Origin of the sequence: Denitromonas iodatirespirans, assembly GCF_018524365.1 — a bacterium.
In the GTDB taxonomy this organism is placed as follows: Bacteria; Pseudomonadota; Gammaproteobacteria; order Burkholderiales; family Rhodocyclaceae; genus Nitrogeniibacter; species Nitrogeniibacter iodatirespirans.
In genome coordinates this window covers 1-55863 of record NZ_JAEKFT010000023.1, presented here as the reverse complement: position 1 = coordinate 55863, position 55863 = coordinate 1, and the positions used below count along the sequence as shown (strand labels likewise).

General features: G+C 57.1%; 59 protein-coding genes and 3 pseudogenes (1 of these 62 only partly in view). 23 read left to right on the top strand and 39 right to left on the bottom strand.

Annotated features, from left to right (window positions below; genetic code table 11):
* Positions 1-2848, top strand: the 3' portion of a protein-coding gene (locus I8J34_RS17760; protein ID WP_214362935.1) for a CusA/CzcA family heavy metal efflux RND transporter. 335 nt of this gene lie to the left of the window's left edge; 2848 of the gene's 3183 nt are visible here — the last part of the coding sequence; the start codon falls outside the window, past its left edge; the stop codon is at positions 2846-2848.
* 201 nt (positions 2849-3049) lie between these two features.
* Here I8J34_RS17760 and I8J34_RS17755 read toward each other — a convergent pair whose 3' ends face one another.
* Positions 3050-3736, bottom strand: coding sequence for a heavy metal response regulator transcription factor (locus tag I8J34_RS17755; RefSeq protein ID WP_214362934.1), 687 nt, complete (start codon positions 3734-3736; stop codon positions 3050-3052).
* A 139-nt stretch (positions 3737-3875) separates the two neighbouring features.
* Between I8J34_RS17755 and I8J34_RS17750 the strand changes: the two genes are divergently transcribed.
* From I8J34_RS17750 to I8J34_RS17735, 4 genes are all read left to right on the top strand, one after another.
* Positions 3876-4406 carry an ankyrin repeat domain-containing protein gene (locus I8J34_RS17750; protein WP_214362933.1) on the top strand — a complete coding sequence of 177 codons (531 nt, stop codon included), beginning with the start codon at positions 3876-3878 and terminating at the stop codon, positions 4404-4406.
* Positions 4407-5326: 920 nt separating this feature from the next.
* Positions 5327-5788, top strand: a complete 462-nt coding sequence (locus tag I8J34_RS17745) for a MerR family transcriptional regulator (protein ID WP_214362932.1) — start codon at positions 5327-5329, stop codon at positions 5786-5788.
* A gap of 46 nt (positions 5789-5834) precedes the next feature.
* Positions 5835-8915 (top strand): HsdM family class I SAM-dependent methyltransferase, encoded by a 3081-nt coding sequence (locus I8J34_RS17740; protein WP_214362931.1) that lies wholly within the window; start codon positions 5835-5837, stop codon positions 8913-8915.
* Positions 8912-9640, top strand: a complete 729-nt coding sequence (locus tag I8J34_RS17735; RefSeq protein WP_214362930.1) for a hypothetical protein — start codon at positions 8912-8914, stop codon at positions 9638-9640. The genes I8J34_RS17740 and I8J34_RS17735 overlap by 4 nt, the downstream gene beginning before the upstream one ends.
* Before the next feature lie 222 nt (positions 9641-9862).
* Here I8J34_RS17735 and I8J34_RS17730 read toward each other — a convergent pair.
* The 3 genes and pseudogenes from I8J34_RS17730 to I8J34_RS17720 form a co-directional block, all read right to left on the bottom strand.
* A pseudogene (locus I8J34_RS17730) lies at positions 9863-10123 on the bottom strand (DDE-type integrase/transposase/recombinase); the annotation flags it as partial.
* Between the two features lie 123 nt (positions 10124-10246).
* Positions 10247-10561, bottom strand: a complete 315-nt coding sequence (locus tag I8J34_RS17725; RefSeq protein WP_214362929.1) for a hypothetical protein — start codon at positions 10559-10561, stop codon at positions 10247-10249.
* 29 nt (positions 10562-10590) lie between these two features.
* Positions 10591-11283 carry a DUF6710 family protein gene (locus I8J34_RS17720; RefSeq protein ID WP_214362928.1) on the bottom strand — a complete coding sequence of 231 codons (693 nt, stop codon included), beginning with the start codon at positions 11281-11283 and terminating at the stop codon, positions 10591-10593.
* A gap of 146 nt (positions 11284-11429) precedes the next feature.
* Here I8J34_RS17720 and I8J34_RS17715 point away from each other — a divergent pair, with 146 nt between their 5' ends.
* On the top strand, positions 11430-11882 hold the full coding sequence (locus tag I8J34_RS17715; RefSeq protein WP_214362927.1) for a hypothetical protein: 453 nt from the start codon (positions 11430-11432) through the stop codon (positions 11880-11882).
* Here the strand turns inward: I8J34_RS17715 and I8J34_RS17710 are convergent.
* The 19 genes from I8J34_RS17710 to I8J34_RS17620 form a co-directional block, all read right to left on the bottom strand.
* Positions 11879-12976 (bottom strand): zeta toxin family protein, encoded by a 1098-nt coding sequence (locus I8J34_RS17710; RefSeq protein WP_214362926.1) that lies wholly within the window; start codon positions 12974-12976, stop codon positions 11879-11881. The two genes, I8J34_RS17715 and I8J34_RS17710, sit on opposite strands and share 4 nt — an antisense overlap.
* A gap of 10 nt (positions 12977-12986) precedes the next feature.
* Positions 12987-13454, bottom strand: coding sequence for a type II toxin-antitoxin system RelB/DinJ family antitoxin (locus tag I8J34_RS17705; RefSeq protein ID WP_214362925.1), 468 nt, complete (start codon positions 13452-13454; stop codon positions 12987-12989).
* Between the two features lie 194 nt (positions 13455-13648).
* Positions 13649-14155 (bottom strand): TrbM/KikA/MpfK family conjugal transfer protein, encoded by a 507-nt coding sequence (locus tag I8J34_RS17700; RefSeq protein WP_214362924.1) that lies wholly within the window; start codon positions 14153-14155, stop codon positions 13649-13651.
* Between the two features lie 59 nt (positions 14156-14214).
* Positions 14215-14688, bottom strand: coding sequence for a hypothetical protein (locus I8J34_RS17695; RefSeq protein WP_214362923.1), 474 nt, complete (start codon positions 14686-14688; stop codon positions 14215-14217).
* Positions 14678-16111, bottom strand: coding sequence for an LPD7 domain-containing protein (locus I8J34_RS17690; protein WP_214362988.1), 1434 nt, complete (start codon positions 16109-16111; stop codon positions 14678-14680). The genes I8J34_RS17695 and I8J34_RS17690 overlap by 11 nt, the downstream gene beginning before the upstream one ends.
* An 11-nt stretch (positions 16112-16122) precedes the next feature.
* Positions 16123-18081, bottom strand: coding sequence for a type IV secretory system conjugative DNA transfer family protein (locus tag I8J34_RS17685; protein WP_214362987.1), 1959 nt, complete (start codon positions 18079-18081; stop codon positions 16123-16125).
* Positions 18047-19129, bottom strand: a complete 1083-nt coding sequence (gene virB11, locus I8J34_RS17680) for a P-type DNA transfer ATPase VirB11 (RefSeq protein WP_214362986.1) — start codon at positions 19127-19129, stop codon at positions 18047-18049. Before virB11 ends, I8J34_RS17685 begins: the two co-directional genes overlap by 35 nt.
* Positions 19110-20345: a type IV secretion system protein VirB10 gene (gene virB10, locus I8J34_RS17675; protein WP_214362985.1), complete on the bottom strand. Its 1236-nt coding sequence runs from the start codon at positions 20343-20345 to the stop codon at positions 19110-19112. The genes virB11 and virB10 overlap by 20 nt, the downstream gene beginning before the upstream one ends.
* Positions 20342-21160, bottom strand: coding sequence for a TrbG/VirB9 family P-type conjugative transfer protein (locus I8J34_RS17670; protein WP_214362984.1), 819 nt, complete (start codon positions 21158-21160; stop codon positions 20342-20344). The genes virB10 and I8J34_RS17670 overlap by 4 nt, the downstream gene beginning before the upstream one ends.
* Positions 21157-21858: a VirB8 family type IV secretion system protein gene (locus I8J34_RS17665; protein ID WP_214362983.1), complete on the bottom strand. Its 702-nt coding sequence runs from the start codon at positions 21856-21858 to the stop codon at positions 21157-21159. Before I8J34_RS17665 ends, I8J34_RS17670 begins: the two co-directional genes overlap by 4 nt.
* Positions 21851-22000, bottom strand: a complete 150-nt coding sequence (locus tag I8J34_RS17660) for a hypothetical protein (protein WP_214362982.1) — start codon at positions 21998-22000, stop codon at positions 21851-21853. The genes I8J34_RS17665 and I8J34_RS17660 overlap by 8 nt, the downstream gene beginning before the upstream one ends.
* Positions 22001-22018: 18 nt before the next feature.
* A complete protein-coding gene (locus tag I8J34_RS17655) occupies positions 22019-23068 on the bottom strand; it encodes a TrbL/VirB6 family protein (RefSeq protein ID WP_214362981.1) in 1050 nt (349 codons plus the stop codon).
* A gap of 76 nt (positions 23069-23144) precedes the next feature.
* Positions 23145-23366 (bottom strand): hypothetical protein, encoded by a 222-nt coding sequence (locus I8J34_RS17650; RefSeq protein WP_214362980.1) that lies wholly within the window; start codon positions 23364-23366, stop codon positions 23145-23147.
* A gap of 33 nt (positions 23367-23399) precedes the next feature.
* Positions 23400-24125 (bottom strand): TrbJ/VirB5 family protein, encoded by a 726-nt coding sequence (locus I8J34_RS17645; protein WP_230411898.1) that lies wholly within the window; start codon positions 24123-24125, stop codon positions 23400-23402.
* Positions 24112-26610: a VirB4 family type IV secretion/conjugal transfer ATPase gene (locus I8J34_RS17640; RefSeq protein ID WP_230411897.1), complete on the bottom strand. Its 2499-nt coding sequence runs from the start codon at positions 26608-26610 to the stop codon at positions 24112-24114. The genes I8J34_RS17645 and I8J34_RS17640 overlap by 14 nt, the downstream gene beginning before the upstream one ends.
* 11 nt (positions 26611-26621) lie before the next feature.
* On the bottom strand, positions 26622-26984 hold the full coding sequence (locus I8J34_RS17635; protein ID WP_214362979.1) for a VirB3 family type IV secretion system protein: 363 nt from the start codon (positions 26982-26984) through the stop codon (positions 26622-26624).
* 12 nt (positions 26985-26996) lie between these two features.
* A complete protein-coding gene (locus tag I8J34_RS17630; protein WP_214362978.1) occupies positions 26997-27311 on the bottom strand; it encodes a TrbC/VirB2 family protein in 315 nt (104 codons plus the stop codon).
* Positions 27292-27609 (bottom strand): hypothetical protein, encoded by a 318-nt coding sequence (locus I8J34_RS17625; RefSeq protein WP_214362977.1) that lies wholly within the window; start codon positions 27607-27609, stop codon positions 27292-27294. Before I8J34_RS17625 ends, I8J34_RS17630 begins: the two co-directional genes overlap by 20 nt.
* Positions 27599-28150 (bottom strand): hypothetical protein, encoded by a 552-nt coding sequence (locus tag I8J34_RS17620; protein ID WP_214362976.1) that lies wholly within the window; start codon positions 28148-28150, stop codon positions 27599-27601. The genes I8J34_RS17625 and I8J34_RS17620 overlap by 11 nt, the downstream gene beginning before the upstream one ends.
* Before the next feature lie 413 nt (positions 28151-28563).
* Between I8J34_RS17620 and I8J34_RS17615 the strand changes: the two genes are divergently transcribed.
* The 3 genes from I8J34_RS17615 to I8J34_RS17605 all read left to right on the top strand — a co-directional run bounded on the left by I8J34_RS17615 (position 28564) and on the right by I8J34_RS17605 (position 30339).
* Positions 28564-28854: a hypothetical protein gene (locus tag I8J34_RS17615; RefSeq protein ID WP_214362975.1), complete on the top strand. Its 291-nt coding sequence runs from the start codon at positions 28564-28566 to the stop codon at positions 28852-28854.
* Positions 28832-29269, top strand: a complete 438-nt coding sequence (locus I8J34_RS17610) for a hypothetical protein (RefSeq protein WP_214362974.1) — start codon at positions 28832-28834, stop codon at positions 29267-29269. The genes I8J34_RS17615 and I8J34_RS17610 overlap by 23 nt, the downstream gene beginning before the upstream one ends.
* A gap of 260 nt (positions 29270-29529) precedes the next feature.
* The gene (locus tag I8J34_RS17605) at positions 29530-30339 is read left to right on the top strand and encodes an HNH endonuclease (protein WP_214362973.1); all 810 of its coding nucleotides are present in this window, start codon (positions 29530-29532) and stop codon (positions 30337-30339) included.
* A 305-nt stretch (positions 30340-30644) separates the two neighbouring features.
* On the opposite strand, the gene I8J34_RS17600 is transcribed toward I8J34_RS17605, so the two are convergent.
* The 8 genes and pseudogenes from I8J34_RS17600 to I8J34_RS17565 all read right to left on the bottom strand — a co-directional run bounded on the left by I8J34_RS17600 (position 30645) and on the right by I8J34_RS17565 (position 37886).
* A complete protein-coding gene (locus I8J34_RS17600; RefSeq protein WP_214362972.1) occupies positions 30645-33467 on the bottom strand; it encodes a class I SAM-dependent DNA methyltransferase in 2823 nt (940 codons plus the stop codon).
* A gap of 261 nt (positions 33468-33728) precedes the next feature.
* Positions 33729-33860: pseudogene (locus tag I8J34_RS17595) on the bottom strand (leucine zipper domain-containing protein); the annotation flags it as partial.
* Between the two features lie 84 nt (positions 33861-33944).
* Positions 33945-34475, bottom strand: coding sequence for a hypothetical protein (locus tag I8J34_RS17590; RefSeq protein WP_214362971.1), 531 nt, complete (start codon positions 34473-34475; stop codon positions 33945-33947).
* A complete protein-coding gene (locus I8J34_RS17585; RefSeq protein ID WP_214362970.1) occupies positions 34472-34900 on the bottom strand; it encodes a hypothetical protein in 429 nt (142 codons plus the stop codon). Before I8J34_RS17585 ends, I8J34_RS17590 begins: the two co-directional genes overlap by 4 nt.
* Before the next feature lie 193 nt (positions 34901-35093).
* Complete coding sequence (locus tag I8J34_RS17580; RefSeq protein ID WP_214362969.1) at positions 35094-35801, bottom strand: TraX family protein; 708 nt, start codon at positions 35799-35801, stop codon at positions 35094-35096.
* A complete protein-coding gene (locus I8J34_RS17575) occupies positions 35798-36562 on the bottom strand; it encodes an OmpA family protein (protein WP_214362968.1) in 765 nt (254 codons plus the stop codon). Before I8J34_RS17575 ends, I8J34_RS17580 begins: the two co-directional genes overlap by 4 nt.
* A gap of 89 nt (positions 36563-36651) precedes the next feature.
* Positions 36652-37503 carry an ATPase gene (locus tag I8J34_RS17570; RefSeq protein ID WP_214362967.1) on the bottom strand — a complete coding sequence of 284 codons (852 nt, stop codon included), beginning with the start codon at positions 37501-37503 and terminating at the stop codon, positions 36652-36654.
* 32 nt (positions 37504-37535) lie between these two features.
* Positions 37536-37886, bottom strand: coding sequence for a type II toxin-antitoxin system RelB/DinJ family antitoxin (locus tag I8J34_RS17565; RefSeq protein ID WP_214362966.1), 351 nt, complete (start codon positions 37884-37886; stop codon positions 37536-37538).
* Between the two features lie 182 nt (positions 37887-38068).
* Between I8J34_RS17565 and I8J34_RS17560 the strand changes: the two genes are divergently transcribed.
* The 13 genes from I8J34_RS17560 to I8J34_RS17500 all read left to right on the top strand — a co-directional run bounded on the left by I8J34_RS17560 (position 38069) and on the right by I8J34_RS17500 (position 50102).
* Positions 38069-38425 carry a hypothetical protein gene (locus I8J34_RS17560; protein WP_214362965.1) on the top strand — a complete coding sequence of 119 codons (357 nt, stop codon included), beginning with the start codon at positions 38069-38071 and terminating at the stop codon, positions 38423-38425.
* Between the two features lie 51 nt (positions 38426-38476).
* On the top strand, positions 38477-39556 hold the full coding sequence (locus I8J34_RS17555) for a replication initiator protein A (RefSeq protein ID WP_214362964.1): 1080 nt from the start codon (positions 38477-38479) through the stop codon (positions 39554-39556).
* Positions 39557-40650: 1094 nt separating this feature from the next.
* Complete coding sequence (locus I8J34_RS17550; protein ID WP_214362963.1) at positions 40651-40989, top strand: helix-turn-helix domain-containing protein; 339 nt, start codon at positions 40651-40653, stop codon at positions 40987-40989.
* A gap of 159 nt (positions 40990-41148) precedes the next feature.
* Positions 41149-41571: a single-stranded DNA-binding protein gene (locus I8J34_RS17545; protein ID WP_214362962.1), complete on the top strand. Its 423-nt coding sequence runs from the start codon at positions 41149-41151 to the stop codon at positions 41569-41571.
* Positions 41572-41685: 114 nt separating this feature from the next.
* Positions 41686-43590: a ParB/RepB/Spo0J family partition protein gene (locus I8J34_RS17540; RefSeq protein WP_214362961.1), complete on the top strand. Its 1905-nt coding sequence runs from the start codon at positions 41686-41688 to the stop codon at positions 43588-43590.
* Between the two features lie 179 nt (positions 43591-43769).
* Positions 43770-44519, top strand: coding sequence for a ParA family protein (locus tag I8J34_RS17535; protein ID WP_214362960.1), 750 nt, complete (start codon positions 43770-43772; stop codon positions 44517-44519).
* Positions 44519-45484 carry a ParB/RepB/Spo0J family partition protein gene (locus tag I8J34_RS17530; RefSeq protein ID WP_214362959.1) on the top strand — a complete coding sequence of 322 codons (966 nt, stop codon included), beginning with the start codon at positions 44519-44521 and terminating at the stop codon, positions 45482-45484. Before I8J34_RS17535 ends, I8J34_RS17530 begins: the two co-directional genes overlap by 1 nt.
* 723 nt (positions 45485-46207) lie before the next feature.
* Positions 46208-46582 (top strand): hypothetical protein, encoded by a 375-nt coding sequence (locus tag I8J34_RS17525; RefSeq protein ID WP_214362958.1) that lies wholly within the window; start codon positions 46208-46210, stop codon positions 46580-46582.
* A gap of 66 nt (positions 46583-46648) precedes the next feature.
* Positions 46649-47488, top strand: coding sequence for an N-6 DNA methylase (locus I8J34_RS17520; protein WP_214362957.1), 840 nt, complete (start codon positions 46649-46651; stop codon positions 47486-47488).
* Between the two features lie 324 nt (positions 47489-47812).
* The gene (locus I8J34_RS17515; protein ID WP_214362956.1) at positions 47813-48052 is read left to right on the top strand and encodes a hypothetical protein; all 240 of its coding nucleotides are present in this window, start codon (positions 47813-47815) and stop codon (positions 48050-48052) included.
* Positions 48053-48258: 206 nt separating this feature from the next.
* Positions 48259-48807, top strand: coding sequence for a plasmid mobilization relaxosome protein MobC (gene mobC, locus I8J34_RS17510; RefSeq protein WP_214362955.1), 549 nt, complete (start codon positions 48259-48261; stop codon positions 48805-48807).
* 142 nt (positions 48808-48949) lie between these two features.
* Entirely contained in the window at positions 48950-49873 is a 924-nt protein-coding gene (locus tag I8J34_RS17505; protein WP_230411896.1) for a relaxase/mobilization nuclease domain-containing protein, read from the top strand.
* Between the two features lie 19 nt (positions 49874-49892).
* Positions 49893-50102 (top strand): hypothetical protein, encoded by a 210-nt coding sequence (locus I8J34_RS17500; protein ID WP_214362953.1) that lies wholly within the window; start codon positions 49893-49895, stop codon positions 50100-50102.
* Between the two features lie 10 nt (positions 50103-50112).
* Here I8J34_RS17500 and I8J34_RS17495 read toward each other — a convergent pair whose 3' ends face one another.
* The 8 genes from I8J34_RS17495 to merT all read right to left on the bottom strand — a co-directional run bounded on the left by I8J34_RS17495 (position 50113) and on the right by merT (position 55678).
* Positions 50113-50619, bottom strand: coding sequence for a thermonuclease family protein (locus I8J34_RS17495; RefSeq protein WP_214362952.1), 507 nt, complete (start codon positions 50617-50619; stop codon positions 50113-50115).
* A gap of 16 nt (positions 50620-50635) precedes the next feature.
* The gene (locus I8J34_RS17490; protein ID WP_214362951.1) at positions 50636-50896 is read right to left on the bottom strand and encodes a hypothetical protein; all 261 of its coding nucleotides are present in this window, start codon (positions 50894-50896) and stop codon (positions 50636-50638) included.
* A gap of 149 nt (positions 50897-51045) precedes the next feature.
* Complete coding sequence (locus I8J34_RS17485) at positions 51046-52230, bottom strand: ATP-binding protein (protein ID WP_214362950.1); 1185 nt, start codon at positions 52228-52230, stop codon at positions 51046-51048.
* Between the two features lie 74 nt (positions 52231-52304).
* Entirely contained in the window at positions 52305-52964 is a 660-nt protein-coding gene (locus I8J34_RS17480; RefSeq protein WP_214362949.1) for an SOS response-associated peptidase, read from the bottom strand.
* A 181-nt stretch (positions 52965-53145) separates the two neighbouring features.
* Entirely contained in the window at positions 53146-54792 is a 1647-nt protein-coding gene (gene merA / locus I8J34_RS17475) for a mercury(II) reductase (protein ID WP_214362948.1), read from the bottom strand.
* The gene (gene merF, locus I8J34_RS17470) at positions 54789-55034 is read right to left on the bottom strand and encodes a mercury resistance system transport protein MerF (RefSeq protein ID WP_214362947.1); all 246 of its coding nucleotides are present in this window, start codon (positions 55032-55034) and stop codon (positions 54789-54791) included. Before merF ends, merA begins: the two co-directional genes overlap by 4 nt.
* Before the next feature lie 2 nt (positions 55035-55036).
* Entirely contained in the window at positions 55037-55312 is a 276-nt protein-coding gene (gene merP / locus I8J34_RS17465) for a mercury resistance system periplasmic binding protein MerP (RefSeq protein WP_214362946.1), read from the bottom strand.
* 15 nt (positions 55313-55327) lie between these two features.
* Positions 55328-55678, bottom strand: a complete 351-nt coding sequence (gene merT, locus I8J34_RS17460) for a mercuric ion transporter MerT (RefSeq protein ID WP_214362945.1) — start codon at positions 55676-55678, stop codon at positions 55328-55330.
* Positions 55679-55749: 71 nt separating this feature from the next.
* Here merT and I8J34_RS17455 point away from each other — a divergent pair.
* A pseudogene (locus tag I8J34_RS17455) lies at positions 55750-55863 on the top strand (MerR family DNA-binding transcriptional regulator); the annotation flags it as partial.

The window sequence follows — 55863 nt, the reverse complement described above, 5'->3', positions numbered from 1 at the left end:
GCGAATCCAGGAGGCGCGCGATCGTTTGCCCGCCGAGGTGACGCCGGCTATGGGGCCGATCTCCACGGGGCTGGGCGAGATCTACCTTTGGACGGTGGAGGCGAGCGACGACGCCCGCAGGGCCGATGGCAAGCCGTATACGTCGACTGATCTGCGCGAAATCCAGGACTGGATCATCAAACCGCAGTTGCGCAATGTGGCGGGGGTGACCGAGATCAACTCGATTGGTGGATTTGCCAAGGAGTATCAAGTCGCGCCCAGCCCGGAGAAGCTGGCCTCTTACGGCCTCACGCTGGCGGACATGGTCACCGCCATCGATCGCAACAACGCGAATGTGGGGGCGGGTTATATCGAAAAGCGTGGCGAGCAATATCTCATCCGCGCGCCAGGGCAAGTGAGCTCACTGGCGGATATAGGGAGCATCATCCTTGGTAATGTGCGCGGGGTGCCGATCCGCATCCGCGACGTGGCCGAGGTGGGCATCGGACGTGAGTTGCGCACCGGCGCAGCCACTGAAAATGGATATGAGGTCGTGCTTGGTACGGTGTTCATGTTGATCGGTGAAAATAGCCGTGCGGTCTCTGCCGCAGTCGACCAGAGAATGGTCCAGATCAACCGCAACCTGCCCGAGGGTGTGCGCGCGGTGACGGTCTATGACCGCACGGTGCTGGTCGACAAGGCCATCAACACCGTCAAGAAGAACCTGCTCGAAGGGGCGATTCTCGTCATCGCCATCTTGTTCCTGTTCCTCGGCAATATCCGCGCGGCCATCATTACCGCGATGGTGATCCCGTTGTCCATGCTGTTTACCTTCACCGGCATGGTGACCTACAAGATCAGCGCCAACCTGATGAGTCTGGGCGCGCTCGATTTCGGCATCATTATCGACGGCGCAGTCGTCATCGTTGAAAACTGTGTGCGCCGCCTGGCCACTGCTCAGGAGCACCACGGCCGTCCGCTGACCCGCACGGAACGTTTCCACGAAGTCTATGCCGCCTCGGTCGAGGCGCGCCGTCCGCTGCTTTTCGGGCAGGTGATCATCATGGTGGTGTATCTGCCGATCTTTGCGCTCACCGGTGTCGAAGGCAAGATGTTCCACCCGATGGCGTTCACGGTGGTTGCCGCTTTGCTCGGCGCTATGGTGCTGTCGGTTACTTTCATCCCGGCCGCCGTCGCCCTGTTCATCGGCGACAAGGTTGCTGAAAAGGAAAACCGCTTGATGCGCGCCGCGCGCCGTGGCTACAAGCCGGTGCTGGGCCTGGTGATGCGTAACAGACCGGTGGTGGTGGCGCTTGCCGTGGTGGCCGTCTCCTTGTCCGGTGTGCTGGCAACACGTCTGGGCAGCGAATTCGTGCCAAGCCTGAACGAAGGGGATTTCGCGATCCAGGCACTGCGTATTCCTGGAACCAGCCTGAGTCAGTCGGTCGACATGCAGCGCCAGATCGAACGTAAGCTGAAAGCCGAGTTCCCCGAGATTGAGCGGATATTCGCGCGCACCGGCACGGCGGAAATCGCCTCTGATGCAATGCCACCGAACATCTCCGACGGCTACATCATGCTCAAGCCAGAAGATCAGTGGCCCGAGCCGAAGAAGAGTCGCGACGAGTTGCTCATTGCTGTGCAGGCCGTGGTGAATGCCATTCCCGGCAACAGCTATGAATTTTCACAACCCATCCAGCTTCGATTCAACGAACTGATTTCCGGGGTAAGAAGTGATGTTGCGGTGAAAGTCTTCGGTGACGACATGAAGGTGATGAACGAAACAGCCGCCAAGGTGGCTGCAGCACTTGAAAGTGTCGAGGGCTCATCCGAAGTCAAAATTGAACAAACCACCGGTCTGCCCATGCTCACGATCGACATCGATCGAGAGAAAACCGCTCGCTATGGCCTGAACGTTGGCGATGTGCAGGACGCGGTCGCCACGGCGATCGGTGGCCGTCAGGCGGGCACCATGTTCGAAGGCGATCGGCGCTTCGACATTGTGGTGCGTTTGCCTGATGCCTTGCGCTCTGATCTTGATGCGCTCAAGCGGCTACCAATCGCTTTGCCACGGAGTGCCAACGCGAGTGGAGACGAACGGACCGCTTATATTCCGCTCGGCGAAGTCGCCGAACTCAAGTTGGCTCCGGGGCCGAACCAGGTTAGCCGCGAAGAGGGCAAGCGTCGAGTGGTGGTCAGTTCGAACGTGCGTGGGCGGGATATCGGCTCTTTCGTCAAGGACGCTGAGTTACGCTTGGCGGAGGTGAAGATTCCGGCGGGCTACTGGACAAGTTGGGGCGGTACGTTCGAGCAGCTTCAGTCAGCGATTGCGCGCCTCCAGATTGTTGTGCCGGTTGCTCTCTTGCTGGTGTTCACTTTGCTGTTTGTCATGTTCGGCAACGCCAAGGATGGCTTGCTGGTGTTCACAGGGATTCCCTTTGCGCTCACTGGCGGCGTCATTGCGCTGTGGCTTCGAGACATTCCGCTGTCCATCTCGGCCGCGGTGGGTTTCATCGCGTTGTCCGGCGTGGCGGTACTCAATGGTCTGGTGATGATCTCCTTCATTCGTAGCCTGCGTGAGCAAGGTCGGACGTTGGACGAAGCCATTGAAGAGGGCGCCTTGACACGCTTACGCCCGGTGCTGATGACTGCGCTTGTAGCTTCGCTGGGCTTCGTGCCGATGGCGATAGCAATTGGCACCGGCGCCGAAGTGCAGCGTCCGTTAGCCACCGTGGTCATTGGCGGGATCTTGTCATCGACGCTGCTTACCTTGCTGGTCTTGCCGGCACTCTACCGTCTGGTACATCGCCGTGATGCAGAAGAAGAGGACTTTACGGCGGAACCTGCTGCAGAAGCCGTCACCATTTGATACCGTGGCTGGGAGGCGCACCACCTCCCGGCCACTTCCCCTGGCGGAGGTGAGGCATTGAGATGTTGGAAAACGCGTGACTGGCAACAAGCGCTCGATGGAGCGACAAAGCCAAGGTGAGCAGGCCAGGATCTATCCGAGTCACCAAGCGTGAAACCTGCTCCTGCTACGAGCCCGAATTATTGGCTTGGTGCCGCGGGCTTATCCGCTGCGGTCCTCCAGCACATAGCCCATGCCACGCACCGTGTGCAGCAACTTGTCGGTGAACGGATCGTCTAGCTTCCCGCGTAGGCGCCGTACTGCCACCTCAACCACATTGGTATTGCTGTCGAAATTCATGTCCCACACTTGTTCGGCGAGAAAACTGCGCGATAGCACCTGCCCTTGTTGGCGTAGCAACAACGATAGCAAGGTGAACTCTTTTGCGGTCAGCGCCAATCGTGTTTCCCCTCGCGAGGCTCGTCGACGGGCAAGATCGACTTCCAGGTCCGCCATGGTGAGTACCGTAGGATCAGCGCTCTGGCTGGCGACGACGCCTCGGCGCAACAGCGCCTGCACTCGTGCCAATAATTCGGACAACGCGAAGGGTTTGACAAGATAGTCGTCAGCGCCATCCTGAAGGCCTCGGACGCGGTCTTCGACCTTGTCCCGGGCCGTCAGCATCATGATCGGAACGCGCTTTTCCTTCCTGATGTCGCGCATGACTGAAAAGCCGTCCAGGCCGGGTAGCATGACATCGAGCAAAATCAGATCGTAGTTGCCGTCCAGCGCGAGAAAGCGCCCGTCATGACCGTTATGGGCTACATCGACGACGTAGCTGTTTTCCGCAAGCGCCCTGCGCAAATACTCCGCAAGCTTCGGTTCGTCTTCAATAACCAGGATTTTCATACGCTGATTATCCACTACGGCAACATTCGAGTTCGCAATATTACCGATTTGTAATGTAGTGGTTGGGAAATCGACGAGGAACACCGCGTAGAGTGAAGCCTATCCGCCCGGCGACAAGGCGACATCTCTTCAGAGAAAAATGGACAACAGACATAAACCATCGCCGCCTCCAAATTCCGTACAGCCCCTGATCGATGCCATCAGGGGTGGTGACGAGGGGGCATTGCGGGAGTTGCTTTCACTCGCGCCCCCAGATCGACATCGCGACGATCAGGGATGTACGGCGATGTTTCATGCGATCTATCGGCGCGAGTGGGCGATGGTAGAAGAATTGCTGCGACATGGAGCAAGTATCGATACGCAAGATATCGCGGGTTGGACGCCGCTATTCTGGGCGGCCTTCAACGGCCACGCGCACGTTGTTTCGCGACTGATCCAGCTGGGCGCCAATCCCGATCTCCGAAATGAGGATGGCGAGTTGGCTCTGTTTTGGGCCGTCTACAAAGGACACGACGATGTTGTTCAGGTGCTAATCAAAGGCGGGAGCGGGGGCCATGCTCAAGACGCCTCCGGGATGAACTCTCGGGATTTGGCCAAGCTTCTTGGTCGCGAAGAAGTAGTCGAGCAAATTGACGAGGAGTCGACCTCAGTTCGATCAAAGCGGCATTGACTCGGGCGGCGAGATATTGGGGCGCCAGTTGCCGTTTCGCACTGAGGCGACGGCTGGCACCGGAAGGAAGCGCTACATCGAGTCTCCGCGCCTCAGGAGGCTGGTGAAAGTATCTTCGGAAAGAATATCCCGCGAGTAACGCTAGGATTGGGAGGACGGTATTGGCCAAAAAGACGTCAGTGATGTGGTTGTAGGTTAACAGCTGTTTTCGGCAGCTCGCGTTAGGCAGGAGGGCGGCCTGAACGTACTATGGTGGTGTGTCATAGACATCCACAATGTGTAGGCCCTAGTTTGGTTTACATAACTATATTTATCGCTGTTTTCGGTAATTCAATAGAAGCGTAACGATGAGTCCGCCATACTAAAACTTAGAGGGTTTTGAAAATTCAACGGCGTTCATGCCCTCTGTTGGTGCGCTGACCGCAATACGAAGAAATTGGTGGGTTCGGAAAATTCACCGTGCTCAAACGCCCATGAATTAGAGGTTCCTACTGATTCGCATCTGTTGAGGCTTTCTCTCTTCCATTGCTGCCGTTCGTCAGAACAGGAGCGTCGAGACCCTTATCGAGTGACCGTTGAGCATTGTTAAGATCAATTTCCGCGCGGGTGAATACCGACGAGGCTGTAGGACGCTTCAATGCGTTGCTCTCGATTGGCGCACTATTTACCTACCCTCAAAAGACGAACTGCCGGTTTCGACCCGAAGCGGACGCTCATCGAGACCTAGAGCGGAAGTTCAGAGACCGGGCGCGATGCTGCCTAGCACAGCCGACGGGGCCTCGTCAAAAAGGGAGCCTCAGTTTGCTCGCCAATCCGTTGCCGATGAGTGCTTGCACGGCAGACATTTCTGAAGCAAAGGCGGTATCGCCATGAACAAGTGGGTATAATGCCCGCTTGGTGGCGGTTCGTGTGGGGGCAGGGTGGCGAAGCGGCTGGTAACGGCAGGTGAGGCCCAGAAACTGACCGGTTTGACGACGGACCAGTTGCGCGAGTGGACCAATCGGCGCGGCCTGATCAAACCCGATGTGCAGCCCAATGGGCCGGGATCCAGGGCTCGCTATGCGTGGCAAACCGTTTTGTTGTTGAGGCTGGCAGTCGTGTTCAAGGAAACCTTTCATATCGAGTTGCAGGCACAGCGCGACCTCTTTGCGGCGCTGGCTCAACGGCTTGAGAAAAGGCCGTTCCATGCCCTGCGTGGATCAGCGCTGGTGCTCCAAGCGGGAGCCCAGTACGACATCGTTCCGCTGCCGGAAATTCGCACAGTGGACACCGACTCTCTGATCATCCGGCTGGACCCCCATCTCGACGCGCTGTCGACCGATTTCGGATTTGTCGAACCTACTGGACAGCTCCCGTTGTTTGCTGCGATGGCCGTGCGATGATCCCGGCTCGCGGATGGTCATTCCTAGCTGAAGTGTGGAGGCGACCATGAGGGCGGTCGATAGCTGGCTGGCCGAACTCGCCTACACCGACTTCCCGGACGAACTCTTCCGGGCCGGAAAGACAGTAGGTACGCGGCAGTACGCGGCAGAGATCGAGGAGATGCTGGCGCCAGACCGCGGCATCGGCGCCTCGGCCGTTTTCTGTGTCGGCGAGCAACCGACCGTCTGCTTCATCGACGCCACCACGCTTGCCCAGCCGCACGCGCAACGTGTGGAGCACATCCGCCAACGCGTCTGGAACCAGAACCTGGCCTCCGTCGTGCTCGTGCTCGATCGCGAGGGCTTGGCCGCTTACGCGGTAAACGACCGCGATGCCGCACCCGATACCCTTGTGCGCACCGAAGCCGCCAAGCGCGGCCGCTGGTCGGCCTACGAAGTCCAATCCGGTTTCATCAAGGATCGGCTGTCCGACTGGTTTATGCCCGAGGAGCGAGTGGATCAGCGCCTACTCGCCAACCTCCGCGAGGTAGTGAAGCAGCTCACCAAGGACAGACTGAGCGACAGCCAAGCTGAGGCCTTGATGGCCCAGGTCATCTTCCTCTGCTACCTTGAGCAGCGGGGGATCGTGGGCGATGCCTACCGCCGATCCCACCAGCTCGATTTGCTGAAAGCCTACGTGTCCCGACAGGATGGACAAGGCGTCGACCGTCTGCTCAAACGGCTCAGAGCCGATTTCAACGGTGACTTTCTGAGTTCTCGCGACGGCGGTGCGCCGCCTTGGTCGAGCTTGGGACAGCGCGCCTTCTGGGCGATCCATCAGTTCCTCGAGGCAGTCGACGTCGAAACCGGCCAAGGCTCTTTCTGGCGCTACGACTTCAGCCACATCCCCGTCGAGCTCATTTCGGGCATCTACGAAACGCTGCTGAAGGATCGTCAGGGCGCGCTGGGCGCCTACTACACGCCCCGGCATCTGGCCAATCTGGTGACCGAGCAGGCGTTCGAGTCGTTCCCGGATCCTTCCGAGTGCGCGGTCTACGACGGTGCTTGCGGTTCGGGCATTCTTCTCACGACAGCTTTTCGCAAGATGCTGCGGTATGCCGAGATCAAGAGCGGCAGCCGCCTTCGCTTCACCGAACGCGTGTCGCTCATGCAGCGCACGATCTTCGGCAATGACCTCGACGAGACTGCCTGCTGGATCACTGCGTTCAGTCTGTACCTGTCGTTGCTCGAAGGACTCGATCCGTCGGACATCTCTCTGCTGCAGACCGACGAACAGCTCAAGCTGCCGAAGCTGATCGGGCCGGGCCTGAACATCCAGAAAGGTGCCGAGTACGGCGACTTCTTTTCCAACAAGAATCCGTTCGCGGCCTCGGGAAGGTTTGATATCTTCCTATGCAACCCGCCGTGGCGCGAATCGGCCGGCAGCGAGAAGCCGACATGGGAAGAGTGGTGCCGCAAGCAGGAGCCGCCGTACCCGATCGGCCGACGGCAGATCGCGGCGGGATTTGCCTATCGGGCGATGCACAGCGTCAAGCCGGGTGGCGTCGTGACGCTCATTATGCCCCTCAACCTCGTGATCGGCGCGAGCAGCCAATCCTGCACGTTCCGTCAGCGATTGCTGGAGGAGGCGCAGATCGAGCGGGTTATCAACTTCGCCGACGTTCGCCGCCTGCTCTTCCCGGCGGCGAAGCATCCTTGCGCGGTCGTGTGCGCACGACCGCGCCCGAGGGTGGAGGCCACAATCTCGCTCACCGATGAGATCGTCGAATACTGGACGCCCAAGGCCGACGTCAGTCTTGCCCTGGGACGTCTTGCCCTTCACGCAGTCGACAGGAAGATGCTGCGCGCGCGCGAGGTCTACGATATGCCCTACTTGCTTATCTCGAGCTATTGGGGCGAACGTCGCGACATCGATCTGCTGCGGCGGCTTCAACGCCTTGGGACGGTGGGCGCGACCATGATGTCGCGCGAGGAGCGCTGGCTGTCCGGCAAGGGCTTTCATGCACCCAACTCCAGCAACCCGGACCGCGATCTGGGCCCACTGCAGAAGCTGGCTTTTCTTCAGGCGGAGAGGCTGCCCGGCAGTTACCCATTGATCGCGTCGGACGCACAGCTGGAACGGGTCCGCGATCACTTCTCGATTGTGGCAAGCCCGGGCGGCCGCAATGCACGTCTGTATCAGGGGCCGCGGGTCATCTTCCCCGATGGTCTTGCCGACGGACATGCCGTGCGTGCGGTCTATACCGACATGCCGTTCGCCTTCACGTCGTCGATCGGAGCGATCGGAGGGGGGCGGGCCGATGCTGGCCTGCTGAAGTTGCTCACGGCCTACCTTAGATCGCCGCTGGCCTCCTATCTGATGGTGATGACCGGCTACTCGGTAATCGGCGAGCGGCCGCGGATCGCGCTGGACGATATCGAAACCTTTCCGTTCTGCGCGCCCGAGCGACACCCGGATGGCAACGCAGCAGCACGGATTGTCGCGACCGTGTCGTCGTTGTTCGACGAACTGGCGAAAGTGCCGGAGTGGCAGCGCGACCATGCCTACTCGAACATCAATGATCGACTCGACGGCCTAGTCTACGACTATTTCCAATTGACGACTGCTGAACGTGTACTTGTGCAGGACACGGTCCGGGTCGTGGCGAAGTCCATTCAGCCACCCGACTATGAGCGGCTCGCGACGCCACTGCTGCATCGCCCAGACAAGCACGAAATTCAGGCGTACGTGGCGGCGCTCACCAACGAACTCTCGGACTGGCGCGCGCGCAACGGGGGCAAGGGCGCGCTCGAGGTCCGCGTCGTCGTGGATGGCAGCGGAGGCTTCTTTGGCGCGGTCCAGATCCAGACGAGCCGCGGGCGAGACGACGCTGTCGGGCTGCTCACGTCCCACGATGCCTTTCAGAAATTGCTCGAAGAACTGCACGTCAGTCTTAGCAAACGCACCGCGCAGACGGATCCAGACGATCTCTTCAAGATTCCCAACATCATGGTGCTGGCGGGTGACTCCTTCTTTTTCGTGAAACCGCTGCGCCGCAGATTCTGGCTGGCCAGAACCGCGCTCACGGACGCCGATCGCATCGTTCAAACGGTGCATTCCGCGGCATGGGAGCGGGCGTATCAATGACGACACACCCGTCCTCAGCCTGGTTTGATGTCTTCCCGAGCCCGCGCATCCCGGATGTTCTTGCGTACGTCTTCGATACATGGGGCTCCCTCCAGCGGGAATTTGCGGAGGCCGTTTCGTTCTCGCATGATGAAACGGTGCTGACCGACAATCTCTGCGAGGCCTTGGAAGACCGGGAGCGTCGCTTGACCAAGCGCATGGACTGCGACTTTCAGGCCGAGACGTGGGAATTGCGGCGCGACGCCGACGGGCGAACGACGCGGGTGGCCAGGGCGGACATCCGCGTCATTCTAGGCGCTCCCGGAACTCCGCATCTGGTGATCGAGTTCAAGAAGCTGGATGGGAGTGCCGACAGCCGCTGGCGCTATTGCTTCGACGGTATGAACCGCTTCGTGGAGGGCAAGTATGCCCAGGGGCATGCCTTCGGCGTCATGTGCGCGTTTAGCCCGAACAACCTGGATACGGAGGCATCGGCGCTGGCCGCCTACATCGACCAGACGGACTACCGCAGCCGCTTGTGCTGCATTGCTGACGCGGCAGGTCAGGTAGTTATCCGACCATCCCAGTCCGATCCGACCTGGGCCAGGTTCGACACGAACCACGGTCGGCCACGCGTCGCTTCTGGCGAACCAATCAGGCTGCTGCATACATTGATCCCATGCGCGGCTCCCGCCACGCCAGCAGTCTCCGTGACGCGGTCTCGGCACCGTCGCGGTGCGACCTGAGCGCAGCGCGGGTAAGGACGGTTTTACGCGCCAGTCGCACAAAGCGGGCTCTTAGCGGCGGTCCTTCCCTGTTCGGCTCGCCGCCGTGTGACTCCGGGCCCCGCGAAGAATATCCTTTACGTTGCCGGCTCAGCCCACGGCTCAAGACCGCGCGGCCCATCGCGAGCGGCTGCTTCCCGCCGTGTGCACGACCGTCCGCTTCTGGCCGAATGCAGTCCTCTGTCGCTCGCTGTAGCGAATAGAGACGTACTGCGAACCTCGATCCGACTGGTGGATCAAGGCTTCCTCCGCACCGGGCTGGCGAGCATACAAGGCCTGCTCCAACGCATCGAGGACAAAGTCGGTGCTCATCGAACTGCTCACGCGCCAGCCCACGATACGGCGGGCAAAGACATCGATGACAAAGGCCACGTACAGCCAGCCCTGCCAAGTCGACACATAGGTGAAATCTGACACCCACAACTGATTCGGGCGATCTGCCTTGATTCAACGCGCAAAGACAACCGGGTCTTATGAGCCGATTTCGCCACCTTGAAGGCCCCACCTGAAGTGATTTGGTTGAGCGGGAGCAGTCGTGGGAGCCATGCTTCTATCGCGTTAGCTCATCTAGTCGTCGGCTTGGCCGCGTCGCGGCAGCCCTACCTCTTCGACCAGGCGCACCGCATCGATCAGGTCTTCGTCACTGATCCGGCCAAGGGCCTTGAGCACAATGAGGATCTGGGTTGAGCCGGAAAGCGGCCTCCCGTTTTCCATTCGGCTGCCGGCCGACTGCGAGACACCGTAGAGTCGCCAGTAGTCACTTTGGTTGTAGTTGTCGGATTCCCGGAGTTGCATGGGGTTCGCCAAGAGCTTCCGAAACCGGGACACGCGGGCAGCGTTGATCTTCTTCGAAAAATTGGGCGCATCGTAGAGCTTTGCCATCTATTGAAATTCCTCGTTTGGCTCGGATTCTAGCGGGGGACGAGCTGGAGTACGGATGGGGTCGCCCTTTGCTGCATGATCAACCGTCCGATCTCGAATACTGCAGCTCGACGGTGATCCTGGACCTCACCCACAACCCGATTTTTCACGGTATCAAAATACCTGTCACCGTCGCAGGTGACACGCTCCAGGAGTGGGCTCATGTCGAAGACGTCTCTTGCTGTCACGGTCCCTTCACCGCGAAGAATGCCGGCAGTGATCGAATGGTTGCCTCCGTTCACGAATCCGATGCGCCACGGCAACCAAAGTGCGATTACATGATTGGTGTCTTCCTTCCATGCGCCCATTGCCCTGCCCTGGCCAATGTGTGACAGCGCGCTTGCAAAGCGAGCGCGCACCCAAGGGGTGGGCAAGATAATGTCTTGCTTCAGATCGAGCCTGATGTTGGGAGTTGGCTGTACCCAACACGCTGTCTCCGAGATGATCTCGCTTGTTTGAAAAAAGAAGCTCGACGCCTCTATCTCCGCTGGTGCGCCATGCTGGACGTTTTCGGCGACGGCAAGCATTTGCTCGGCCTGGAGTGGCCGCAGCAACGCAAAGATCAATTGCTGCAAACCGCGCGGGTTGCACTTGTTCATCTCAGCCGCCATGTGCATGACCGCCTGAAATTTCTCGCGGCGTTCGCTACGAGGGTTGGCTGCGCGCGACTTCCTGAAAAACATGGGTGCTACTCCTCTTGACCGACCGGTTCCGGGATTCCGGAGACGCTGGTGCCTGACGTCAGCTCGCGATAGGGGTGACAGGACGGGAATGCTATAGACAGCCGTGCCCGGCTGGACGCCGAATTATGTCATACAGATACTGTCAGATGATGAGTATTGCTTTTGCAGTCAGTATCGATATGGCATGCTTTTACCCAATGACGGTCATTTTTTTTTGGATGTTCACCCCTAGAGGGAGTTTTTTTTTCATGGGCGAAACCAAGCGACGAGGCACAAGGGAGCAGCGCACCAAGGGCAAGCAGGGTCGTGTACGTGATTCGCTTGAGGCGGCCAAACTTGAGCTCGGCATTCCAGCGGAGGCGCGGTTTATCGGGTATGTGGTTCATCTGGTCGATGCAGATGAATTCCTCGCGCAGTTGGAAATTACGCCTGAGGCGGTCCGGCGCGTCTGGGCGCGGCGCCCAGAGGATGCTTTGGTGTTTTCAACGCTTGAGGCATGCGACAAAGCAAGAAAACAGTGTCGATCGGCTGTTTCGGCCGCACTCTTCGAGACGGAAGAGCAGTTTTTTACAGGTATCGTGCGGGCGGAATCGGATTAGCGAGCCAGATCCTCTTTGCCCTTCGACGGCGCAATCTTTCCTTGCGCTATATCGTTCGCAATCTTTGTCTTTGCGGCCGCCACAAAACTGTCTCGGTCTGACGCCAGCTTGAACGTTTGCTGCGCCACTTCTTGTGCGGCAGCGAGCCGGGCGATTTGTTTCCCATACTGTGGCAAGACCTTGCCAAGCTCACTGACCGGGGTGTGGAGGAACGTATTTGCTTCTTCGTTCCGCACAGCCAGCCGCTGGGCCAGCGGATCGTTCTGCGCGCGGGTCTTAGAGTCCATCTGCCAGGCGGAAATCTGCTTTGCGGTTTCTGTCGGAATCAATGGATCGCTTTTGATGTGGCGCGCGAGCGATTCCCATCGCGTGACCTCTATTGCCAGTTGGTTCGGGGTCTTCACTGGCGCGAGACGTTGTTCGAGCAGCTCGCCGGCGCGAGGCTTTTTTCCCCAGGCGCCATCGCGGAGCTGGTTTGCGTACAGAAGCGAATCACCATCGACCACCGAGATTTTGTCGACGAGTTTGTCAGCTTCAAATCTGGTTGCGACTGCAACGCTTTGGCTTACTGCTCGTTGCATTGCTGGCTCATCGAAGAAGCGCGGCGCAATATCGTACTCGCGGGCGCTCAGATACTTTGCGGTGGCCAATAGTCGGCTGGACTCAATGTCGCGAGAAACCAGGATGGCCTCAACCTGAAACCCCTTGGATTTCAGGAGTTGTACGGTTTCCGACACTTTCTCGTTTGCGCTCAGCGTGCCATCAATGACGATGTTGGTGCGCTTCTCAATCGCATCTTTGGTCAGGCGATCGACCCATTTGTCAGTCTCTGGTTGCGTTTGCTTCACCGGCGGGGTGTGTCCGGGCGCCCTGCCCTGCCACGCTGGGGAATGTTCTCGCAGAGATTCCGTTGATATGAGAACGGTTTGTTGATGCCCGAGGGCGCGCAGGCTTTCACGTGCTACCAGGTCCGCGCCGGCGCCAGGATGGCCAATCACAATGATTGCCTTCGGCGCGTCAACGCTTTGCGCTCGATCGAGCCTTGCCGGTCGAATCTGTTGCGCGTAGATATCGGTGGTTTCGGCTCGACTCAATCGCTCTCGTTCATACGCCATTGGGACCACCAATGTCGTTGACCAGTTTTTTGTAGGCGGCCAGGGCTCTATCAATCGATTTCTGGTCGGTCAGATCCAGCGTGTCCCGGTCATGCACGGCTCGCTCACGTATCTTTGAGAACATGTCTGAGTGATGATTTGCCGGCCCGGTGTGCATGGCCAGCCTTGTCGAGCATCGAGCAATCACGCGCTCGATGAGTTCGAGTAGCACTGATGCGGAAATTTGTGTTTTTTGACCGTCCCAAGCCAGATGGTCGTCAAAGCGGCTATGGCTTGCCGGTTTGCCGGTAGGCGGAATATCCACCGGGATCGCGTCGTCTCGCACGACCTGGGCGATCATGGCCCGAACGACCTCAAAGAGTTCGTGGCCGTGACGCTGACAGGTGCTTTCGGCCTTCTCTAGCAGTGATTTGTCGATTCTGAACCGGATCAGCACCGAATCGTCGTCCGATTTCATGCGATATCGACTGGAAGTTGTGGTTATTGAAGTATACCTTCGCGAACCGGCAAACTTACAAAAGTGTGCTTTTTGCGGGCGGCGTTGCATGCCGTGCTGACGATGCCCGGTCGTCGACGTTGGCGCTTGGACAGGGGATGGAAAATGCACCCCCAGTCTTTGCTATCTATAGGTGCGGCATCGATCGGAATGGCTTAGTTGCTCGGCGGCGGGTTGGCCCAGAACCCGCCTTTTTGCGGTGATCCGACATACACAGCGACCGTGGATTGCACGTCGGTATAGGAATGGTTGGCGTAGGCCGCGCAGTACGATGGCAGCGTATTGTCGATATAGCTGGTGCCGTTGTCGCCGCCGTTCCAAACGGTATTTGTTGCATTGAGATAGGCCGCGTCACACCGCCCTGCTCCCGATGCGATTGCACCGACCAGCGAGTTCATGTTGCTGTCAGTGTTCGACGCGGGGCAGAGTTTGAGGAAGTTGGTTCGTGCTTTCAGCGTGTCCTTCCACTTGCGCTTGTGGATGTTGAAATAGCGCCGGATCGACGGTGAGCATTCGCTTGGGCGAGATCCAGATGACAGACAAAGGATTGCTTCGCAAGCCAGTCGGGTGTCGCCTGTGAGCACTTGCTGGGCCTGTATCGCTGGAGCACCGCTGATCCCAATGATGGCAACGGCGATTTGCGTGATGGATGACAATTTCATGTGGCACCTCTCATTGTTCAATGGATTCGAGTGGATGTTGGGTTTTTCTTTCGCGGCGGCTATTGGCACGCTGCAGCCATCTGAATGCTGATTCGTTCCTGGTTAATTCGATACACGTTCGCAGCCTGTGGGCTGATGCGAACCGCATAGCCCGTATCGAGATAGCACTTTTCCTGAGAAATCCGAGTGGCGAAGATGGCAATCTGGGAGGGGCCGGCCGGAACCACTCGAACGTTTTCGAACTGTGCGGCATCGAGCCGATTGGTGTTGTCGAACCAGCCTCTGCGGAGACTGTCCTTCCAGGCCTCACCAGTGAGAAGCGTCGACTGAATCAGGGTTTCTCCGTTGAAATAGCTCACGCGGACTTTGGCGGTTGGTCGATAGAGGTCGGCCGCGTCCACGTCTCTGCGTTCGGTCAAGTCGCTGTAGATCGCCAGGAAGCGCCTCGCATGCTCCTGGATCGTCAGTTCTGCGTGCGCCGTGATCGACTGGCTGCAAAGCAGAGCGACTAGCAGCGCTGTCCTAGCGGGCATGCGCTGATTCTCGGCTGTTCTTTTCCGGTGCCTCGATGGCGAGTTCCGGGTGTTTCGCGGCCGCGGCCGCGCGCGGATTGGCGAGTGCCAGCTCGCGCTCCAACCTCTTCAGGTTGATGTCTTCGCCACGCTCGATGCTCGCCGCAAAGCGTTCTTTGACCATCGTGGCCATCCGCTCGCTATCGGCCTGACTCATGCCCTTGTTCCGGGCAAATTGTGCTTGCAGATAGACGGCTGCCAGCGCGCTTGATAGAGATGGATGTTCATTTGCCACTGCCGCAGCGGTTTCGGGCGAGCTGGTTCGGATGGCCTCCGCTTTGCCCGCTTGCTCTTTCAGATAATCCGCCTTCTCGATCGACCAGCTCTTCTTTGCTCGAACTTCTGGCTGAAAGACGCCTTGTTGGTCCGGCACTTTCACAGTTACTGGCTGACTTCCAGTGGATTGAATCACCACCATATCGCCGATCTTGGCCTGTGATTTCGATTGGTTGAGGGCTCGCTTCAGATCAGCGCCCCAAAGTGTGGTGTTGCCTTGCTCGGTCTCGATCGTTGCCTGGAACGAAGGCGTGTTTCCCTCTTTGAATTGATATGGCGCGGCGCCGGCAGCGACGAGTTTGCCGATGGTCGCGCCGGCGGGGATGGGCTGACGGTCGGCCGTGTTGTTTGATGCGCGCTCGTTGGTGGCGCTTTTCTTGTTTTCTAGCTGCTGACGTTCGATTTCCGTCGGCGTATAGCCGCGAACCGAGATACCCCGTGCGGCGGCATCTCGCCACACATCGCGTCTGAACTGCTCGGTACCGGTGACTGTGATGCTTTGCCATTCGCGCGCCTCGGCGATGGCAACCAGCGAGCGGACAACTTCGACGTTCTGGCTTTCGGCTTTCAGCTTGGTGCCTTTGTCGACGAAGGCCAGCGTTTGATCCCGGAAGTAGTAGTTATCGCCGACGTGGATGAATTTTTGTTCGACGGCCGCGGGGACCATGACGCTTTGCATCTTTCGTTTACTGGTCACTTCAGGGTCATTCGATTCGATTGCTCTCGACGGCGGTTTGTCCTTGCTCTCGGCGATTTCTTCTTTTCTCGCTGTCCGGCTATCGAGGGCGATCGTGTTTTCAGCGGTTTTGTGCTCAAAGTCGGGGAGCGTCACCTGACGGAACCGAAGATGACGGCCTCGCAGTTGGCCAACTCCGGTGTTTTCACCGCGCTCCTTCAGCTCTTTTTCGATCGTGCTGAAGTTGTCTTGGCCAAGCACTTCGCGGGCTTGCTCAAGTGTCAGTTGGGTTTTTGCTACGTTTGCGCGGCCGTTCTTGAATTGCAGATCCACGCTTGTGACGCCATCAGGGACGACTTTGATTTCATAGTTGATGCTGGTTGCCCATTGGCCGTCGACGTTGAAAACGCCGGTATCGCTGTAATCTGCCATCTTGTTGTCTCCTACTCTGCGAGGGTGTCAAAAAAGGAATCGACGGCTGACTGAATCTCGTCGTCGCTCAACGGTCGTTCTTTGGGCAGCTCGATGTCATCAAGCGCGGAAAGCACATCGCTGAGAGAGCCCGTGGCCAAGGCATCCACATGCGCGGGCGTGATATCCGAGGCCTCTGAGATTTCAGCGTCGAGTTCAATCGCGTTGGATAGGCCTTCACCCCCATCTACTGTCGAGCTCGCCTGCTTCGCCAGAGATGTATTTTTTTCTTGGCCTGGTGTGTGTTGTTGCCGGCTGTAGTGACCTTCCACATCCAGAGGAATCACGACGGGCGCTCTCAGCAATCTCGAGGTAAACAGCTTGTCTTTGAAGTAGCGGATTTTGGTCGCGACGAAGGGGCGAAGGCCTTCATACATGATGATGGCTCGCTCATTCCCCAGCTCCTTGACCTCCTGGGCCATGAGCAGGCGTCGCGGTTGCTCGCTGACGTTGACCGAAGCGCTATGAGCCTCCAGGGGCTTTGATGTTCTGGATTTTTGCTTGACCGTGTATGTTCCCAGCTCCCGCGAGATGGCTTCTGCGTCGTCATACTCCTTTGGAGGGAATACGATTCTCGCGGCGAGCATCTTTCTGAGCGCCTTGGCGCCGTCCATGCTGTAGATCTGCACCAACTGGTCGAAGGACTGCACAACAACCAGGGCGCGGACGTTGTAGCCCGGCAGGAACGCGGTCGAGTGCGCAATGATCGGGATGTTTCCGAGCGCGGCAAATTCGTCCATGCAAAGAAGCAGTTGCCGCGTGAGCGCCGGGTTGTCCTCTGGTAGCTCGGTGGTTTGTAGCCCGATGGCTTGTTGCCAAAACAGGTTGAGCAAGGGGCGGAGCCGTTCAATGTTCTTCGGGTTGGTGCAGCAATAGATCGATATCGGCTTCTTGCGAAGCGCTCGCAAATCAAAGTCACTGCGCGCCGTGGCGGCGTCAATCATGGGGTTTGCCCAGAGACTGAGTGTTGACGTGAATGTTTTCCGGACGCTGGAGGCGGTGACTGGTGCGAGATCGATCGAGTCATACAATGCTTGCTGGGCTTCGCGCGACAGCGTGTAGCCTGCCGATTGGCACATCTGAATCAGGCCCGTCCAGTGCTGCTTAAAGCCCTCGCCGTCAGCTGCCATGCCCTGACGCAGCACTTCACCAACGGTGCATGTGGTTCCCGGTTTTTCGAAAAGGTAGAGGGAGATACCCAGGAATAGCGTTGCGGCCGAGTTTGACCAAAACTTGTCCTTGTCTGACTCTTCGAACAGCATGCTTGCAATGCCCATGACATCGCCGATGCGTCGGTAGTTCACGTCCGACACGTAGTCAAACGGATTCCAGCAGGCAGTACACTCATCTACAGCCAGAGGATCGAAGCGGTATGTGGCGTGGCCGTGCGCGGCTCGATACCCGGCTGTGCGGGTCCAGTTCTCGCCCTTGATGTCATTGACGATTACCGAGTCTGGCCAATTCAACAAATTGGGAATGATGACGCCGACGCCTTTGCCCGATCGGGGCGGCGCTTCAAGAAGGACGCCCTGCTGACCAGACAGCATGAGGATCTGATTTTTGAAGCGGCCTAGAATGATTCCCTTGTCGGCCAGAAGCCCGGCTTTGCGGATTTCGCCTTTCGTGGCGAATCGTGCATCGCCGTGAAGCGGCCTGCGCCGAGGAATGGCCAGCAAGACGCCCGTCACAAGAAGGGTGGCCAGCGAACCGCCGCCGGCGTAGAGAATCTTCTGGCGGATGTCCACGCGGTCGCCGTAGTGCTCCCAATACTGCAAGAGCGTGATCGGTGTGGCGCGCCATGGTTCGGGTGACTTGATGAATACCAAGAACAGGTAGCCGCCCAGGTACGCCGAACACGCGACGATCATTGCGAGCAAGCCGAGGATCTTGGGGGCGTTAAGCGATGCTTCGGCGCTTGGTACTCGGGTCATACCAGATCTCACTTATGACACGCTGGCGCTCGATTGCGCGGCAGTGAATGACGACATCGATGTTGGCTTGAACAAGGCGGACGCCGCCTTCGAGCGACATGCTGGTGCCAGGGCCTGAGTTCTGCATGAGCTGGGCGAGCGTCCAGAAAGCGTTTTCGGCGGATCCGCTGTGTGCGCTGGTGATCGAGCCTTTGTGGCCGGAGGCCACCGAAGTCAGGTAGTAATAGACTTCGTTGCCAGTGCGGATTTCCGAGACAAACACACGGCTCGGGTACATTCGCTTGGTGGAGGTCAGCAGATCTTCGACGGTCAGGCTTGCAACGCCCTGGCCGCCCTGTGAATAGAAGAGCCGAGTGTGGTTTGGTTGATTCGGAAAGCTCATTTCCGAGGCATCTTCGATGCTGATGCACCGCTCAACACTCGGCACTCGTAAGGTCAGCGCTCTTCCAACGGTGGTCTTGCCAGAACCGGTAGCGCCCGACATGAGAATGTTCTGCCGGGTTTCAACTGCGCGGCTCAAAAACTCTTTGGCCTGGTTGGCTCGCAGCAAGCCCAGCAATTCGAGCTCTTCGTTGTCGTAGTCATCAACACTGGGGTCGGCTGGCCGTCTCGGCAACGTTTTGACCTGGCCGAATACGCCCATGTTTTCCAGATCGTCGAGTGTCCAAAGCTCAGACGATGGACGTCGAATGACGATCGATATCTCACCGGTCATGACAGCGGGTGGAATGACGATCTGGATGCGCTCGCCTGTTGGCAGCGTGCCGGACAGGATGGGTGCATCTGCTGAAATTCGCTGGACGGTGTAGTTTGCAACGAGCGATGCGAAGTGCATGCACCACTCGGAAGTCACAAACGCTGCCGGATGGCGCACCCAGCCCCTTGACCGGTACTCCGTCCAAACTTCGAATTCGCGATTGATGGCCAGGTCGGTGAGGTCTCGGTCATCGAGCCACTGGCGAAGCGGCTTCATGTAGTGCTCAAGCGAGGTGAGCTCGCGCGGCGTCTCGTACTCTTGCAAGATGCTCTTATCGACGACGGAGTTCATAGACGCTCCTGAAGTCGACATCTCGCGCAACCATGATCTGAATGCGTTCGCCTTGATTCTTGATGACGGTCGGTGGAATGCTGACGGTGTCTTTCAGGATCTCCGTCATGACGTCTCGTGAGCCGTTGGAATCGAAGCTGATATTCGTTCCACTGCTGTCGGATTGTGAGTTGGCCAGGGCCTGGATCGTACCGTCGATCACGGATATTAGAAGGGCGGCACCAAAGCGGTCCCAGAAGTGCGTGTCAACGAAGCCCGGCAGGCCAGTGCGTCCTAGTTCATCAGATCCAGGCGAGGCGAGATCAACGACAACGCCGGTGGGCGTGCGTGCTTCATTCCACAGGACGAAGACCCTGCCCTGCCCTCGCTTGATGTCGCCTTTCTTCTCGCCGACGTATTTTGTTCCGCGCTCGAGAAGGACAAGGCTGCCATCCGCGCTATAGACATCGGTTGCACCTACGCAGGTCACAATGCCATCGTAGGTTGAGTCAATCGCTGTGATGTTGGTGCAGTCGATCGAATCGCCTTTGGGCAGGAGATACCGTAGCGTAGGTAGCACTTTCGCCATGACTGCCGGCGTGGGTGTCGGCATCAGCATCGCTGCGAGACGACTGTTTGAGCCAGGCTGTCCGGTGGCTCCATCAAAAGATGCGGGCACAACTGCCGCAGCCGTCCCGGCGGCTCCACTACCCGCCTGTACCGGTGCAGAAAGTCGCCGCTGGTGGGCAAGTTCTGCCGGCGTTGGGACTTTGGGACCCTGTTGCGCGTCTGGCGCCGCGTTCATTGTTGCTTGGGGCGGTGCTGGCGGTTCGAACAGAGGCGATTCCGCCTCTACGAGCGATGCGGCGGCTGGTGCGGGTGCCACTGGTGGATTAATCCGACCAAGCGGCGGAAGGATCATCTCTCCGCCGGCGCGTGCTGCTGCCGTTTCTTTGGCCTTCGCTTCTTCGTCGGCGATCCGGGAGAACTGCGTCGAGTAGTACCAAACCAAAAAGCCGGCGCCGAGCAGGCACATCAACGCGACCGCCATCCAATTTGTCATGCGCGCTCGCATCGAACGCGAGCGATTGACCGACGGTATATCGCGCTCTTCGCCTATGGCGTGCGACGTTTCGTTGGTCGTTTCGGACCTGCCCGTGAGAATTTCGCCCGATTCGTCATCCAGAATTTCGCCAGGGCGCAGCCCCGACACGTCATTTCCGCGCCCTACGCTCATTGGATGTCTCCTTTGGTGACTCGCTCAACGGCCGGGGCAATCACGTTGTTGTTGAGCCTTTGGCCGCCACCTGTGTAGCCCTTGTTGACGACGCATCCAACCAACTGGCCGCGGCGCAGCACGAAGCGCTTCGCGACTCTGTGAACGACCAGGCGGTCATTCGTGACGTTGAAATTCACGAGCGATTCACTGCTGTCGTCGTTCCTTATGTAGATCGCCGGGAACTCCCCGCGCGAGCTGAACTGCAAGTACGTGTGCACGCCGTCGTCGTAAGCCTCCACGGGACGCAGTGCTTCATCACCGCAATACCAGTAGTCTCGTTGTTGCGGCCGGCTGTCTTTGGACTCCTGGAAGCGCTCATCCGCTTCCTGTCGCTGCAGTTGCGCCGCGGCGGCGAGGGCTTCGTCTTTCGGGTATATGAAGCGGAGCGAATAGATCATGTCGCGACGATTCGCGAGATTCGCAGTGGCCTTGGAAACGTGATAGTCGAAGTGATAGACCCGGCGGTCCGTCACGATCGTTACGTTCGTTCTCACGAGGTCGGCTTTCGGCTTGAGAAACAGGTTGTTGCGTACCTGACCAAAATCCAGACCCGCCACATCCCCGGCGAACAGATCGACGAATTTTTCCCCGGGCGCCAGTTCGACATGAGTCTGGTAGCCAACGTATCCCGTCAGTTTGACGACGTCGCTTTCGTCGTATGCGACCACGCGGACACGCGAGTCTGCATCGCCTTTTGGGGGGATGACTTCGGCGCTGGCCGGTGCGCTGGCCAACAAGAGCACGGAGAGCGTCATGGAGGCAATCAACTTCATGAGGATTCTCCTGCGGACACAACTTCCGGCTCTTTTTGATAGCTCACGACCCGGAATCCGAGGGGGTTCATTGTGCGGATCTTGTCGTCTTTAGACGGCCCGGTGTATGTGTATTCGATCGTTGCAACCCAGTGGGTTGTTTGATCGGCACCAGAGCCGCCGAGGCGCGCACTCTTGGCAAACCGAACCTGAGCAACGCTCTTTCCAGATCCCAGCGTGAGGAAAACAATGGAACGGATGTCCGCCTTGATAATCGTTCCGTCTTTGTAGAGGTTGAGCGGAGATTGTGGGTTGGCTTCGGTCCAGGCGTCGGCCCAAAGCTGATTCAATTGCGGCGTCTGTTGTGTCGCAACGAACTCATAATCGTATTCAGCGATGCCCCAGAAAAAGCGCTCACGTGAGCGAACATAGTTCGCCAGGTGAAGGCGATTAACTGTTTCTTCGTAGCTTGCGTTCGCTTCAGCTCTGGGCACGATGTCGACGATGCCGGTGGAGTTGTCCACGCGGATGGTGCGCAACTCTACGGTCTTCAAAGGCGTTAGCGCGGCCACGGCGCCGACAGAGACAACGGCGATCAGTCCTGCGACGGATGCAACACGCCAGGCGATACGAGCGGACTTCGTGGCATTTGCTGCGCGGTCCGCCTCGAAGGACTGAGCTTCTTTCAGATAGGCATCAACTGCCGTTTTTTCAGCCATTTCCGACCTCCTTGATCGACTGTGCGCCTGCACTCCCGTTGATTGGAGACAGCTCACCATCGCACTCGGGTGGCGGCGGCGGGGTCGTTGCGCATGCCGAAAGGGTAAGCGAGAAAAACAAAATGGTCATGATGGTCTTCATGGCGAATGCCTTATTGAGCTATCGGTTGGGTCGTGGCATCACACTGTCACGACTGACAGTGCCGCCCTTTTTCTGGGATGAGCCGAAGGCAGCTTGGGCGCCTCGGCGAATTCCTTGACCAATCAGGTTTCCGCCACTCCGTCGCATTGAATCCCAGCGACTGCGTTTTTCACCTTTGAGGCCATCGATGAGACCTCTTCCCGATTGATACAGCGATCGACCAGCGCCCCCGCCGGCCCAGCGCAGGGCCGAGCTGATTGCTCCGAAAGAGCTCAGAGCAATCCCGCTGGCTAGCCCCGCAGCAATGGCCGGGACTTGCTTCAGGACGAGGAAAACGAGAACAGCTGCGAGTAGCATTTCCAAAGTAGCGAAGAAGGTGACAGAGCTTCCTAGCGCAGCGATCTGAGCTGTGGTTTTTTGAACAAGCGTCAGAAATAGAGCCGAAACCATGGCTACCAGTATTGAAATTAGTGCGTAGTTAGCGAGTTGAGCCATCCATGACTCAAAAAACCGTTTAGTAGCGTCGAAGAAAAGAAGAGAAAGAAAAATCGGTCCAAGCCCCAAAATAATGCTTAGGGCAACAGCGGACAATGTCATCAAAAAGAACGCGTAAATACACAGCAGTCCAATGATTAGATAAACGGTCCCGCCTGCAATATAGAATCCAACATCTCCGCTAAATACACCACCTTGCTTCCAAAGCTCTCCAGCGGCTGCTCCGCCGTCACTCCAAATTTTGTCAATTATTGTCATTGGATTGCTTGAGCCTACGACGACTGCCGCCAGTTGCATCGGAGAATTTACAAAGGTGTCAACAATAACGGTGTTGTAATACCAAAGCTTTATTGAGATTCCGAGTATGACCGCGATAATAAGGAAGCGCTTTCCGAATTCAAGGACAGGTTCCTGAATCTTTCCTGTTAGGCTGGCGTAACCCCAAAGCATTATGTATATAGTGGCCAGTGTAACGACAGCCGGCTCAATAGCTGCGGCTACGACGGTTGTTTTTGCCCCGACATATCCGGCCAAGGTCGAGTTAAGCCACGTCCAAAAGGTCGCGAAGAACATACCTTTCCCTTGTTTAGAGTTCTTTTGCCGCTGATGGAAGATCTAGATAACTTGTTGAATAGAGGCCATCTTTTACTTATTGCTTGTCATTCACTCCGGGGAAAACCAGAACAGGACGGTCTTCAAACCTTCCATGAGGCGGTCTGACCCGCTCTTCCTTTGTGATTACTATCGTCTGGCTAGGCGTTGATGCATTTCTTTCAACCGTGACGTTTGTTGTTGAATTCAGGTAAATGGCAGCGGACGCTCCGGCAACAACGACGGCAGCGATGGCAACGTATATGACTGTTTTGGACATGTCGGCTCCTGTAACTGCTATTTGAAATGACGTTTACGGAAAGACTATTGTTGGCCTAGAAGAAAAAGCACCGTGAGCCGCGACACGCTTTTCTTTTGCTCGTTGCTCTTGAGCAATTTGCTCAGCCTGAGCCATATAAAAAATCGTCTGCATCTTGGTTTGCTCATTCGCAAGCATTGTTTGCTCGCCGGCGATTCTGGCCTGTATTTCCGCAATTGCTTTTGGATCTGCTGTTGCGTTGATTGCTGTGATCAGAGACTGCAACTGGGCGAAGCGGCCGCTGGTGTTTTGGTAGCCCGTCTGGCTAAGGGTGGAGATCATGGCTGCTGCCCGGCGGCCGTCTTCGATCATGGCCTTCTGGCTCGGTGTCATCGCAGCCAGGTCCGTGGAAGACAGAACGGCGTTGGCGCTCATCACTGCGCTGACCTTGCTTGACAGGCCGCTGTATTGGGTGGATACGCCATTCAACACCTTTACGATTTCAGCGTGGTCAGTCGGAAGGTAGTTGCGTTGAGCGTTGCTCAAGGTCATGAGGTTTCCGAGCCCGCGCGATCCGTTGAGTGAGTTGTAGGTGCTCTTCATTTGGTTGAGCTGGTCACTCATGCTTTGGATTTGCTGTTGCCAATACATGATCTGTTGGATCAACTGCGCGAGCGCTGCGACGTCAACTACTGGAATGCCACTGGCGCGGGTAGCTACCGGCGCCATGGCCATCGACGCTGCGACGATGATTGCGGTGAGCTTTCTACGCAAATACATGGTTTTTCTCCTCTGTGGAGGCGTGGTTGGCTTTCTTTGCTCGATCTTCGAGCGCTTTCTTAAAGACGGGTAGCCAGTTGTTTGGATCTTCTCCGGCCTGTTGAATCGCTTCGTTCATGACCTGAATATTGCGTGTCCGCGTGGATATCACGTCGAGCTCGAAATCAAAGCCCTTGAGATCCAGTTTGGCGACGATGCTGTTGTTGCCTTGCTTGATCAGGAAGGTGCGATCCCCGGGCTGCAGCTCCTGTTTGATCAGGAAGAATTCGCGCTCACTGAAACCGAAATCATCGACGTATTCGGCGTAGCTGGCTTCAGGGTTCGGAAAGAAGATTTTGGTAGGCGTTTGCTCGATCAGCGACCGTGCAATTTCTGAACGCGAGATGTGTGATGTCATCTGCGCGACCGCGACAAAGCTTGCGTCTTTTCTGCGCCATGTTTCGAGACCGTGTTTTGCGAACTCGGCAAATGCCGGCCGCCCGATCATCTGTGGGAATTCGTCCATCCAGCAGATCATCCGCTGACCGTTGACGAGTCGATTCGTCACATGCAGCAAGTACATGCTTAGGGGCTCTGCCAGGGCGGGCACCTTGATGAACTCCGTGACATCAAAACCCACAATGGCGGCGCCATCCATGAAGTTGTCTATGTTGTCTTCGGGGTTGTCAAACACCCAGGCGTACTCCCCGTGAAAGAGGTGCGTCCAGCGCTGCAACCTGGCGTGCAGTCCTTCCGGGTTCGTGGGGGGCAAAAACTCGATGAGTCGTGAGAGGCGCCGATCGCGCTTGTTAGAGATTTGCAACACACCGGCGAGCGCAAGGTTCAGCTCTTTGTCCTCTTGCACCGTTAGCGGGCGATTCTGGCTATCCACCAGTGTGCGCAGAAGCTGTTTCATGAACTCGATGTTCTCGCCGGTGGGCTCCCGTTGCAGAGGGTTAAGGCCCGTGGGCTGGCCAACCTTCAACGAGCGATAACGCCCGCCCAGCGCGCGCACCAGGATATGAAGACCTTCTTCGTTGTCAAAAACCACCTGCCTTGCGCCAAACTGCGTCATCGCCGCAATGAGGAAGCCGACGTTTACTGTCTTTCCTGAGCCGACCGGGCCGACGACAAGCATGTGGCCTACGTCCTTGCGACTTCCCCCATCCGCCTTGCGTGGATCTGATGCGTGATGCGAAAAGAAGTACGGGCTTTGGGCGGTGGTTTCGAACATCGTCGCTGCCTGCCCCCAGTGGTTGCCTGCTTTGCGGCCACCGGGGTAGTTGTGAAACGGCGCGAAACCCGCCAGATTCCGGGATGACATCGGCGCAACGCGAGGACGAAGATGCTCGTTGCCCGGCAACTGCGACCAAAATGCCGCCTCCAGCGCCAAGTCTTCTCGTGCGGTCACTATGTTGCTGTCGGCGAGGATCGACTTGGCTTCGGCGAGATTGTCGTTGAGAAGTTTTAGCTGCCCCTCCTCCGCGCTTTTCGTGGCGTCGAAATGCTCCGCCATGACTTGTAGAGTGAAATGGTGTCGGCCGAACGCAAACAGGTTCGACGCAAGGGCGTCGATCGCTTCATCCAGTTCCTCGGCCTGGGATTGAGCATCATCTTCGGATGCTCGGAGCCGACCGCGTTGCTCCTTGAGCAATTTCGCGGCCGTCGCCTTGCCGATGAATTCGAATGACTGGGTAAGGATGAACGGGAACCGGGTGCTCAGTAGGCTGTTGATGAACCCAGGCGGCGAGGTGGGCGGATACTCGCTAATCCCCAGAAAGGCGCTGACACGGGTGCGCGTTGCGCCCCGGTACTCCATCGCCTCATTGCCGAACAACGGGCGTGTATCTGCCAACGAATTGCGAATCTGCCCATTGGGCACGGTACGGCGCTCGAAGTGGCCGTTGACCAAGAAACCAAAGAATTCGATCGCGGAGGAGTGCATGGTTCCATTGCGATCGTAGATCCCGAGGGGGTCGGGGTCGTAGCGTGCGAACGCGGTCATCAGTTCTTGGCGTTTTTTCTGGCAGGTGTCGATCGAATCGGCGATTTCCTGCGCCTCTTCACCGTCATTGGCGCGGTTCAACGCCTTCATGAAAAGACTGCCGACCTTGGATGGCGTTGGCCGGTAGACCAAGGACACGTAGAGCTCATTGACCATGAGCGTCTGGCGACTCATTCGCTTGCGATACTTCGCCATCAAGTCTGAGGCAAAGCCCTCGCTAAACGTTGATACCGGGAAGCCACTTTCTCGACGTCTGACCAGGTGGACGGATACCGAGAAGTTCGGACTGCTGATGCTGCGCCAGAATACGTTCAGGCGTTCGTGCCAGTTGTTGATTTGCTCGTCGTCAGCACTTTCGAAACTCGCGCCGCCAAGGCGAAACACTTGAACATAGTGGCCACGGTCCGTACGCACGATGTGCTTATCCATGTGGGCGGTGTACGGAATCATGGTCGAGATGTGAGTCTCGGCGCGCAGTGCTTTGGATCGCTTGAACGTCACGGGCGCTTTCCTTAGAGGTGAACCGCTGTGGGGGCTTTTCGCCGACCATGCCGATCGGGGAGATCGATGCTCAGCGGGCTGTATGTGTTGGCTTTCCAGTGTCGAGTGACACCGATGAGAGCCGGCCAACCGCGTGTGCGAAGCCAGACGAGCAAAAGGTCAAAAAATCTCGGTTCATACAGACACACGAGTTGCATCAGGAGATGGATCGGAGCGAAGGCGAGTAGCCACAGCAGGTTTTTGGTGAGAATGAACGCCTGCATGACAATCATCATGTTGAACAGCAGGCCGGCGTAAGTTACGCCCCACTTCATTGCCGGACGGGTCACGCCGACAAAGAGCGGTTCATTCGTGATGCCTTGGTTTCGATCCATCTCTGTCTGTCCTTAGACGCCGAAGAGTGCGCGAATCCAGGCCACAAGCTGCGGTGCGCCGAAAATCATGACGATCCCGATAATCACGCCTACAAACCATGACCATGGTGTTTTTCCTGTCAATGCGCCCACACCAGAGGCCATGAAACCGACGACGGCAAGCGGCGTGAGGATGGCAAGCAATGCAGGGCTGAAGCCGGCCGTACCGGTAGCGAACGGACTGGCGGGAGTGCCGGCAAACGCCAAGCCGGGTGCAATCATCGTGATCAGTAGAAATGCGACGTTCGCAAGATGCGCGCGACCGTGTTTAGGATTTTGAATCTTCATTGTTGAGCTCCAGGCGAATGGGGGTTTGGGTGGCACCTATTCCCTTCACGTAGCGCGCGAGAAGATTCAGATTTTTGAAGGTTCGATCCGCTTGTCTCGCGGATTGAAGGGTCTTCATCGTCGTCGTCGATTCGAGTGCAACGTGAAGGCGATAGATCTGGGGGGTGAATTCCACGATCTTGATTTCGCGGACATCGTCTGCGCGAAGCGCGCCCTTTAACTGGGCCTCTGAAATCATCGGGCGGGTGTCCGCCCAATCTCCAAAGGTCCGTAGCTGTTGTTTGTTGTCAGTGAGCATTGACTTCGACTCCGTCTTGCGTAGGAACTTGGCTGGCGACGCGCACGGTTTCACCGTAGCCGTCCCACCGGCCGTTGTTCTCGTCCGAACGGCGTGCATCCGCGGGGACTTTGTTTGGTGCCCGGCCGTAGCCATCCCACCACGGTGGTCGAGGTGGTTGTTGCTCGCGTCGTTTGGCGTCTACACGTACAGGCTTCGGCCAACGGGATTTCAAATCAGGGGGGTGTGTTTTTGCGTCGAGTGTCAGCGCAATCTCTTTTTGCAATTCGCGCATATTTCGTCTTGCGCGGTCTGCTCTGCCGGATTGAGTCTTAGCTTCTTCCAGCCGGCCGACGGCGAGCAGCAATGCATGCGATTTTGTTGCCTCTTGCAGAGCGGTTGCTTCTGATTCCAGCTCTTGTTCGAGGACTGATCTGCGCGTGTCATCGCGCGAGGCCTGTGTTTCTGCGCTCACGTGCGGGAATGCGCCAGGCGCAGCGAAGGTACTGGCGGACAGCGCTGCCAATACGATTGGCATGATTGAAAAAAACATCTTGTCCATGCTCTCAAGCCTCAAATGGGTAGGCCGTATACGAAGCGCGTTGCTCCGTTATGTGCATGGAATATAGCTGCTCAGCATACAAAAGTGTACGAATTATTTGCAATAGCGTGCAATAGCTGTATATAGTTAAGCCGTCAGGCCTCCTAGTGATGACGACCGCGGGGAAACAACATACAGATATGACTTCGCCATTGCTATAAATGATAAATGAGTAGTTTTATACCCTTGGTGGTAGGCGGCGCAGGGTGTGAGGTGGAATGCGCTTCGCTCTAATGAGCGTTTGCACGGGATTGCGTCAATGTTGCGGATATGCCCTACAAGGCGAGTTGGCCATTAGTTTGATATCCGCGAATCGCTTGTTTTTCGACCAACGGTCGGTTTCTCTGGTCCGACCTGTCTATTGGAGGCAGAACATGACCCTCAAGAACACGGTTGTTGTGGGGCTGCGGGGATTGGGCGTTCTCGCGCTTGCTTGCGCCTATGTCTTGCTGACGACGCTTTTTGCGATGGTCGAGCCGGTGCTCAGGCTTGTGCTGTTGCCGGCGTCATTCTTGATGTTTTGGGTGACGATCCTGTTTGGTTTCGTGCTCGATGCTCCCCACTTCCCCGCGTGGGGCATGTTGATGTTCTCCGTGTCGCTTTTTCTCGTGTATGTGGCCGTTGCGGGGCTCGGATATCTGCTTGTTGGTTTCCAGCGTGATTGATCGAAATATGAAAATTGATGGTGCGCTCCTGCAACTGCTGGAAGGTCGGCGGGGGTTTGACGACAAGACGCTGGCGATTGCCAGGCAGCTTTTCGTCGAGGGAAACGCAGCGAAAGTGGTGGCCTACAGCAATGGTGTCAGCACCCAACGCGTCTATGCCATCAAGAAGCAGATCTTGGAGGCTCTGTCTTCGGCGTTGGGCGATGCCCCTTCCCTACTCTCATTGGATGAGCCGTCCGAGGCCTTGGCAGACATGCAAGTCGCGGCTCGGCGAGCCGAGCTGTGTTTTGAGGTGTTTTCGGGGAGGTCTGTCGATGCCGTGGCCACGGCGCACGGCATCGAACCTGGTGATCTTGAGGCGTGGTGCTCACACCTCCGCAACCATGCCTGGTCGCTGCTTCTGGTTCGTGCGTAGCACCAATCCAAAAACCGGTGCCGACTGCAACTACCTCAACAGAGCATCCTGGTGTGTTTGGAGTGTTGTCACAAACAAAGACTCGGCGTCGTTCGCTACATCGTCCGGATCGCGTTCTATCGCGGTTTGAAACGAAACACGCAGCCAGCCTGACTTTGCTGGATATGCGCGTACTGCTGAAATTCGAGGCGAGATGCTGGTCGATTTCGCAATATTCGTTTCCGATTGAAAAACAAGATTATGGGTAGCATGCGGTATTGTTGGCATCTGCCGCCAAACTTTCACTAGGCAAGTATCTTGATAACACGATGCTCGAATCACACTACATCCTAGGCGCAAACATTCCTCCGTTTGACGCCGCAATCACCGCGGCGTTGTCCGACTGCGATATCGACGGCGGGGGCAATGCGATGCACATCGCTGTGGAGAATTTCGACAACACGATCTACCGTGTGATCTCTTCGGTGGGGATGGGGGCCTACATCCATGTCACCGGAGCTCTCGAGGATTTGGGCATGAAGGATCTTCTTGCCGACGAGCTGCATGGGCGCAACGGCTACGACAGTTGGTTCGTCGTGACGGACGAGATGGATGAGATCGGTGCGCCGCCCAATGTGTTGATCGATGACCCGGTTGGCGATGTCCTGGCCGAACTACAGGCGCTGGAGGCGGTTCCAGAGACCATGCGCCAAGCCATCGTGCAAAGCCGCGTTGGACAAGGAGAGTTCCGGGCGAGATTGTTGGTCTATTGGAAGGCTTGTGCGGTTACTGGAGCAGTGTGTGCCCCCGTACTCAAGGCCTCTCATATTAAGCCTTGGCGCGTGTCGAGCAACGCGGAGCGATTGGACGTGTTCAATGGCCTGCTTTTGTCGCCGAACTTGGATGCTGTGTTCGATACCGGCCTTATTACTTTCGACGCTCTGGGTAAGATTATGCTGTCGAAAGCAATCGTGGGAACCTCCGCTTACCAGCTACACATAAACGCCAGGATGCGCGTCAACCGGAAGCTGTTGAGGCCGGAGCACGAGGCTTTTCTCGATTACCATCGCCGCAATGTGTTTCGCGGATAGTCCAATCACGCCGAGCGCATTCAAACCACTTGACTCTCAATAATGAATCTGGCGCCAGACGGCGATAAGCTGGTCATCACTTACCCGCATTCTGCCTGTGACCTGTCCCCTTTAGCCGTACCACTCGGGAACCAACGGGACGGCCTACGCATGAATTTCTGTCAATCCGGGCGAAGTGCTAGTGCTAAATGAGTAGCTCGCGTCCGGCCATTAAGATACGTTGGCACGAGCGGCCTCGAATGTAACAGCACGAAGTGACAACGGGTACGAGTGCATGCAATTCGCGGCGCTAGGCTGGGCGAAGGCTATTCGCCGTCAGCCTGTAGGCCTGACGACTCAGCCTGGTCCGTCGAGACGACGCTGGTAGCGTCGGCCTTACGCACGCGCCGCGTCGTTCTGGTCGGCTGAGGAGCCGCAATTGGCGCTTCCAATTGCTCATACATTCGGAACAGGAAGGCAACCCGCTCCGCCTCCGAGGAAAACCTCGATTTCTCGTAGGCAGAGTCGACTGCCTTGTCTAGCGCCTTATGTGCCTTGAGGAGTTCCGCCGGCATTGCCAGGGGATCGTAGAGGTCCCCAAGGGTCGATGCTGGGAACTTCGCTCGAGCATTGAGGATGCCTTGCGCTGCAGCCTCGATAGCTCCCTTCTGGTTTGCCGTTGGGGTGGGCCAAGGGAAAGTGTTGTAGACAAGGGATGCTGAGTATTGAAAACGACTCTCTAGTCGACCACCAACAGCGCCAAGCCAAGCCATATGCATTGCCGACTGCAAGAGGCCAAATAAATACAAACTAGGCTCGGCGACGAGGTAGTTTTTGTTGCTCGAAATAATCTCTGGGCCCATAACCCCCACCGGAACATATCGCCGCCGTTCTGACGACACCTCAGGCATCAGGATATAGCGGGTAGTCGGCTGGGACCGGAAGAAGAACCGTGTCGGGATGTCAGCCATCTTTCGCGTAGGCTCCGCGCTGCTCTGGCTTCTGTATCTCCGGACCGCTTCGACACGTTCCAAGACTTTCGGCATGGCTCGTAGTGTTCTCGGATCAATGCCGTCAAGCCAGAGGCACCAGCGATCAATTCCGTTGATGAATTCAGCCGCCCCTACAAACCGGCGAATCCATGGTGCAGCAGCCGGTTCATCACGCAGCAGTTGTTCCTTCTCGGCCGTCGTCAGCAGCAGGTGACCTCCATCTGTAGGTTTGTTGCCGCAGCGCATTGTCGGAACGCCAAGGAAAGGCTGTTGCCGCTTCCTAGCGATTACATTCGGTGCATCAGCCAAGTAGGGGTTGATGTTGCTTGCACGAACCGCGTGTGGTTCTCCCTGCGGCGTCTCATAGTCGAAGATGACCTTGTTGGCGTTGTCGTGCAGTGCGAAACCGATTATGACGCAATGTACGGTCGCTCTGCCGCGGGCTTCTGACGACCATTGGAACGTGCGATGGGCGAAGTGAATTTTGACGCCGCGGCTTATGAGGTCCGGCCACAGAATACCCACCTGCTCACCTTGCGTGATGGAGTTCGTCGAGACAAAGGCTGTCCGTATCGCCTCATTTTGCGCCATGAAATCGGTCGCCTTGCGGAACCAAGCCGCTACGAAGTCTAAGTCGGAGGCGTTCCTGACTCCGGTGAAGACCGTTCGGAGTTCAGCCTTTTGTTGTCTGTTTTGGTAATGCTTACCCCCAAATGGGGGGTTGCCGACGATATAGCTGAGGGTCTTCGGAGGGACGACAGATGCCCAGTCGAGCGTTAGCGCATTTTTGTGTACGATGTTTGGTGCTTGCGTTAGCGGCAGCCGGACAAAGTATTGGCCAAACTCCTCGGACACTCGCATGTTCATTTGGTGGTCGGTCAGCCACATCGCAACTTGTGCAATCTGAGCCGGAAAATCTTCGATTTCGATGCCATAGAACTGCTCGACTCCGACCTGTACAAGGTTCCCAAGGTCAAACTCGAGGTGCTGCGTCTTTTTGATCAGTTCTAGGGCACGTAGGATGTCTAGCTCGAGCAGGCGGAGCTCGCGATACGCGATAACAAGGAAGTTGCCGCAGCCACAGGCAGGGTCGAGGACATGAATCCCGACTAAGCGCTTGTGAAAATCTGGTAGCGCCTTCGGCTTGAATTTCACACGTTCAAATTCCGCCCGTAGTTCATCGAGAAACAGCGGTCCCAATGCCTTAAGAATGTTGGTCTCGGTAGTGTAGTGAGCACCGAGATTCCGCCTCGCGGCGGCGTCCATGATGCTTTGGAACAGGGAGCCGAAGACTGCGGGGGAGATGCGACTCCAGTCGAGTGAACCGCAGTCCAGCAGCATTTCCCGCATGGCCCTATTGAAGTTCGCGAGCGGAAGCATTTCTCTGAACAGTTTCCCGTTAACGTAGGGGAAACCGGTCAGCTGTTCATCAAGCGTCTTTTGCCGCTTATGGTGAGGTGTATCGAGTACCTGGAATAACTGTGCGAGGTGTGGCCCTAGGTCCGTGCCATCTTCGCTCGTGCGCTGCTCGACGTACTCTGTGAACTGGCGGCGCTCAAAGATGGCGGTATCTTCAGCGAAGACACAAAAAAGAAGACGAACTAGGAGGACCTCGAGTGGATGTCCGTCGTAGCCGCTTTCTTTCAGCAAATCATGGAGCTTGCCGAGTCTTTCGGCAGCTTGGATGTTGACGGGATCTTCCTGCCCGAAAGACCGCGACTGGTAGCCGGCGACAAAGCCGAACAGTTTGATGTTTTTGTGTAGGTCAGCAAGCTCGAAATCATGCTGAGCGTTCTCGTCGAGGTCGTATAGGCGAAAGTGTGCGAAGTCGGAGACAAGGACGAAGCGGGGCAGGTCTCGCTCTTTGAGGCCGGGGAAGTATTCGAACGCTTGGTGAATCGCTTTGTCGAGGTCCTTGCCGCGAGATTTGTGCTCTACGAGAAGCACTCCGCGCCACAGCAGGTCGATGAATCCGCCTTTGCCATCGCCTTTCTTGACCGGCGTTTCAAAAGATGCGACGCGACGCCTAGTGAGGCCAAAGACAGTGAAGAAGGCGTCCCAAAAGCTCTTCGCCTCGGCGTTTTCGGAGCTCTCGTCAGCCCATTCTCTTGAGAAGGCCAGTGCCCGGCTTCGGATTTCGTTCCAACTCAACGGCATGATGTGCTCGGCGGTCCGCAAAAGACACAATGATGCCTTATGAAGCTATAAAAATGCGGGAAGGTTGAGAATATGCGCATTCGGGTTGTTCGCGAGCGACTGTTTTGCGTCTGACTACGGTTTAATCCGGTTGCTCGAGATTGTCCTCTGCGGGCAATGACTTTTCGATGGTCAGTCGGCGGGAATGGCATATGTGCTTTGTCAGCTGGCCGCCGGTCAAAATAACTGCCTTTTTAACCCCTTCTCCGCAGCGCTTGAGCCCTTGTAAGCCGTGAGGGTGATGACCTCCGCAGCCTGCGCTGCTTCTTCCTCGCGCAGACCATGTTTGACAACGCATCTCACAAGAAGCGCTCGACTATAGACCGTCAATCTGGCGATTTTATGAGTTTTAATTCTGGAACCTCGGATGATTTGTTGGGTTGGTACCTCCAATTTGATGGGTACGTCACGAATGAGCAACCTGCAGAGAGAACGCAGCTAAGCGATCCAAGCAGGTCGTATTTCGCCCGGCTTCATGTCGAGAGGTGTCCCTCGTTTCCACGCGTGTCGATGGACCTCTAGAATGTGTTGACTCACCGTTTCTCCATCGGTAGGCGAAAGGCGCAAGCAAATGCGATGCTTCGTCATTGCGCCTAGGCGCCAAATGTCAAACGTGAGTGAAACATCTCGGTACCCGGGCGTTTCACCATAGGTCACCAGCTCGGAGCCTACGTCAATCTTGTCCTCGCTCGTGTATCTGGCGAGGACCTCCTCGCTCTTTGCTCCCTGTGCGACCTTACTGATGACTTCTGTTGACTCGGCAACGGTTCGCGCAGCCGCGGGCAGCAGAGACAGCCATTCTGGACCGATGCGATCGATCGCTTCGGCAATGGTGTAGTTCATTTCTTCCAGCCAGTCCGGACGATTGAGGATCAACGCGGCGGCAAGCTTCTCTCCGGTCGACAACCCGCCGAAACCGCCCCGAGCTGCTTGCTGGGCCTTGCCTACCATGTGCTCAAGTTCGTTCATGACTCGGCTCCATTGTTATCGCGCTTTGCAACGACTTTCAGGTATGAGGTGGTCGCACTGCGCCCTGCGTGCGCCCTGGCGCGGACGCCATGGGCGTCTCGAAGCTCAATCAATCCGTCGATAACAGCATCAAGCGACGGAAATCTGTTCTCGAGAAGATAGTCATCGTAGAACAGTGCCTCGAAGGGCTCGCGATCAAAGTCTGTTCCGTGTGGCGGTACATCAAGAGCATCCAGCACGTAATCGAACAGGCATTCGACAGCGGGCATGGTGTCTTGGAAACCTGCATCTTCGAGATGTGCCATTCGTTGAGCGTCATACTCAACAATGCCCAGCAGGTCGATCATGGTATTCCGGTCGATTGCGCGCTGGAGTGAGCGAGCAAATGCTTTGCCGACGAGCCAGTGCTTGTCAATTGAGGGCATTCTTACACTCCCTGTTCCACGTCCTGATGGACGACTAGTTCGCTCACGTTGGCGCGGATGAGCTGCGAAAGCTCGGTAGTCACGTTGCCGGGGCGGTCGCGTTCTGAAGTGGAGCCGCAGCGGCGGTATCTTGTCTGTTGATACACGTCTCGTTCCTTACCGAAAAATCGCATTCGCTTTCTGCGATTTAGCATTATTTCAGATAGGTTGCGGTGGTGGCGATCAGCGCCAGGTGCACCGGATAGATCACGTAAAAGGCTCGCGGGGATCTCGCCAAGCTTGGTTCGATTGCTCTCGTTACGATAATGCATGGCCATGCAAGCAAGACGGCTATTCCTGGCCAGCCGACGAGATTGATCAAGAATCCGCTCAACACGAAGAATGCCGATGACATCGCAGATACACACTCAAGGTGCGCTCGATGTGGTTGTAGGGCGTAGTACATGGCCAGCACGGCGGCCACGCCTGGATGATAGTAGTCGACGAAAAATCCACCAAAAAGCCACAGACCGACGGCGGTGACTCGCTCTTTCGTTCCTTTGCTGGGATTGACCTGAATGATCATCGCGGCCAGCAGAAAGGTGAAGAAGATGTTGAGGCGTAGCGGATCGTGAAAGATCAGATAGTAAGGGAGTTGTGAGAGAACGCCGGCGATCATCATCCGGCGCATACCCCGGCGCATGCGGGACGAATCACCGGCGGCCAGGTTGTAGGCAAAGACGAACGCAAACAGCGGAAAAGCGAGTCTACCGAAGCTCAGTGCGGCGATCGATTGAATGTCGAATGCGTAATTTACGTGGTCGGCCAACATCGACACCACGCCAATCCACTTCAAAACCTCAAGCGTGCCGCTTTTGACTGTCCAGGATGCGGGAGTGGCCGCAACAACGGAAGAGGTCATGAGCCGGGGTAGAACTCGATTTCCGCTCGTCTGTTGAGCGCCCTGCCCTCTTCGGTGTCGTTTGATGCAATGTAGTTGCTCATCGGCGATGACAGGATTTTGAAGCGACTTGCGGGTACACCGAACTGTTGAACCATCCTTGAGACAGCAACGGCGCGCGCTTTTGCGATGCGGCTATTTTGCGCATACGAGCCTGTGTCGTCGGTGCGCCCTCGTACAACGATGCTTTCTGCGCTCATCGCCTTTTCTGCGAGCTCTGCTTTTGCGAGCCTTGACAGGCGAATGGTTGCGCCACCGGTTGGGAAGTAGATGCGAACGAGGGCCGCCGACATGCCGTCTGCTTTCCGCGTGACCTCTGACGCTTGTGGAGAAGATGACGGAAGCCGATTTATTGCGACCAGGGACGCAGCGCGTGCAGACGCCTCGATCGGCGTGAGTTTCCGTGGAGTTCGCGGTTGTTGATTCGCCAATACCCACGCAGGCTGTGCGTAGCTGTAGTGAGAGGCCGACCTGACTAGCAGTCCGCGATGGATGCCAGACACCACGGCATAGCGGCCGCTGGTTCTGACAATTACGGGCTGGCCGTTTTGATCAAAGTATCGGTATTGCTGGGTGTCTTGGTCTTCATCGAAAACCAAAAACACTGATTGACCATCGTCGAAGACCTGCTCCAGCCCTGTGTGTCTTGCGTGGAGGACGCTGTAGTGAGCGAAATCATCCGGGTCATCCGCGCGCGGATGACTACTGGCCGACGGTGCCAACGACGGTTCCGATTGGCTATGCGCTGGAGGCGGCGGGTTCGTACTGCATGCAGTCAGCGCGGCAGTGGCGACAATCAGGGCAAGTCTTTTCATCTGGTGTGAGCTGGTGGTTCTCTCCCTGGTAGTCGTTCGGGAGTGGCCACCCCTTGCGCGTAAGTGATCGAGTAGTGTTGGCTGGTTTGAAGATTCGAAAAAGCCGCGTTGCCAAGAATGCTCTTGTCGTGCAGCACACCCGAGCCCGTGGCCTCGTCGTACTGCAACGCATAGTGCTTGCCGATGGCAATGATCTGTCCGCGTGTGCTTCCGTTCAAATCCGCGATGCCTGTATTGAGACGTTGGACACGCGCGAAACGGTCCAACTCCGTTGCCCGTTCCTGTACCTGTCCGACAATGGTTCGCACCCATTCTGCCGCAGTGGGTACCGTCAGTGCAATGCTACCGTCATCAAGTTGCGCCTGAAGCTGCAAACCTTTGGCTGTCGCGCCGCGTGCCGTGTTATCAAATATCAGCGCCTGGCTGGCGTAGCCCAGCGCAGCCGGCGCGAGCGCCAAGGTTCGCTCATAGCGCGCACGTATTCGATCTTCTGGAACGTCATGCCCACCGGCATGGACTCTGGCGCCAACGCGCTCAACATTAATGTCCGGGTCGTTGGTCGCAACCAAGTGAACGATGATGCGATATCCAGCCTGTTTGGCCAATTGCAGCTCGGCAATCTTGCTCGGATGGGACATGACGGTTTCGTACATCAAATCTTCACGGCCCTGAAGTGCTTTTGCACGTCGAAACTGGGCTTGCTGCTGCGCCTGACCAGGATCGCTCAATCCTTCGTCCCGCAATATGTCGTCGGCGTTGATGTATAGCTTGGGTAGGTCGATGTCGGGGCTTGCCCTTAGCGCAGCGATCAGAGTGCTTTTGCCGGAACCATTTGGGCCTGCGACCATGACTAGTTCGGGTGAATTCGCCACTGGCTGGCCTATCGAGTTGGCACAGCGGGGGATGCGGCCGGCAAGCGCCCTTCTCGAACATGTTCCCGATCAGCCGCGGCGGCAGCTTGGGATGCAATCGCTGCGATCGCGTTAATTGAGGCGCCATGCACTTGCATCTTGCTCTCTGTGATGACGGGCAGGTCGTCATTTGCTGCCTTCAGACCTTTCGCCATTTCGAAGGGGAGTCCCTCCGCCAGGATTACCCTGCGAACAAAAACACGCACCATGTCCATTGCCGTCATCCCGATGGACTCTCCGACCGCTGTAAACTGCTGATGCGTTTCAGGGTCCAGGCGCAACCGTATTTCCGGGCCGGCCGGTTGTGTCTTGGCGTTCATGACGTTTTCTCCAAACTGTCCACATATGTGGACTATATCGTCAATATAGCTCTGCATCGCAGGAACGGCAAGCCAACCCATAGGGTTGTAATACAACCCCAACAAATGCGATACTGCCGCACAATCGTTATTGGATAAACGCTGTGAAATTAGTACGACTCTCCCCTGCCGGCTTCGAGTCCATGACTGCCGACTCTTCTTTCTCGATAGGAAGCCTGTCCGCGGCCCGCCGTCATTTTGTTGACGGTGCAACTTATAGTGAAATGGCGCGTGAAGCCGGTTTATCACCCCAGCGCGCGCGCGTAGTCGCGCGTGATGTTGAAGCGCTATTCTGGAACCGTGACCTGGGCGTTGAAGGCGAGCTTGCCGAGTTCGCGGTGACTGTACAGACGCCGCGTGAGCTCGCGATCGAGCTTGAGTACATGTCTCGCCATATCGCCAGTCTATCGCCTGATGACAGGCTGCAAGTCGCGGATGCAATATCCAAAGCGATCCGGCAGCTATGCCGGCTACCTCAGAATAAAAAATGCCCGGCCTGAGCCGGGCATGAAGACCATCATTCACCCTGTCGAAAACAACGAGGCCAATGAATGCCCAAGAGTAGCACAACCTCTAGCCGTCGCCGCAGGCCCGCTGTAGACGTTTCGGCGCTTCCGGTCAGTACCGAGCCCGAACAAGGGGAGTTGTTTTTGTGTGAGATCGCCAACTGGCCAGTCAAGGATGACCTGGCCAGCATGGAATTCCCGTTGTTTACGCTGGCCAAGAACAAAGACGTCAATGTTCGCGAGTTTAGGCGAGGCAATCGCGTCGTTCGGATCATCCCTGCTTCCGTCGGCGCTGCAACCGTGTTCGACAAGGATCTGTTGATCTATGCCGGCAGCCAGATTGTCGAAGCACGCAATCGCGGCTTGCCAGTGAGCCGAACAGTCCAGATCAACGCCATTGATTTCTTGCTTGGAACTGAGCGTGGTGATGGCGGTGGTAGTTTCGAGCGGATCATTTCCATGCTTCGCCGACTCCGCGGAACAACGATCGAGACAAACATTCCGACCGGTGCTGACAAGATTACGCAGACCGACGGATTTGCGATGATCGAAAACTACCGTGTGCTTGCCGGTGCGACCAGGGCAATCACGAACAAGAACGAGAAAACAGGAAAGATCGAGGAAAGTGAGGCCGAGAAGGTCTATTGCTTCTCCATCACCCTATCCGAGTGGCTTTACAACGCCCTTCTCAATGTCGAGGTACTGACGCTTGATCGAGGCTACTTCCAACTCGGCCGTCCTTTGGACCGTCGCTTGTACGAGCTGGCCAGGAAGCATTGCGGCGATCAGCCGATCTGGAAGATCAACATTGACTTGCTGGCGGAGAAAGTAGGAACAACCCGATCACGAAGCAAGTTCCGAGACGAGCTGCGCACCGCCATCGAGAAGGATGAGCTCCCGCAGTACCGTATTGCCCTTGACCCTCAAGCGAATCCTGATGATGTGGTGTTCTACTCGCGCGATAGCGCAAAGCTGGCCAAGTCATTGATAGCCAACAATACAAGTGGCTGGTTCCAGTGTCTGGAACGGCCGGATAACACCAAAGAATGGCGTGCCCGCCTCGCTAAACGCTCGAAGAAATGGAAGACCAGTCGGCAAAATTCACCGTCGAACACGGATGATTGAAGAAATGACGCTATTGTCGAACGCGGATGCCGTACCGTCGAACACGGACATTATCGCCGTCGAACGCGGATGTTCACCGGTAGGCGAATCATCCCAAAAACCCTATATCTTGGGGGTTTTCAGGCAAGCGTCATGTATTCAGCCCGTTTTCGAACTTCCAGTAAGCCCATACGTAGCCGCGTCGATCGCGGATGTTTCACCGTCGGACACGGATGTTCCGACCACTTATCCACAGCTTTTGTCGAACGCGGATGTAAACGCCGTCGATCACGGATGTTTTTCACCGTCGATCATGGATGCACGTTACCGGCGATCACGGATATCAATCGGCCGCAAACCCTTGTGAACACTGGGTTTCAAAATGCTTAACACGCGCGCGCGTTTAACTTTGTTTCTTATAACGTTTTAACGCCACCGCCTCCAGGGGCTACGCCCCGCCGGCTCCTCCGCTACGCTACGCCCGCGCTACGCGCTCCCACCCGGCGCCCCATAATTGACGAGTCTTCGACTCGGAGAAAAAACGCCTCCGTATCAAGCCTCAATCAGCGCTAACACTATCCACAACAGCTCGGCACAACCAAAGTGCAGTTCGAGGTCTAAGCGATGGGGCCAGATCTTCGATCAGGCCCCATTTGCGCTACGCGCAACCCTACGGGCGCAAGACCGGGATAAATCGCGGCGAAATCGACCTTCGGTCAATTCCACCGCTCAACCCGGTGCGTGTGCGCACCTCGATTCAAACGCTCCTAAATCACCAACCACCAAATACGCTTACAAGAAGAAGGGAGTTGCAATTTTCTCGGCTCAACCACCGGGACTTCTGGACCAGGATCAAAAGCATGCCTTGCCTAACTGGCCCGGTTCATCGCTATTTAGCTGATCGATTCGAACGCCAGCCTTGCTGGCGTCTCAGGCCACTCTCGTGGTGTGGCGTCAAAGTTGGCGAAATTGCGGTCGCTGACAACTTTCTGTGGCTTCCAAAGACGCGTTTCAACAAAAGTGCATGTCGTGTTAGCGCATGTAAAGGTGATGGCTGCTAGTTCGCCGCTAGAATATGATTTTCGCGTATTCCGTATGACTTGCCGAGGATCGCCATGAAGCCACAACTGCCCTACTCCAAAATTTCGACAATCGTCGCTTTGCGCCATCGTCTTAAAGAGAACCAGTCCACATTTTGGCAACGAGTCGGCGTAACTCAGTGTGCCGCTTCTCGATATGAATCCGGCCGGCCGATTCCTCGCTCTACCCTGCTCCTGCTGAATATCATCTACAGCGATCGTGATAAGAGAGATGCTTTGATTGCGTTTGTCCGGTCATGGAATGCAGTGCCTGACTCATCCGGGTTGCTGCCATGGTTTCAAGACAAACAGATCGTGCGTCGAACAAACTCAACAAGGATAGGTTTGGCTGATACCGACCAGGTCGTGGAATAGGTCGAAACACCATGGGTTTGGGATCGACTGGCGCTTGTTAGAAGGATCAGAACCAAGCTACCGGCAGTGATTTTTCGACATGTCGAAATATAATGACCTAGGGGTTGTAATACAACCCCTAGGTCATTATAATGTCTACATCATAAAGCGAGGTGCCTCATGAGCGGATCGAGTGGATTCTTTGTTTCAGGCCGGGTGGTTCGTGCGCCACACGTTATCCGCAAGGATGGTCGTGTCGTGGCGCTCTATACCGTCGCTTGTGCAGGTGGCTACAGGGATTCGAGCGGCACGTTTCAAAAGCGTACTGACTTTATCCCTCTTGTTTCGCTGGGAACGCAGGCGGAAGCGGACGCTACCTATCTAGCCAAGGGCAAGATTGTTTCTGTCAGGGGTGTCATTGAGAGCTGGTTTGATCCCGAACAGAGTCGAGGTGGCATCACGCTAAAGGTCAAGGCCATTGACTACCTGTCGCCCTCCCCTGCCCTGTTGCACGACGAAACAGACGCGGAAGTAGATGACAAGGCGGAACAAGTTGCACACGACGCGTGGGTTGCTGACTACTGCGCAGCCGAGTCGAGCTGAGAATTTGGCGCTCCTGCGCCTACCCGTTGGCAGCGATTGAGGTTCAACCGCTGACCAAATCAGAGGTGGCACAAGCCACCCATTCAATGACCATCATTAACTCAAGGAATCATCATGACAAAGGCTAATGTCAAACTCTCCGGGCAGACAAATCAGCACGGAACGCTGACGCTCAAATCACTTGTGCCGTCCAGGTACAACATGCGGAAGCAACCTCGTACCGAGGAAAGCATTCGCGAAATGGCCGCCCTGATTGCTGCGGCCAACGGGATCATTCAGAACCTTGTTGTTCATCCCATCAGGGAGGGTCGAAAGCAGACCGGCACTTTTGGCGTTGCAGCCGGGGAAACGCGACGTTTGGCGCTCGAGTTGCTGGCGGCCAGGGATGGTGCTGCCTGGGGCGAGTATGAAGTCCCTGTCATGTTCATCAGTGAAAGCGATGCGCTCGCGATGAGTACGCAGGAGAACACTCGCACCGCCATTCACCCGGCGGACGAGTTTGAAGCCTTTCACCGAATGGTGGTTGATGAAAAGAGGTCGATTGAAGAGGTTGCGGCGGCGTTTGGCGTGACGCCAGATGTTGTGCGGCGGCGTTTGAAGCTAGCTCAGGTCGCGCCGGCATTCATCGACATGCTGCGAAATAACGAAATCTCTCTTGAGCTCTTGATGGCGCTGACCGCGGTCGATGGTCATAAAGCACAACTTGACCTGTGGAACTCTCTCCCCGCTTACAACCGGAACGCTCACTCTATTCGATCGATTGCTCGCGGTGATGGGATCTCGGGTTCGAGTCGTTTCGCAAGCTTCGTTGGGCTGGAAGCGTACCAATCGGCCGGCGGCGCAGTTGATTGTGATTTGTTTGATGGTGCTGTCACATTCCGCGATGCCGCCCTACTCCGTCAGATGGTCCTGGATCGCCTCGCTCCCGAGGCTGCGACAATCGATGGTGATGATGGCGTGAATTGGGTGGAGATTGTTGTGGATGAAGCGCCGTATGAAGTGTCATCCCTGTTCCCGTGCGCGCCGTCGGTTAGCCGGAACGCTAGCGCGGATGAGCAGGGCCAAATGGAGCAACTCCGTCAGCGCCTTGATGAGATCCATGCATCGCTGTGTGCCGATGAATCGGATGAACAGCTCGAAGAGGATGAAGTCAGCGCGCTTTACACCGAGCAGGATGAGAAAGAAGCTGCGCTAGACGCCCTCCTCTCTTCTTTACAAGTGCCGCACCCGGATTCATCCGAACTGACGGGTGCTGTGGTGTTTGTCGGCAATGATGGCGCGCTTCGAGTGACACGAAATGTGTTGCGCAAGGCAGATGCTGAACGTATCAAAACGCAAACGGGAATCGGCGCCGCAGGCGATTCTGCCGATAAAAAGGCAAAACCGATTCACAGTGAGCGGCTTTGTCGCGATCTATCGGCTCATCGCAGCATCGCGATCGCCGGCCATCTGGCGAATCAGCCCTTGGTAGCGCTTGCGACGGTGACAAGCATACTGGCTGGGCAGCTGTTCAGCCGATATGAGCCCTTCCGTGACAGTCGCGTAAGCATGACCAACCATATCTCCAGTCATCTGTCGGATGGTCGAGATGAGGCCCCGGCGAGCAAACTTTACAGCGATGCATTCGATGAGTGGCGCGCTCGGATTTCGAGCGTTGAAGGCCCGCTACTGAATTGGATGCTGGAACAGGATCAAGACTCCCTTCTTTCCCTCCTGGCACTATGCGTCGCCGCCTCGTTTGATGGCATCCAGAGTACGGATGCAGCGGTCCCTGAAGCCATCCCGACCCTTTTATCTGCTCTCGGCATTGATATGGCCGATTGGTGGAAGCCGACGGCGGACGGGTACTTCAGTTCAGTGCCGAAACATCGAACCGTTTCGGTTTTGTGCGAAGCAGGCGTGGTTGGCGAATCGGAGACAACATCTTTGGCCTTGCTCAAGAAGGGTGAGTTGACACATCAAGCCGAGACGTTGCTTGTGGGCACTCGTTGGGTTCCTGAATTGATGCGCGTGGCGTAAGACCAAATGGCGGCACGGATCAGTCCGTGCCGCCTGAATGGAGATTTCGACATGTCGAAATATTTTGCTGGTTTCTGCCGCTACCGGTGCAATGAAACCCTTGTCGGTGGTATTGTGCAAGCCTTGTATGCGAGATCTTCTCGCGTCGTCAGCTCAATTCGTACTGGAGTTCAGCTTTCATGAAAACCTTGGTTTTTTCCAACCAGAAGGGCGGTGTTGGCAAATCAATCCTTGCCTACAACATGGCTCACTACTTTGCCAATCGCGGGCTTCGCGTGCTTTTTCTAGATGCGGACCAACAAGCGAACAGCTCCAGTAGCTTGGTCTCGCATCTCAATCAAGAAGTTCGCGTGGCGGATTTGTTCTCCAGCAAGGCGGTCAGTCTCCAGTGCGAACCGGGCTCGATCTGTGCGCTTGCGCCTGGTGCGCTGTCCGTTATTGAACGTGATCCCGATGACAAGGGGCTGGTTGATGCGCTGAGTACACATCTGCGCTCGGTGAATGACGCGTTTGATGTTGCTGTGGTGGATACCCCGGGTTCAAACAGCAAGGCCGCCAACGCCTTTCTGTTCACGGCGAACTACATCGTGGTACCGGCGATCGTGGATTCGTACAGCATGGATGTGTCCATCAACATGCTGAAGCGCATAAAGAAGGTTCAGCAGTTCAACACCACATTGGTGAACCTCGGGCTGCTTCCAAATTTGTTTGATGCGGTTGCGCCAAGTCAGCGCGATGACCTTAAACAACTTCTTCTTCACTACAAGGATTACGTGCTGCCAGCCAAGATATCCAAGCGCACTGCGTTTCGCGATGCTGCATCGACAGCGGAATCCATCTGGATGATCCAGAAGAGCAGCGCGCGCTTGGCTGCACGCGAAATGGAAAAGGCGTTCGACCTTATCCGTGTACGTATGGGGGTGGCGTAATGTTGAATCTCACTGGGCTGGATGACCTGCGGAATGAATCCTCCGAGGAGAAGGGCGAACCTCTTCAGTTGCCATTGGACAAGGTGATCGAAGACCCCGATCAACCGCGGAAACGGTTTGATGAAGCCGCGCTTGAGGCGCTTGCTGAGTCCATCAAAGTTCGCGGGGTTAAGTCGCCCATCTCAGTTAAACCGGCGAACGCGGATGGTTTCTATGTAATCAACCATGGCGCTCGCCGTTATCGGGCTTCTCTTTTGTGTGGAAAGCTCTCGATCCCTGGCTTCATCGACGCGACGCATGATAGCTACGATCAGATGATCGAGAACATCCATCGTGATTCGTTGACCCCGATGGAGATTGGCCTGTTCATCCGTCAGCGAGTTACGGCGGGAGAGCGGAAGGGCGATATCGCGGCGAATCTGGGTCAGAAGAATTCCTATATTTCGGAACACCTGGCCTTGGTCGATGCGCCTGCGAGCATCCAGGCGCTGGCGCGCGAGGCCAAGGTTGGTGCCAAGACGTTGTACGTCTTGGCCAAGCTCTCGACAGAGTTTCCGGAAGAGGTGGATGCCTATTTGAGTGACGGTCTCGATTTGAGCCGTGCGGCTGTTACTGATCACTTCAATCAGTTGCGCGCTTCTCGCACTCCTGGTGCTTCCGTCAGCGGTGCGTCTGAGGTGGAAAGCGGCCAGGGCGTGGTTGGCGTGAGCGGGGCAGGGAAGGGCGGTGGTGTTGCCAAACGCGTTCCTGGCCAGCCACGCGCGGGTGATTCTTCTACCAAGTCGTCTGCTTATGCCAAGGCTTCCGAGACGCTTCGCGGGATCATGAGTTCGTTCGACAAGCTTAAGGTGCTTTCCCAAGATGAGGTTTTGAGCGCTCACCTCAAAACGGCGGATATCGACAAGCTTTCCCGAGGTCTTGAAAAGGTCTGGGCGGGGCTTCGATTGGGTCAGGATGAGGAATGAAACGTCGTTCTGAGCGATACGAAAGATTTCGACATGTCGAAATCCGGTGGTCTTTGTTTACTCGGGCGTTGAGTTGTTCTGTTCTCGTTTATCCGTGATCGACGGTTGTTGATGTTCGCCAGTTCTGAGTGTTGTCCTGGTGATGCTTTTCCTGATCTGATGTCTCCCCGCCTGGTGCGGGGATTTTTTTGGCTCGTGGCGTGTGGGCCATGCCGGCATAGCCGGCACCGGGCTCTGCCAGGGTTTCGCTATTCGCTCATCCCTACGCTGCGCTTCGGGACCGCTGCGCGGCCCTTCTGATCCCTTGTCCTGGTCGGCGTGGCCTTGGTCGAGGAGACACCGTCTTGCGACCGTGTCTCGGGGGAGACGGCCGGATGCGGCAAGCGCAACCGGGGCGCCTGAACGGCGCAAGACAGAGCGTGCCCTTGGCACGCTGAGTCGGGGCTTTGCCCCTCAGCCGTTTTACTTCGGATGTCACCCCGTGGCGGTGTTCCAGCACCTGTGTTGGACCTACCTGCTGAATCCGCCTCTTATCGACGCATAGCTCCTGCGGCGGGCAGAACAAGGGTTCGGCTACGCCCACGTCCTCACCCGTTCGGTGCTCGGGCTGCGCCCTGCGCTCCGCATGCGGCCTCCGGGCGTGCCCTTGTTCTGCCCGCCGCACTCGCAAGTCATGCGTCGAGGCGGCTCCAGCAGGCAGATCCAACACGACAGGAGGTCATCATGAACACAGCAACAAACATCCAAAGCAAAACGGCCAACGCTGAGGCTCACCAGCCGGCAGGGGTGGTTTTCGTTCCCGGACTCGCGTGGGTGCAGCGGCTCCCTCATCCAGACGACGAGGTAATGAAGCGTCTTTCAGAAATTGAGGACCACATGCGAGCAGCCGGGGAATTTGCATTGTCGGCTCAGGGATATTTCGAGAAGGCTGAAGATTGCCGGGCACACGCGCAGGTGTATCGCGTGCTGGCGAAGCGTTTGAAGGAGAGCGGCGACGGTGTTCGCGCGCTGGCGTATCGCGCGGGTCTCGGGTTGCTGGCCTATGTTCAGGCGCATTGGACTGATGCAGAGATATCGGTCGCGAAAAACGGAATTTGATTAAGACGACGCCCGGCGATGTTGGCGCAGCGCCGGGCGTCTAACCACCTCACGGAGATGCGTGAAATGGCTAAGGGCAATTATAGCGGGCTCGATATGCACCAGCAGGCGTTTATCAAAACGCTTCGGCAGGTCGCGACGAACCGCCGAGCACATGAAGTATTCCGCGATTTCTGCGAGCTATCGGCGCTGTCGTTTTCGAATGCAGTGGATCGCGGTCAGTTCGATGCGCGAGAAGCGCGATACATGGAGATAGTCGCCGGTTATACGAGCACGCAAGTGGGTTTGTTTCCTCTCATGCTGGCCCATCTCACGGAATCTCTCTCGCTCGGCTTCCATGATGCTTTAGGCGAGATCTTTGGTGCCCTGGAACTTCACAGCCAATGGCACGGCCAGTTCTTCACCCCGTACCCGGTGGCCGCATTGATGGCGCAAATGACGATGCCCAGCGGCCCGGATGAGTTGCCAGCCTGCGGCTTCATTACTGTTTGTGAGCCCGCCGCTGGCGCTGGCGCCATGGTGATCGCCGCGGCCGAAGCCTTGTTGAGTGGCAAAGTCAATTATCAGCAGTGCATGCATGTCACAGCGACGGATGTTGAGCCGACGGCGGCGCATATGGCCTATGTGCAATTTTCCTTGCTGCACATTCCGGCCATCGTGCTTCATGGCAACAGCTTGTCTCTAGAGACCTGGTCCCACTGGGTGACGCCGGCACACGTGCTTGGCTTTTGGGATCTGAAGCTGCGCCGATCCCGTGAAACATCTCCTGTGATCGAGGCCGCGCCGTTGGCGCCCTCGGCGCTGGTGACTGGCCCGGCGATCACTCCCGATCAGATCGGATCTGTCCGCGAGCGCATTGTGTCAGACCGGATCTCCTCGGGCGCACAGCTCGGTTTGTTTGAGTAGGGAAGGGGAGGGACATCATGCAGCCGAATGACATTTGCACCGCACAGCTCGCCCTTGCTCAATGCCGCGCAATTTTGGGTGGCCAGTACGACCCGATGCGATCCGTTTGGGAGGCGTCGAGTGAACGGCGGCGGGCGTTGTTCCTGAGCATCGCCGGGCAACGCCCGCACTATGTTCATCGCACCTGGGTTGAGTTGCCTGTTGAGACCCGAGGACTGATCAGAGGGGGCGTACGTCATTTGAAGTGTCTTTTGAACAGTCTCCCGGCGGAGTCTTTTCTAGACCCATGTGACGGCCCGAGCGAAGGGGAGGAGGGCGCTTTCCATGGTTGAGCTTGTTGAATTCATTTCGGCCGGCCTCGCCATCTGTGGTGCCTGGTTGGTCGCCTTGCAAGGCAGGTTCTTGCGTGTCGGGTTTGGTTTTTACCTTGCTTCGAATGTCGGTTGGATCGCCTTTTGCATTCTTGATGAAAAGGTCTGGCTGCTGGTGCAGACCCTCGCTTTGAGTGGCTCATCCATTCTCGGCCTGGTGAGATCCAGGCGGCCCAGGACTGACATGAAGTGAATTACCGGCTCCTCCTTTGCCCGCCATTTTGGCGGGTTTTTTTTGGCCAGGCCGACTTGGAAGAATTGAGCTGCGGAGCAGGGCGGCGGCGCGGATCGAGGTCTCAGCTTCGCTTCGACGAGGTAGGCAAAACATGACAAATAGTTGCCATAGAATTGAAGGCAGGATAGACTAGCGTCAGCTAACGTATTACGAACTACACGAATATGCCCAGCTCAGACAAAGCCCTCATCAGCGCGAAAGTACCCAAACCAGTCAAAGACGACTTTGTTTCAGTGGCCTCCGCACGCGGACTCAGCGAGTCCGCTTTGCTTCGCGAGGTGATCCTGACGGTGCTTGCGGAGGCCGGCCACCAGTTCAATAGCGAACCCGTAGCGCCGGGTCGGCGAGGGCCGAAAGAGCGAACAACTTTCCGATATCGACCCGGTGACGGTCCGGCGCTGGAGCGCCGTGCGAAGGCACGCGGCCTGCCTCCAGCCACCTATCTTTCGATGCTCATACATGCTCACGTGAGGGACGCGGCACCGATGCCTCCTGAAGAGGTGCGTGCGCTGAAAGCCTGCGTGAGCGAATTGAGTGCTGTTGGGCGAAACCTCAACCAGATCGCGAGAGGAATCAACGCGGGGCAGCAAGAGGGCTCTGAGCCTCTGTCAAAGCACCTAAACGAAGTGCGGCAGCAGCTTGGTGATCTTCGTGCCCATGTCGCGCAAATCGTCCGCGCAAACTTGATGAGCTGGGAGGGCGGCAATGCCTAAACGAACTGCATCGGTGGTGCGAACTGACGAGTCATTGTTTGAGCTTGTCAGCCGAGGGCGGAAGGGGCCTGGCGGGAATCTCGTCTTGTCGCCCGGACAAGTCGCGGCAGTAGCGCGAACGGTAGGGCGTACGCCGGAAGTTATGGTGAAAGTCTCTGGTGGCGCCAGAGAGGTCAGCGGCGCGAAAGCCCATTTCAGCTACATTGATCGTCATGGCAAGCTCGAGATCCATACCGACGAGGATCGCGCGCTTGTTGGCAAGGATGCGGCGGCGGAAATGTTGGACGACTGGAACCTTGAGCTTTCGGCGGGGCAGTATCGGCGGGCGCCAGCGAAGGGCGAGAAGGACAACCGGCCGAAAGTCGTTCACAACATCGTGCTGTCGATGCCGGGTGATACGCCGCCCGAAAAGGTCCTCGCTGCGGCCAAGGCGTTTGCCAGAGAGCAGTTTGCCCTTCAGTATCGGTATGCCATGGTGTTGCATACGGACCAGGATCATCCCCATGTCCACCTTGTCGTCAAGGCGGAGCATGAGTACGAGCAGGGCAAGCGGTTGTATGTTCGGAAAGCCACGCTGCGCGATTGGCGTGAAGCATTTGCTTCGTCGTTGAGAGAGCAGGGCGTCGCGGCGAATGCCTCGCCTCGCCAGATGCGTGCGGAGAATCGCGCGCCGAAGAAGGATGCGATTCATCAACGATTGAAATCGCTGGCTGAATTTGCTGGTCTGGAAGCTGCCGAAAAGACCTCTCGCTCGGCGCCAGTGCCATCGACCTTCATGCGGCGAAAGGTTCAGTCGGTTGCAGACGAGCTCAAAGCAGGGGGCCTAAAAGCGGAAGCGGGAAAAGAAACCTTGAAGCGAACTCGGGATTCCGTCACGGAGCTGTGGCGATCAATTTCCGCGGCGCTAGTTGCGCAAGGCGAAAAAGCGCTGGCCAGCCAGGTCGATGCGTTTGTGTCGGCAATGCCGAAGGTGCGGACCGAGAAGGAACAGATTGCTTCTCAGCTCTTGGCGAAAATTGAGGCGAACCGTGTCGAACAGCGCGATGCAGGGAAGGGGCGCGAGTAATTTAAGGAGGGGAGGGGGGATGACCCAAGACCGTGATGTTGAATTCCTGGCGTATCGGGTCGAAGGCAAGCAGTTTGCCCGCGGGGTCGTATTGTGTCTGGTTGAAGCCGGGCAGTCCTTCCGCATGAACTGCGTAGGGCGAGAGTCCTTTGTGGTCGAGGTCTCGTCCGATGGAGTGCGCTTTTTGCCGATCGGCTGCGAGTTGGTGAAGTCGGGGTCGGCCGATTAAGCGCGTGAGGTCATTTGCGCCGGCGGAACTCCCATGGCGGGGACGGGTTGTTGTCGCTCCATAGCCCACGACGCGCAGCGCGGGCGCGCTGTTCTGCTGTCGAGTAGCTGTGTCGGTCCTCTGGGGACTGTTCGCGTTCGTAGAATTTGTAGTGCCACGCGAGGCCAGCATCGACGAGCGCCAGGTTGATGTCAGCGCCATTGAGGCGAATTATTCCAATCTCTCTTCGATAGCGATCGATTTTGTTCCATTCGATAGTGACGGTCTTTCCGAACACTGCGGACGCGAGATGCTGCCGGGCCACCTTGCCGAACGGCTGCTTGCGTTCCGGCGCGTCGATGCCTGCCAGGCGAACTTTGTGTTGCGTGTGTGCGCCATCGAGGACTGTGACGGTGTCACCATCCGCGATCGACACCACTTTGCCCGTGTAGGTGCCGGTGGGCGTGTTCTGTGCGTAGGCCCAGGGAGCGGCGCCGACGAGTATTGCCAGAAAGATCCGATTGCGGAGCCAGTTCATAGGCTTCTTCCAGGGTTTAGCGTTCTGAGGCCGAGTCGCAAATTTGAGACTTCGGCATGGGCTGATCATGCTGGATCGATTGCGCTTCAGGGGAATGTTCTGACCGCGCCAGCGTAGGTCCGAAGATTGGGACGATCACAAATATTCCGATGATCAGCCGGCTGGCGGTTTTAACACAAATCGTAATCCACCCAATGTACGCGCGACGCCACTGTTCGTCAGGCGGCAAGCCGCGTAGATCTGAATGGGTGATTGATTGCTGCAGGTTCGGCGCCATGGGCAGTTCCTCAAGTTAATAGCCGTGTGGCCATCTTGAGTGCGCACCTGTCGCTTGCTGGATTAAAGGGTTTTTATTTCTATTGTCGCCGTCTCCGGTGTTGAGTGGTGCCGCTGGTCAAGGCGGCAGATTCGCGGGTGACGCGGAATCTATTGTGTGAGGTCAGGCATGGTTCGCATGATGTAGCCATCGAAGAGCGGCACGGTAAATGCCGTGTCTCCATGCGCTGGGCTGAAGACCATCCCTTTTTTGATGAGCGCGGCGCGGGTTGGTGCGACGGAGTTGATAGGCTTGTCTAGCACCTTGGCGATCTCTCCCGATCGGTGAGCTCCTGGTCCAAGCTCCGCCATCGCGCGGACGTAACGCTTTTCCGCCGGCGTCAGTCGGTCAAAACGCACGCGAAAGAAACTGGCATCGAGCTCGGCTAACGCGAGCTCAGTCGCGGCTCGTGCGTCGTCATCGTCGATCGGGGATGAATCGGCGACCGCCCAGGCTTGCTTTCCCCACTCCTGCAAGAAGTATGGGTAGCCTTGCGTTTGCTCAAGCACCTCATGAACCGCGGGCTTGGTGTATTCCACGCCTTGCGCTTGCGCAGGCACACACAGCGCTCTGGTGGCTTCATCGTCCGGAAGTCGGTCGATAGGGACGAACTCAAAAAGGCGCTCCGCGTAGGATTTTGCTTGCCCCATCTGTCCCAATAATTGGGGGAGGCCTGCGGCGATCAATGTGATTGGTAATTGCTTCTGGTTGATGGTGTGCAGCGCGGTGATCAGCGCTGATAGTTCGCGTTCTGGCACGTACTGCAGCTCGTCGATGGCCAGCACGATAGCGGTGTTGCGCTCGGCAGAGGCGGTCCCGAGCGCTGTGAAGAGGTCGGTCAGATCCATCTCCAGGTCGCCGCTATCGGCAATGCCAAGCTCGGGCTCGATGTCGAGGTTGATTTGAACATCGTCGTATCGGACCTTGATCGAACTGACAAAGCTTGCGAAGGCACCCCAAGCGCTGCTCATGACCTTCTTCGCTGCCGCCAGCCTGTCCAGACGAATGATGGCAGCTCTCAATGCGGGGGCGAGCAGGGCAGGTAATGAGCGTGATTCGGGCGCTTCCATGAACACCGGCAACCAGCCCGCCTCTTCTGCTTGTTCTGAAATTTTGCGAAGCAGGACGGTTTTGCCGACGCCGCGCAGTCCGTAGAGGATCATGCTTCGCGCAGCCATACCGTGAGCCGTTCGGTGCAGTGCGACGCTGGCTCTCTCGAGTATTTCGTCGCGGCCGGCCAGCTCTGGTGGTGGTGTACCGGCACCAGGCGCATAGGGATTGTTGCGAGGGTTCATCTATAGCAACCTTATACAACGTTATTGAATTACGCTAACTCTATATAAGTTCTCTATAAAAGCAACGGCTATCTTCAAGGTTGGTTCGTTGGACTAGCGTCGAATACATCGGCTGGCGGTACGCGCGCCAGGGCGGCGGCCTCCTCGGTAGAGCCGTTTAACCAAGTATCCACGTCTGAAAATTCGATCGGGATCACGCTACGCTTGTCTTGTTGATCGGCCGCGAGCTTTGGATCGGGCTTGTGCATGCGCGACATAAGAGGATGGTTGTCGGCGTTGATGGTCAGCATGGTGTAGCTCTCGACGATTTCTCCGGTCTCGGGATCTGTCCAAGCGTTCCAGATGCCAGCCAGCCCCCAGGGAAGTCCGTCTGATCGTCGAAACGTCCACCACACATTCCGGCCACTTTCCCAGCAAGGCTCATCGAAAGACCAGGCGGGGATGATGCAGCGTTTTCCTTGTTGCCATGAACGCTTGAAAGAGGCCTTGCTCTCAATGCCTTCGAATCTCGCATTGTTTGTCGAGAAGGAGAGTTTGGGCGTTTTTGCGAACCAAGGGATGAGACCCCACTGACCAACAATCAACTCACGCCCGCTATCCGCGGCCGATCGAACAAATGGACCAAGCGCACGCGGGAAGATGTCCGGCTTCCAGAACGGAACGGGGTTTCGCCGACCCACTTCCCAGAAACGCTCGATTTCGGCATCTTCGGGAGAAATGTAGCGATTGCACATGGATCAATTCTAGTGCTTTGCGGAAAGGAGTGCCGAATGCAAACGGCAGATCCTCGGCCAATTCGGACCGTGACCATCCGACATAGCTCAGGCGGCAATGCGCGGGCCACCTGCCGTTCAGATGGAATTCACTTCGAACAGCAGCTTCTCTCGCCGACGAAACCACACTCTCGGCTCATTCTCATCCGGCGCAGCACGAAAGCTGTTTCACGTCCTTACTGAAGGTCTGTGCCGTGAGCTTCAGTCCCTCGACCATCGTTAAGTAGGGGAACAACTGATTGGCCATCTCCTGCACAGTCATGCGGTTGCGAATGGCCAGTGCTGCCGTTTGGATCAACTCTCCCGCTTCCGGCGTGACCGCCTGCACGCCGATCAAGCGCCCGCTGCCCACTTCGGCTACCAACTTGATGAAGCCGCGCGTGTCGAAGTTGGCGAGCGCGCGCGGTACGTTATCGAGCATGAGCGTACGGCTGTCGGTCTCGATGCCCTTTAAGTGTGCTTCTGCCTCTGAGTAGCCTACGGTGGCCACTTGCGGATCGGTGAACACCACGGCGGGCATGGCGGTCAAGTCCAGGGCCGCATCGCCGCCGTTCATGTTGATCGCGGCACGGGTGCCGGCTGCTGCCGCCACATAGACGAACTGAGGCTGATCGGTGCAGTCTCCGGCGGCGTAGATGTTCGGGCTGCTCGTGCGCATTCCTTGGTCGATGACGATGGCCTCTTGCGCATTGACGGCAACGCCCGCCGCTTCCAGATTCAGGCTGCGCGTGTTCGGTGCGCGGCCGGTAGCGACCAGCAGCTTGTCGGCGCGTATTTCGCCGTGCCCCGTGGTCAGCACGAATTCGCCGCCTTCGTGCGCGACCTGGCTGGCCTGGGTGTGATCCAGTACCTCGATGCCCTCCATGCGGAATGCGGCCGTGACGGCTTCGCCGATAGCCGGGTCTTCGCGGAAGAACAGCGTGCTGCGCGCCAGGATCGTCACCTTGCTGCCGAGTCGGGCGAATGCCTGCGCCAGTTCCAGCGCCACCACCGACGAGCCGATCACGGCCAGCCGCTCAGGGATAGCCTCGCTGACCAGCGCCTCAGTGGAAGTCCAATATGGCGTGTCTTTCAAGCCCGTAATCGGCGGCACAGCCGGACTGGCCCCGGTGGCGACCAGGCAACGGTCGAAGGCCACGGTGCGCTCGGTACTATCGTTCAAACGAACGACAAGGCTCTGGCCGTCCTTGAAACGCGCTTCGCCGTGCACAACGGTGATGGCCGGATTGCCCTCCAGGATGCCCTCGTACTTGGCGTGACGCAGTTCGTCGACGCGCGCCTGCTGCTGGGCCAGTAGCTTGCGGCGATCAATCGCCGGCGCAGTCGCCTTGATCCCCCCGTCGAACGGGCTTTCGCGGCGCAAGTGGGCGATATGGGCAGCGCGGATCATGATCTTGGACGGCACGCAGCCGACATTGACGCAGGTGCCGCCGATGGTTCCGCGCTCGATCAGCGTGACGTGCGCGCCTTGTTCGACGGCCTTCAGCGCTGCCGCCATCGCGGCTCCGCCACTGCCAATGATGGCGATGTGCAAACCGGCATCTTCAGGAGCATCGCGGAGTTTTGTTTCATCTTTGAAATCACCCGCCCGGATCAAGCCCTGATAACCCAACGCAGCGATGGCGGACAACATTTGGCCGTGGCTCACCGCGGAGTCTGCCATGACTTGGGCGTGACCATAGGGATAGGACACCACAGCAACATCCACGCCGGGAATCTTTTCCAGAGCCTCCTTGACATGGGCGGCGCAGGTAACGCAGGTCATGCCATTCACGGTGATTTCTGTCATTTTTTTTCTCCATTGAATGTCGAGGTGCAGCAGGCATCAGCTTGGCGTTTTCGCTGGATGGCGTGGATGGTCAAGCCGACGAAAACCACCAGCGCAGGCAGCAACACATAATCCAGATAGCCGGTTAGCGCGGATAAGCCGACCACCCCGAGCAGAATGACCAGTACGGGTGTGAAGCAACACAGCGCCACGAGTGCCGTGCCAATAATGCTCACCCGCAGCAGTCTCTTCGGGTCTTTCATGATCAGTTCTTCACTGATGATGGGTAGCCCGCGCCCTCGGTAGCCTCGGTCAACTCCTGCACGCCGGTCTTGGCATCATCGAAGGTGACGACGGCTTCGCGTTCTTCGAAGGTCACGACAACTTTACTGACGCCATCGACTTTCGAAATCGCCTTTTTGACAGTGATCGGGCAGGCGGCGCACGTCATGCCTGGTAGGGCCAGCGTGACGGTTTGGGTGGCGGCCCACACAGGGGCGATGACCGCAACGAGCGCTAGGGAGGCAAACAGCTTTTTCATTGCAAACTCCTGTGGCTAATAGAAAAACGGGACGATGTAGGGAAAACCGAGCGCGACCAGAACCAGCGCGGCCACAATCCAGAAAATGAGCTTGTAAGTCGCTCGTGTCTGGGGAATCGCGCATACGTCCCCCGGTTTGCAGGCTTGCGCCGGGTGGTAGATACGCCGCCAGGCGAAGAACAATGCCACCAGTGCTGCGCCGATGAAAACCGGACGATACGGCTCCAACACGGTCAGGTTGCCGATCCATGCCCCGCTGACGCCCAAGGCAACTAAAACCAGCGGCCCGAGGCAGCAGGTTGAAGCGAGGATGGCAGCTAGCCCACCAGCGAAGAGCGCGCCGCGCCCGCTGTGTGGTTCAGACATACACTTGTCCTTTCGAATTTGGATTGGCTAACGTAACCTTACTTCCGTACCTATGTACGGAATCAAGCAGCATGGAAAGCAAATTTGAAAACCTGACCATCGGCCTTTTTGCCAAGGCCGCTGGCGTCAATGTGGAGACCATCCGGTTCTACCAGCGCAAGGGCTTGTTGCCCGAGCCGGACAAG

Excerpts from the sequence above, each read along its gene's own strand:
- I8J34_RS17755 (WP_214362934.1), bottom strand. The coding sequence starts at position 3,736 with ATGAAAATCCTGGTTATTGAAGACGAACCGAAGCTTGCGGAGTATTTG.
- I8J34_RS17750 (WP_214362933.1), top strand. The coding sequence starts at position 3,876 with ATGGACAACAGACATAAACCATCGCCGCCTCCAAATTCCGTACAGCCC.
- I8J34_RS17740 (WP_214362931.1), top strand. The coding sequence starts at position 5,835 with ATGAGGGCGGTCGATAGCTGGCTGGCCGAACTCGCCTACACCGACTTC.
- I8J34_RS17735 (WP_214362930.1), top strand. The coding sequence starts at position 8,912 with ATGACGACACACCCGTCCTCAGCCTGGTTTGATGTCTTCCCGAGCCCG.
- I8J34_RS17725 (WP_214362929.1), bottom strand. The coding sequence starts at position 10,561 with ATGGCAAAGCTCTACGATGCGCCCAATTTTTCGAAGAAGATCAACGCT.
- I8J34_RS17720 (WP_214362928.1), bottom strand. The coding sequence starts at position 11,283 with ATGTTTTTCAGGAAGTCGCGCGCAGCCAACCCTCGTAGCGAACGCCGC.
- I8J34_RS17715 (WP_214362927.1), top strand. The coding sequence starts at position 11,430 with ATGATGAGTATTGCTTTTGCAGTCAGTATCGATATGGCATGCTTTTAC.
- I8J34_RS17705 (WP_214362925.1), bottom strand. The coding sequence starts at position 13,454 with ATGAAATCGGACGACGATTCGGTGCTGATCCGGTTCAGAATCGACAAA.
- I8J34_RS17700 (WP_214362924.1), bottom strand. The coding sequence starts at position 14,155 with ATGAAATTGTCATCCATCACGCAAATCGCCGTTGCCATCATTGGGATC.
- I8J34_RS17695 (WP_214362923.1), bottom strand. The coding sequence starts at position 14,688 with ATGCCCGCTAGGACAGCGCTGCTAGTCGCTCTGCTTTGCAGCCAGTCG.
- I8J34_RS17690 (WP_214362988.1), bottom strand. The coding sequence starts at position 16,111 with ATGGCAGATTACAGCGATACCGGCGTTTTCAACGTCGACGGCCAATGG.
- I8J34_RS17685 (WP_214362987.1), bottom strand. The coding sequence starts at position 18,081 with ATGACCCGAGTACCAAGCGCCGAAGCATCGCTTAACGCCCCCAAGATC.
- virB11 (WP_214362986.1), bottom strand. The coding sequence starts at position 19,129 with ATGAACTCCGTCGTCGATAAGAGCATCTTGCAAGAGTACGAGACGCCG.
- virB10 (WP_214362985.1), bottom strand. The coding sequence starts at position 20,345 with ATGAGCGTAGGGCGCGGAAATGACGTGTCGGGGCTGCGCCCTGGCGAA.
- I8J34_RS17670 (WP_214362984.1), bottom strand. The coding sequence starts at position 21,160 with ATGAAGTTGATTGCCTCCATGACGCTCTCCGTGCTCTTGTTGGCCAGC.
- I8J34_RS17665 (WP_214362983.1), bottom strand. The coding sequence starts at position 21,858 with ATGGCTGAAAAAACGGCAGTTGATGCCTATCTGAAAGAAGCTCAGTCC.
- I8J34_RS17660 (WP_214362982.1), bottom strand. The coding sequence starts at position 22,000 with ATGAAGACCATCATGACCATTTTGTTTTTCTCGCTTACCCTTTCGGCA.
- I8J34_RS17655 (WP_214362981.1), bottom strand. The coding sequence starts at position 23,068 with ATGTTCTTCGCGACCTTTTGGACGTGGCTTAACTCGACCTTGGCCGGA.
- I8J34_RS17650 (WP_214362980.1), bottom strand. The coding sequence starts at position 23,366 with ATGTCCAAAACAGTCATATACGTTGCCATCGCTGCCGTCGTTGTTGCC.
- I8J34_RS17645 (WP_230411898.1), bottom strand. The coding sequence starts at position 24,125 with ATGTATTTGCGTAGAAAGCTCACCGCAATCATCGTCGCAGCGTCGATG.
- I8J34_RS17635 (WP_214362979.1), bottom strand. The coding sequence starts at position 26,984 with ATGGATCGAAACCAAGGCATCACGAATGAACCGCTCTTTGTCGGCGTG.
- I8J34_RS17630 (WP_214362978.1), bottom strand. The coding sequence starts at position 27,311 with ATGAAGATTCAAAATCCTAAACACGGTCGCGCGCATCTTGCGAACGTC.
- I8J34_RS17625 (WP_214362977.1), bottom strand. The coding sequence starts at position 27,609 with ATGCTCACTGACAACAAACAACAGCTACGGACCTTTGGAGATTGGGCG.
- I8J34_RS17620 (WP_214362976.1), bottom strand. The coding sequence starts at position 28,150 with ATGGACAAGATGTTTTTTTCAATCATGCCAATCGTATTGGCAGCGCTG.
- I8J34_RS17615 (WP_214362975.1), top strand. The coding sequence starts at position 28,564 with ATGACCCTCAAGAACACGGTTGTTGTGGGGCTGCGGGGATTGGGCGTT.
- I8J34_RS17600 (WP_214362972.1), bottom strand. The coding sequence starts at position 33,467 with ATGCCGTTGAGTTGGAACGAAATCCGAAGCCGGGCACTGGCCTTCTCA.
- I8J34_RS17590 (WP_214362971.1), bottom strand. The coding sequence starts at position 34,475 with ATGAACGAACTTGAGCACATGGTAGGCAAGGCCCAGCAAGCAGCTCGG.
- I8J34_RS17585 (WP_214362970.1), bottom strand. The coding sequence starts at position 34,900 with ATGCCCTCAATTGACAAGCACTGGCTCGTCGGCAAAGCATTTGCTCGC.
- I8J34_RS17580 (WP_214362969.1), bottom strand. The coding sequence starts at position 35,801 with ATGACCTCTTCCGTTGTTGCGGCCACTCCCGCATCCTGGACAGTCAAA.
- I8J34_RS17570 (WP_214362967.1), bottom strand. The coding sequence starts at position 37,503 with ATGGTCGCAGGCCCAAATGGTTCCGGCAAAAGCACTCTGATCGCTGCG.
- I8J34_RS17565 (WP_214362966.1), bottom strand. The coding sequence starts at position 37,886 with ATGAACGCCAAGACACAACCGGCCGGCCCGGAAATACGGTTGCGCCTG.
- I8J34_RS17560 (WP_214362965.1), top strand. The coding sequence starts at position 38,069 with ATGACTGCCGACTCTTCTTTCTCGATAGGAAGCCTGTCCGCGGCCCGC.
- I8J34_RS17555 (WP_214362964.1), top strand. The coding sequence starts at position 38,477 with ATGCCCAAGAGTAGCACAACCTCTAGCCGTCGCCGCAGGCCCGCTGTA.
- I8J34_RS17550 (WP_214362963.1), top strand. The coding sequence starts at position 40,651 with ATGAAGCCACAACTGCCCTACTCCAAAATTTCGACAATCGTCGCTTTG.
- I8J34_RS17545 (WP_214362962.1), top strand. The coding sequence starts at position 41,149 with ATGAGCGGATCGAGTGGATTCTTTGTTTCAGGCCGGGTGGTTCGTGCG.
- I8J34_RS17540 (WP_214362961.1), top strand. The coding sequence starts at position 41,686 with ATGACAAAGGCTAATGTCAAACTCTCCGGGCAGACAAATCAGCACGGA.
- I8J34_RS17535 (WP_214362960.1), top strand. The coding sequence starts at position 43,770 with ATGAAAACCTTGGTTTTTTCCAACCAGAAGGGCGGTGTTGGCAAATCA.
- I8J34_RS17530 (WP_214362959.1), top strand. The coding sequence starts at position 44,519 with ATGTTGAATCTCACTGGGCTGGATGACCTGCGGAATGAATCCTCCGAG.
- I8J34_RS17525 (WP_214362958.1), top strand. The coding sequence starts at position 46,208 with ATGAACACAGCAACAAACATCCAAAGCAAAACGGCCAACGCTGAGGCT.
- I8J34_RS17520 (WP_214362957.1), top strand. The coding sequence starts at position 46,649 with ATGGCTAAGGGCAATTATAGCGGGCTCGATATGCACCAGCAGGCGTTT.
- I8J34_RS17515 (WP_214362956.1), top strand. The coding sequence starts at position 47,813 with ATGGTTGAGCTTGTTGAATTCATTTCGGCCGGCCTCGCCATCTGTGGT.
- mobC (WP_214362955.1), top strand. The coding sequence starts at position 48,259 with ATGCCCAGCTCAGACAAAGCCCTCATCAGCGCGAAAGTACCCAAACCA.
- I8J34_RS17505 (WP_230411896.1), top strand. The coding sequence starts at position 48,950 with ATGGTGAAAGTCTCTGGTGGCGCCAGAGAGGTCAGCGGCGCGAAAGCC.
- I8J34_RS17500 (WP_214362953.1), top strand. The coding sequence starts at position 49,893 with ATGACCCAAGACCGTGATGTTGAATTCCTGGCGTATCGGGTCGAAGGC.
- I8J34_RS17495 (WP_214362952.1), bottom strand. The coding sequence starts at position 50,619 with ATGAACTGGCTCCGCAATCGGATCTTTCTGGCAATACTCGTCGGCGCC.
- I8J34_RS17490 (WP_214362951.1), bottom strand. The coding sequence starts at position 50,896 with ATGGCGCCGAACCTGCAGCAATCAATCACCCATTCAGATCTACGCGGC.
- I8J34_RS17485 (WP_214362950.1), bottom strand. The coding sequence starts at position 52,230 with ATGAACCCTCGCAACAATCCCTATGCGCCTGGTGCCGGTACACCACCA.
- I8J34_RS17480 (WP_214362949.1), bottom strand. The coding sequence starts at position 52,964 with ATGTGCAATCGCTACATTTCTCCCGAAGATGCCGAAATCGAGCGTTTC.
- merA (WP_214362948.1), bottom strand. The coding sequence starts at position 54,792 with ATGACAGAAATCACCGTGAATGGCATGACCTGCGTTACCTGCGCCGCC.
- merF (WP_214362947.1), bottom strand. The coding sequence starts at position 55,034 with ATGAAAGACCCGAAGAGACTGCTGCGGGTGAGCATTATTGGCACGGCA.
- merP (WP_214362946.1), bottom strand. The coding sequence starts at position 55,312 with ATGAAAAAGCTGTTTGCCTCCCTAGCGCTCGTTGCGGTCATCGCCCCT.
- merT (WP_214362945.1), bottom strand. The coding sequence starts at position 55,678 with ATGTCTGAACCACACAGCGGGCGCGGCGCGCTCTTCGCTGGTGGGCTA.